A 57159-nucleotide genomic window follows, 5' to 3' on the forward strand; every position below is an offset into this window, starting at 1 on the left:
GGAATGGCCATCCGCCTGGTGGCGCGCATCCGTGAGGAGATCGGCTCCGAGCTGAGCATCCGCCGCCTCTTCGCGGCCCCCACCCCGGCGGGCGTCGCCAAGTCGCTTGCCGAGACCGCACGGCCGGCGCTGCAACCCCAGGAGCGGCCCGACGTCCTGCCCCTGTCCGCCGCCCAGCTGCGGACCTGGCACAACGAGCAGCTCGCCGAGGCGGCAGTACCCCGCCAGATACCGGTCACGCTGCGCCTGACCGGGCGGCTCAACCGCGAGGCACTGCAGGCGGCGCTCGGCGACGTCGCGGCCCGTCACGACATCCTGCGTACCACGTTCCCCAGCACGGACGGGCAGCCCAGGCAGCTGATCGCGGACCCGGAGACGGCCCGCCCCGCGCTTGAGGTCACGGTCACAACCGAGACGGAACTCGGCGGCCTCCTCGCCGCCCGCGCCATGCGGAACCCGGACCTCACCCGGGAACTGCCGTGGTCGGCACACCTGTACGAGCTGTCGGAGTCCGAGCACGTCCTTCAGCTGCTGGTGCACCGCATCGCCGCCGATGAGGCATCCCTGGACGTGCTGCTCCGCGACCTGTCGGCGGCCTACGGTGCCAGGCGGCGCGGCCGCGTCCCCCAGCGGGCCCCGCTGCCGGTGCAGTTCGCCGACTACGCCCTGTGGGAGCGCCTCATGCGCGACGGCGAGGACGGGGCCGGCAGCCTGCTCAGCGACGAACTCGCGTACTGGCGTGAGGCGCTGGCGGGCGTCCCCGAGGAACTCCCGCTCCCAGCCGACGAGCCGCGGCCTCTGATCGCCTCCCGCCGCGCCGCGTCCGTCCCGCTGAGCCTGGACGAGGAGACGCACGCCCGGCTTCTCCAGGTGGCCGACGCCGCCAACACGACGGCCTTCACCGTGCTGCACGCCGCCCTGGTCACCCTGCTCGCCCGGGTCGGCGGCGCCACCGACATTCCCGTCGGCACCGTTCTGCCGCGCCGGAGTGAGGCCGCGCTCGACGGTCTGATCGGCCCGATCGCCGGGCCGCTCATCCTGCCGGCCGACGTCTCGGACGATCCCCCCTTCCGGTCGCTGCTGCACCAACTCCGCGACGCCGGACAGGAGCTGCGCACCCACCAGGACGTCCCGTTCGAGTGGATCGTCGACGCGGTCAAACCCACGCCGTCCCTGTCCAGGCACCCGCTGTTCCAGGTCACGCTGGACGTCGCCAGCGCGCACGAAGAGGCGTGGAGCATGCCCGGCCTGCGCACCGAACGCCTGGACGCCGGGCCGGAATCCACCGACGTCGACCTGGCGTTCTCCTTCACCGAACACCACCGCGCCGACGGCAGCCCTGCCGGCATCGCGGGACGCCTGGTCTACGCGACGGACCTGTTCCGCGCGGAGACGGCCGCCGCGCTCGCGCGGCGCCTGACGCGGGTGCTGCGGCAGGCCCTCGACGCCCCGGCGACGCGCGTGAGCCAGCTCGACACCCTGGACCCGGCGGAGCGCCACCAGGTGCTGTCCGGCTGGAACGACACCGCCGCCCCGCTGCCGGAGCGGACCGTGGCCGAGATGTTCGCCGAGCAGGCACGCCGGACTCCGGGGGCCACCGCACTCACCGGTCCGGGCGGCGCCCTCAGCTACGCCGGACTCGACGCCGCGGCGCGGCGCGTGGCCGCGGCGCTGGCCGCGCGGGGCGCCGGACCCGGGGACGTGGTCGCGGTCGCCGCGCCGGAGCCGTCCGACGCGGTCGTCGCGCTGCTCGGCATCGCCACCGCCGGAGCCGCGTGGCTGCTCCTCGACACCCAGCGGGCGGCCGAGTCCACCGCGCAGGTCCTCCGCGAGACGCCGCTCGCCGCGGTGGTGACCGGCCACGGGGCGCGGCTGCCCGAGGACTGCCCGGCGCCGCTCCTGCCGCTCGGCCAGCTCCCCGCCGCAGACGACCAGGCGCGGTACGCCAGGCCCCTGCCCGGGCACCCCGCCGCCGTCGTCCCGCTCCCGGCGCACGGCGCCCGCACGGCCGGGGCCGTCCTCGACCAGCGGGCGCTGGCCAACCGTGTCGCGCACCGGCTGCGGAACTCCGAGGCGCTGACGGGCGAGGTCATGGCCGAGGGCGGATCTTCGCTCGACGCCGCCGTGCCGCACGTGCTCGCCGCCCTTGCCGCAGGCGGCACCGTCCGCTTCACCGAGCCGGAGCGGCGGGCCGCGCGGCCCCCAGCGCTGGTCGCGGGCTGGCTCGACGGCGCCGCGCCGGAGCCCGGCCGCGACGGCGCCGCCCTCGCCGTCCGGGGGCGGCCCCTGTCGAACGTCCGGGTGTTCGTGCTCGACGACTACCTGCGCCCCGTGCCGCCTGGCACGGTGGGCGACCTGTATGTGGCGGGTCTCGGCGTGCCGACCGGATACCTCGGCCGGCCGGGCCTGACCGGCGAGGCCGTCGTGGCCTGTCCGTTCGGCGCGCCCGGCGAGCGGATGCTCCGCACCGGCGACCGCGGGGCGTGGCACTCGTCCGGGCTCCTGACCGTGCGGGGTGACGTGGGCGCCGCAAGCCGCGCCGCTTCCCCGGGGGCGCGCCGCGGCCGCATGGCGCGACGGCGCGGGCACCTGGCCGTGCTGATGCCGCTGCGCGACGAGGGGGCCGCGGCGCCGGTGTTCTGCGTGCACCCGGGGGTGGGCCTGAGCTGGTGCTACGAGGCGCTCGTCCCCTATCTCCCGGCGGACCGGCCCGTGTACGGGCTGCAGGCGCGGGCCGTCACCGGGACCGACGCGCTGCCGGAGTCCATCGCGGAGATAGCCGCCGACTACGTGCGGCAGATCCGGAGCGTGCAGCCCACCGGCCCGTACCACCTGGTCGGCTGGTCGCTCGGCGGGAACATCGCCCACGCGATGGCCGAGGCGCTCCAGACCGCCGGCGAGGAGGTGCGGCTGCTGGGAATCCTCGACGCCTATCCGGCGCAGAAACTCCTCATCACGGCGGACGACGAGGACAGCACAGGCGGAGCGGCCCTCAGCGCACCGGTGCGCCGGGGATTTGAGGAACTCACCCGGCTCTCCCTGGGAGACCGCGCTCCGGAAAGGATGAGCGACCAGCTGCTCGCGCGCATCCAGGACTTCCATCTCGCGACGCACAGGATCGGCCTCGCGCACACGCCGGGAACGTACCAGGGCGACATCGTGCTGTTCGTCGCCACGCACGACAAGACCGGCGCTCAGCCCGTTTCCCAGGCGGCGGAAAGCTGGTCACCGCATGTCCAGGGAAACGTGGAACTCCATGAGATCGCGTGCGACCATTACAGCATGATGCAGCCGGAAAACCTGGCTGAGATCGGGCGGGTTCTTTCCGTCAAGCTGGAGACCGGAAAAGAAGAGTCGCGTGGAAAGGGATGAGCCATGACCAACCCGTTCGACGACGAGAGCGGCACGTTCCTGGTGCTCGTCAACCACGAGGGTCAGTACTCGCTCTGGCCCGCCTTTGCCGAGGTGCCGGAGGGCTGGGAAGTCGTGCACGGAAAGGACACCCGGCAGAATTGCCTTGACTACATAGAGAAAAACTGGACGGATATGCGTCCCAAGAGCCTCATAGCGGAGATGAACCGGCGTCAGCAGGCCGCTCACTGACGCGCGCACGGGCGCGGGGCTCCCCGCGCCCGGCCCTCCCGAGCCGAGGTGACAGATGAGCACCGAAGCGTTAGCGGCGACGGTGATCGGCGATATCGCGCTCATCGTCGCGGTCTCCGGCCTGCTGGGCGCCCTGGCCCGCAAGTGCGGGCAGCCCGCCGTCGTCGGCCAGATCGTCGCGGGTGTCCTGCTGGGCCCCAGCGTGCTCGGCCGCCTGCCGGGTGATCCCTCGGAGCGGCTCTTCCCCGCCGAGGCGCTGCCGTACCTGTCGGTCCTGTCGCAGGTCGTGGTCGTGCTCCTGGTGTTCGTGGCCGGGTACGAGATGGACCTGGGGCAGCTGCGGCAGGGCCGCAGGGCGTCTGTGCTGGTGGCCGCGCTCGCCCTGCTGGTCCCCATGGCCCTGGGGATGGGCGCGGCCCAGGCGTTCGGTCCGCTGCTCGCGTCGATGGACCCGGGCGCCGGGACGGACGGTTTGTTCCCGCTGTTCATGGGCGTGGCCATGTCCGTCACGGCCCTGCCGGTGCTCGCCGCCATCGCCCGCGAACGCGGCCTGGCCGGCACCGTGGCGGGAACGGTGGCCACCGCAGCGGCGGGGATCATGGACGCCGCGGCCTGGCTCGTGCTGGCCGCGGTCGTCGCGGGCGGCGGGCACGCGCCGGGCAGGACGTGGCCTGGGACCCTGGCGCTGCTCGTGCTGTTCCTGGCCGGGATGCTCCTCGTCGTCCGCCCCGCGCTGAGCCGGCTCACCGGCAGCGCCCGGTTCCTCAGGGCCAGCCAGGTGCCGCTGGCCGTGGCGCTCGCCCTCGGCTGTGCCTGGGCCACGGCCTCCCTCGGCCTGCACGCCGTGTTCGGCGGCCTGATCGCGGGCATGGCGATGCCGCGCCGCGAGGGCGCGGTCGACCCCGAGGTGCTCCGCTCAGCGGAGCAGTGCGCGGCCATGCTCCTGCCGGTCTTCTTTGTGACGACCGGTCTGTCCCTCGACATCGGGGCGCTGCCCGCCGAGGCGTACGCCCTGCTGGCCGTCGTGGTGCTGATCGCCACGGCGGGAAAGCTGGTTCCCGCCTACGCGGGCTGCCGGCTCGGCGGTCTCGGCGGCCGGGACGCGGCCGTGGTGGCCGTACTGGTGAACACCCGCGGCCTGACCGAACTGATCGTGCTCAACGTCGCGCTCGAATCCGGCCTCATCGGGGAGGATCTTTTCACCATCCTCGTGATCATGGCCCTGCTCACCACTCTGGTGACGGGCCCTCTCCTGACCAGGGTCAGCAGACCGGAATACGTGCCTGTGGCCGGGCGGACAGCGGGTGCGGCACCGGGGAATTCCACCATGCTCGACCCGGGGACTTCTCACGGGTCCGCCGCTCTTGATGAGGCGTCGAATTAGTTCAGCAGACAGCTGTCCAACCCGGGTTGATTGACAGTCAAGCTGCACCGAGACAAGAATTAACAGTCGGAACTCGCCTGTTCCAGGAAGGTGACGGTAATGGCAGCGACGGGCAATGAAGAGTTCGACGTAATCGTCGTCGGCGGCGGCCCCTCGGGCTCGACGCTCGCGTCACTGGTAGCCATGCAGGGGCACCGTGTGCTGCTTCTCGAAAAGGAGAAGTTCCCGCGTTACCAGATTGGTGAGTCGCTGCTGCCGGCCACCATTCACGGCGTGTGCCGTCTCATCGGGGTGACGGACGAACTGGAGAAGGCCGGCTTCCCCCGGAAAAGCGGCGGCACATTCCGGTGGGGCGCCAACCCGGAGCCGTGGACGTTCAGCTTCTCCGTCTCACCCCGCATGTCCGGGCCCACCTCCCACGCCTACCAGGTCGAGCGGTCCAAGTTCGACCAGATCCTGCTGAACAACTCCCGCAGGCTCGGTGCCGATGTCCGGGAGGGCTGTGCGGTCACCGAGGTCATCGCCGACGACGAGCGGGTGCGCGGCGTGCGGTACACCGACGCGGACGGCAACAAGCGCGAGGCGCGGGCGGCGTTCACCGTCGACGCCTCCGGCAACAAGAGCCGCCTGTTCCACAGCGTCGGCGGCACCCGCAAGTACTCGGAGTTCTTCCGCAGCCTGGCGCTCTTCGGCTACTTCGAGGGCGGGAAGCGGCTGCCGGAGCCGACCCGCAACAACATCCTGTGCGTCGCCTTCGAAAGCGGCTGGTTCTGGTACATCCCGCTCAGCGACACCCTCACCAGCGTCGGCGCGGTCGTCCGCCGCGAGATGGCGAGCAAGGTCCAGGGCGACCCCGAGAAGGCGCTGTTCGCCCTCATCGATGAGTGCCCGATGATCTCCGACTTCCTCTCCGGAGCCACGCGCGTCACCGAGGGCCAGTACGGGCAGCTGCGGGTGCGCAAGGACTACTCGTACCACAACACCGCGTACTGGCGGCCCGGCATGCTCCTCGTCGGCGACGCCGCCTGCTTCGTGGACCCCGTCTTCTCTTCCGGCGTGCACCTGGCCACCTACAGCGCCCTGCTGGCCGCCCGCTCCATCAACAGTATTCTCGGCGGCCTCGTCGAGGAGGAGGCCGCGCTCAAGGAGTTCGAGGCCAGATACCGCCGCGAGTACAGCGTCTTCTACGAGTTCCTGGTGTCCTTCTACCAGATGCACGAGGACGAGAACTCCTACTTCTGGAAGGCCAAGAAGGTCACCAACCGCAACGCTCCCGAGATGGAGGCCTTCGTCGAGCTGGTCGGCGGCGTCTCCTCCGGTGAGTCCGCCCTCACCGAGGCCAGCGCTCTCGCTGAGCGGTTCCAGCACCGCACCACCGAGTTCGCCGAGGCCGTGGACAAGCTCGCCGCCAGCGAGACCGGCAGCATGGTGCCGCTGTACAAGTCCTCCGTAGTGCGCAACGTCATGCAGGAGGGCTCGCAGGTCCAGATGCGTGCCCTGCTGGGGGACGACGCTGAGCCGGAGGCGCCGCTGTTCCCCGGTGGCCTGGTGCCCTCGCCCGACGGCCTGTTCTGGCTGCGCCCGTCGGCGGACTGACGGCAGGGGGACGGACGATGTCACCCTCGCGACAGCCTCCCGCCTACACCCGGCGGAACGGTTTCGGTCCCGTGCCGGAGATCGACGCGCTCCGTGCCGCGGAACCGCTGGCGAAGATCAGTGCCCCCGGCGCCAGCCCCGGTGGAGGGGAGAGCTGGCTGGCCACTGGCTACCGGGAGGCCAGAGCGGTCCTCGGCGACTACACCCGGTTCCGCACGTCCCCGTCGGCCGCCGGCCGGTCGGCTCCTCCGGGGCAGGTGGGGAACCTGCTCCAGTACGACCCGCCGGAGCACACCCGGCTCCGCAGGATGGTCACACCGGAGTTCACGGTCCGCCGCATGCGCCGGCTCGAACCCCTGATCGCCGGCATCGTCGACGAGTGCCTCGACGATCTCGAGGACGCCGGGCAGCCCGCCGATCTCGTCCACCACTTCGCGCATCCCGTGCCCGCGCTGGTGACGGCGGAGCTGCTCGGCTTTCCCCGGGACGACGTGCCCCGCGTCTCCCGCCTGCTCGACATCGCCGAGAACGCGGGCCGTGCCCCGGACGAACGCGAGACCGCGGGCCTGGCGCTGCATGCCTACATGGCTGACTTCGCGGCACATCAGCGCCGCGAGCCCGGTGACGGCATGGTGGGCATGATCGTGCGCGAGTACGGCGACGAGATCACCGACGAGGAACTCGCGGGCACCGCCATGTTCCTCCTCGCGCCGGGCTTCCACGTCACCAGCTGCGCCCTGGGCCTGTGCCTGCTGGCGCTGCTCCTCCACCCCGGGCAGATGGCACAGCTGCGGGACGATCCCGGCCTCATCGACCGGGCCGTCGAGGAGCTGCTGCGCTACGCCACCCCCATCGGGACCGCGTCGCCGCGCCGGGCCGCCGAGGACGTGGTGATCGGCGACCGGACCGTCAAAGCCGGGGAAGCCGTGCTCTGTTCGCTGATCTCCGCCGACCGGGACGAGGCCCTGGGCCCCGCGGGGCACTCCATGGACATCACCCGTGAACCGGTCCCGCACCTGGCCTTCGGGCACGGCATCCACCACTGCGTCGGCGCCCCGCTGGCGCGTCTGCTGCTGCGGATGGCCTGCCTGGCCGTCCTGCGGCGCTTCCCCGGGCTGCGGCTCGCCGTGGCCCCGGACGAGGTGCCGCTGCGCCCGCCTGAGCCGCGGGGCGTCCACGGCGTCGAGTCGCTCCCCGTCTCCTGGTGAGGACATGATGCGGAAGAAGGAACCCGGACCGCTGTACGCGCGGCGTGATGTCCTCGCGCCGGTCCCGGAGCTGCTGCGGCTCCGCGACACCACCCCGCTCGCCCGCGTCAACCTGGGGACCGGAAGCGTGCCCCGGCCGGTGTGGCTCGCCACCGGGTACGACGAGGTGCGCCAGGTGATGAGCTCCCCGGCGTTCAGCAGCCAGCGGCGCTACAGCGGCCGCGCCGTCCCGGGCGGCGCCGAGGAACGGCCAGAGCAGCACGTGGGCAACCTGCTCGACTACGACCCGCCCGAGCACACCAGGCTGCGGCGGATGCTGACGCCCGAGTTCACCGTCAGGCGGGTGCGGCGGCTGGAACCCCTGGTCGCAGAGGCCATCGACGAGTGCCTCGAGGACCTGGCGGACGCCGGCCCGCCCGGTGACCTCATCAGCACCTTCGCCAGTCCCGTCGCCATCGCCGTGATCGGCGGCCTCATCGGCGTGCCCCGCGACGATTTAGAGGAGCTCGAACGGCGCGTCCACGCCCAGTTCGACGCCTCCCAGAGCCGCGACGAGCGTGCCGTGACGGGCACGGCACTCACCGAGTATCTCGACGCGCTGATCGCCGGGCAGCGCGCCGAGCCAGGTGACGGGCTCATCGGCATGCTCATCCGCGAGCACGGCAAGCGGCTGTCCGACACAGAACTGCGGGGCCTGTGCGTCCTGCTGCTGCTCGCCGAGTACGACAACCTCGGGGCCATGATCGGCCTGGGCCTGCTCGCGCTCCTGCTCCACCCCGATCAGCTCGCCCTGCTGCGGGCCGACCCGGACGGGCTCGCCGACCGGGCCGTCGAGGAACTCCTGCGCTACCTGACCGTCGTCCACGCCCCCACCCCGCGCACCGCCACCGAGGACACCGTGATCGGCGGCCAGCTCATCGCGAAGGGCGAAACGGTGATCTGCTCCCTGCCGGCGGCGAACCGCGACCCCCGCCTGACCGGCGACCCGGCGCGGCTGGACCTTACGCGCGACCCCGTCCCCCACGTCGCCTTCGGCCACGGGGTGCACCACTGCCTCGGTGCGCCGCTGGCCAGGCTGTTCCTGCGCCGGGCCTACCTCGGCGTGCTGCTGCGCTTCCCTGAGCTGCGGCTCGCCGTGCCCCCCAGCGAACTGCTGTTCCGTCTCCACGCGCCTGTCCACAGCCTGCGGCGGCTGCCCGTCGCCTGGTAGCCGCCGCGGGCGCGGACACGGAGAGACACAAAGACACGGAGAGAGGAGCCAGCGGTGAGACTGCGGATCGACCGGGAGCGGTGCGCCTCCTCCGGGCTCTGCGCGGATCTGGTGCCGGAGGTCTTCGACCAGGACGAGGACGAGGGCAAGGTCACGCTGCTGACCGACACGCCGGAGCCGGAACTGCACCCGGAGGTGCGGGCCGCCGCCGCCCGGTGCCCGGCGGAGGCGATCTTCCTCAGCGCCGCCGTCCCGGACGCGGGCGGCGGGTGAACGCCGTGCCAGGCGCGGGGACGTGGCAGCGAAACCAGCGGCGGCCGTTATCCGAACTCTGCCCCCTACGGAGGTGCCTCATGGACAACGCGATGGGTGTGAACCGCGAGCGTGACGTCAGGAAACGCGTAGCGGAGCTGTGGTGCGAGGCGCTCAACGTGGCGGCGGTCTCCGACACCGACGACTTCTTCGCCCTCGGCGGCCATTCCCTCGTCGCTCTGAACGTCATAGCGAGCGTCGAAGAGGAATACGGGATCGAGCTGGACGGCATGCGCGATATCTGGGAACACCCGACCTTCGCGGAGTTCACCTCGCTCGTCGTCACGCGGATCAGCGCCCGGGCCACGCCCTCGGACGCGGCCTGAGCCCGCGGGAAGACCGGTGATGAGACAGCCGCCCGAGGCCATGCCGGAGAGCTCGCGCCCGAGCGGGCGCGGGACCCGCTGCCCGCCCGGTACGCGGGAACCGCCTCGCCCGGCGCCGCCGTCACGCGCCGGCGCCGCCGAGGAACACCGCACCGCTGCGCCGCGCGATCCCGCGGACGGCCTGCTGGAGCCCACGCACTACGCCGACCCCCGGAGGGGCTACTGAAGATGGCTGAACTCGCGCTCTCCGAGCTGCACGCGTCGGTCGCCGACCCGCTGCTGGACACCATGAACTTCCTCAACGAGGTCACCGGCCGGTACCCCGAGGCGGTGTCGCTGGCGCCCGGCCGCCCCTACGAGGGGTTCTTCCGCCCCGACCGCGTCCCCGAGTACCTCGACGCCTACCTCGGCCACCTGCGCGCCAGCGGGATGAGCGAGGCCGGGGTCAGCGCCGTGCTGTTCCAGTACGGCCGCACCAAGGGCATCATCCACGGCATCGTCGCCGAGTGCCTGGCCAACGACGAGTCCATCAAGGTCTCCCCTGAGGCGCTGGTGATGACCGTCGGCGCCCAGGAGGGCATGCTGCTGACGCTGCGCGCCCTGTGCGCGGGCCCCGGCGACGCGGTGCTTGCCGCCTCGCCCTGCTACGTCGGCATCACCGGCGCCGCCCGGCTGCTGGACGTGCCGGTGGTGCCCGTGTCCGAAGGGCCGGACGGGCTGGAGCCCGGGGCCGTCACTGCGGCGGCGGCCCGTGCCGCGCGCGACGGGCTGCGCCCCCGCGCCCTGTACGTGGTGCCGGACTTCGCCAACCCCTCCGGCGCGAGCATGCCGGTCGCGGCCCGGCAGGAGCTGCTGGCGGCCGCCGCCGACGCCGGCCTGCTCATCATCGAGGACAACCCCTACGGCTTCTTCACCCGCGAGGCAGAACCACGCCCCACCCTGAAGTCCCTCGACCAGGACCACACCGTCGTCTACCTGGGCTCGTTCGCCAAGACCTGCTTCCCCGGCGCCCGCCTCGGCTACGTCATCGCCGACCAGCCGGTGCGCCACGCCGACGGCCGCCGCGGCCTGCTCGCCGACGAACTCGCCAAGATCAAGAGCATGGTGACGGTCAACACCCCGTCGCTGAGCCAGGCCGTCATCGGCGGCATGCTGCTGCGCAGCGACCTCAGGCTGCGCGAGGCCAACGCCCGCGCCATCGCGTTCTACCGGGACAACCTGCGCACCGTCCTGGCCGCGCTCGACCACCACTTCCCGGCCGGCCGCCGCGAACGGCTCGGCCTGTCCTGGAACACACCCGATGGCGGCTTCTTCACGGTGATCAACGTCCCCTTCACCGCCGACGCCGCCGCGCTGGAACGCTCCGCCCGCCGCTACGGCGTGCTGTGGACGCCCATGGCCGCGTTCTACCCCGAAGGCGGCGGCGAGCACCAGCTGCGCGTCTCCTCCAGCTATCTGACCCGCGAGCGGCTCGAAGAGGGCCTGGACCGTCTCGCCGCCTTTCTCTCCGACGAGGCCGCCTCAGCTCTGGGGCCCGCACGCTGAAGGCGTGCCGCCGCGTCCCGCCGCGCCGCACCCCCGCGCCCGTGTCAACGCCGACTCGACCAGTGGGAACAGGTGATCTCCCGTGATCAGCACCATGGCCGTCGTGGGAACCGGACTGATCGGCACCTCCCTCGCGCTCGCGGCGCGCCGCGCGGGAGTGACGGTCTACCTCAAGGACACCTCGGATCTCGCCGTGCGCACGGCTGCCGCGCTCGGCGCCGGGCTGCCGCACCCGCCCGAGCACGAGGTGGACCTCGCGGTGCTGGCCGTGCCGCCCAGCCAGGTCGGCCGGGTCTGCGCCGAGGAACAGGCCCGCGGCCTGGCGCGCTGCTACACCGACGTCGCCAGCGTCAAGCACGAGCCGGAGCGGCGGGTGCTGGCCCTGGCACCCGAGCCGGAACGCTTCGTCGGCGGCCACCCGCTCGCCGGGCGGGAGCGCTCCGGCCCGCTCGCCGCGCGGGCCGACCTCTTCCGCGGCCGGCCCTGGGTCCTCACCCCGCACACCAGGACCTCCGACGCCGCCTACGACGCGGGACTTGACCTCATCGCGCTGTGCGAGGGCGCGCCGGTCGCCATGAACAGCGCCGCCCACGACGACGCCGTCGCCCTGATCTCCCACGTGCCGCACCTGGTCGCCAGCCTCATGGCGGCGCGCCTGGCCACCGCGCCGCAGGAGGCGTCCCTGCTGGCCGGGCAGGGGTTCCGCGACGTCACCCGTATCGCGGCGGGCGACACCGGCCTGTGGAGCGACATCCTCGGCGGCAACGCCGGCGCCATCGCCGCCGTCCTCCGCCCGCTCCGCGACGACCTGACGCGGCTGCTGGCGGCGATGGACGGCCTGGCCGGCCGCGGCCCCGCCGGCCCGGCGGGCACCCCCGCCGACCCGCGCCCGCTGCGGGAGCTGCTTGACCGCGGCGTCACCGGGCTGAGCCGCCTGCCGGGCGCTCCCGCCCGGCGGCAGCTGTTCGGCAGCGTGCTGCGCGTGCCGCTCGACGGTGGCCCCGGCGAACTCGCCCGGCTCCTCGCCGTGACCTCCCCGCTGGGCGCCGGGGCCGACGACGCCGCCGTCAGTGCCGGGCCGGACGGCCGGCTCGTCGTCACGCTCACCGTGCCGCCGGGGCTGGCCGGGACGCTGCGCGAGGCGCTGGCGGCGGAGGGCTGGTTCGCCGGCCAGCCCGCCGCCGCCAGCGCCGCCACCTGACGGCCGTTCCGCCGCCGCGCCCTGTCAGCCGGCCGGCGCGAGCGCGCCGGAGCACACCACCCGCAGCCGCCGCGCCGCCGCCACGCTGGGGCAGCCCGCCAGGCCGAGCGCGTCCCGCAGCTCCGCCGCCAGCAGCTCGTAGACCCGGCCGGCGCCCGCCTCGCCCCAGGCGGCCAGCCCCCACACCGGCGGCCTGCCCACCAGCACCCCGGACGCGCCCAGCGCCAGCGCCTTGAGCACGTCGGTGCCGCCGCGCACCCCGCTGTCCAGCAGCACCTGGCACCGCCCGCCGACGGCCTCGGCCACCGGGCCGAGCGCGTCCACGCTCGCCACCGCGCCGTCCAGCTGCCTGCCGCCGTGGTTGGACACCACCACCGCGTCCACGCCGAACTCGCAGGCACGGCGCGCGTCACCGGGCGCCAGCACGCCCTTGAGCACCAGCGGCAGCCGCGTGTGTGACCGCAGCAGCTCCACCACCGACCACGTCAGCCGGGGCGAGAACTCCAGCGCCGTGTGCGCCGCGACCGCCGACCCGGCCCCCTCGCCCCGGTGCGCGCGCGTCACCGGGCCCGCGTCCAGGTTGACGGCCCGCACGTGCTCCGGCAGCGCGAAGCCGCGCCGGGCGTCCCGCAGCCGGCGCCCCATCCACGGCACGTCCACGGTCAGCATCACCGCCTCGCAGCCCGCGTCCTCCGCCTGCCTCACCAGCCGCAGCGACCGCTCCCGGTCCCGCAGCCAGTACAGCTGGAACCACACCCGGCCGCCGACCGCCGTGATCTTGTCCAGGGGCACGCTGCTGAGCGTGCTGACCGTGAACGGCACGCCTGCCGCCTTCGCCGCCCGCGCCGCCGCCAGCTCACCCTCCGGGTGGACCAGCCGCTGGTAGGCGACGGGCGCCGCCGCGACCGGCATCCGCGCCCGCCCGCCCAGCAGCGTCGCGTCCGTCGCGCACCGGGAGACGTCCCGCAGCACGCGCGGCACCAGGCCCAGGCGGCCGAACGCCTCCCGGTTGGCCCGCAGCGTGCGCTCGCCGCCGGCGCCCCCGGCGACGAAGTCCCGCACGCCGTCCGGGAGTACCGCGGCCGCCGCGCGCTCCACGTCGTCCAGGCACCAGGCGTCGTCCGGCCCGGTCAGCCCGCCCGCGCCGCCGGACGCGCCGCTGCCCGGCATGCTCGCCTCAGCCATGGAACGCCCCCCGGCCCGTCCGCTCCCGCTCCACCGCCTCGTACAGCCCCCGGATGTTCGCCCTGCCGAAGGTGCTCGCGCCCCGACGCTCGGTGATCTCGAAGAACAGCGTGCGCCGCGGGTGCGTGGAGGCGGTGAAGGCCTGGAACAGCTCGCCGTCCCGGTCGGCGTCGGCAAAAACGCCCGCCGCCCGCAGCTCCTCGCGCCGGTGTCCGGCGGCGCCGGACCCCGCGCGCGGCGGGCCGTCACCGGCGGCGGGCGCGGGCAGGAACGCCACGCCCCGGGCCGACAGCGCCCGCACGGCGCGGACCGCGTCCCGGGCGGCGAACGCCACGTGCTGCACGCCCGGTCCGTGATGGTCCTTCAGGAACTCGTCCGTCTGGCCCGGGCCGGCCGCGGGATCCGGCGCCAGCAGCGTCAGGGTGACCGCTCCGGACGCGCTGCGCACCACCTGGGAGCGCATAGCGTGCGCGCCGATCACGGTCCGGTCGGCGAAGACCCGCCGGAAACCGAGGGCACGCTCGTAGCGCGCGGTGACCGGCTCCAGGTCGTCCGCCGCCAGGCAGACCGCGACGTGGTCCACGCCGGTCAGCCCGGCCGGGTGGGCGGGGTCCGGCTGGGGGCCGAGCGCGGGCACGAAGCCGACCGGCAGGCCCGGGCCCTCCCCGGGGTCGCGCTCGACCAGGGTGTGGGCGACGTCGCCGAACCCGGCGACCGCCGCGGTCACGCGGGGCCCGTCGCCCGAGCGCCGCGCCGGTTCCCGCAGCGGCGCGGCGCCGCCCGCCACGGCGGCGGCGAACGCGGCGGCCGCGTCGGGGGTGCGCAGGGCGATGTCCGCGACACCGTCGCCGTGGGCCAGCACGAAGCCGGAGGCCGGGTGGCGCGCCGACGTGGCCTCGGTGAGCACCAGCGTGATGTCCCCGTGCCGCAGGGCGGTGCTCCGGTGATCCGCCGAACCGCCCGTGCCCACCACGGAAAAGCCGTACCTGTCCACCCACGCGAAGGTCTTCTTCTCGAGATTCTCGACGTACATCTCGATGTAGTCGAGCGCGATTTCCTCACGCGAAGCCTCGGCCATTGACCGCCCCTTTCAGTGACCCTTCGGAGCCCTTTTCCGCGGAACCGGTCGTCGTGCGCGCTTCCCTAACCTGCCCCGAGCGCGCCGCCGTCCACAATGGCCGTCAGGAAACCGGGGAACCGAGCAGGCACCGCCGTTCTTATGAGCCTTTTCCGGACGTGATTTCCGGTCAGCTGGCGGGGCAGGGCGGAGGCGGCGGCAGCCGCAGCGTGAACACCGCCCCCGAACCGGGCGGGCTCTGCGCCGTCACCCGCCCGCCGTGCGCCTCGGCGAGGCGCCGGGTGATGGCCAGCCCCAGCCCGCTGCCGCCGGCCGCCCGGCCGCGGGAGCGGTCCGCGCGGTAGCAGCGGTCGAAGACGAACGGCAGATGCTCCGGCGGGATGCCAGGCCCGGTGTCGGCGACGGTGAACACGGCGCCGCTGCTGCCGCCGTCACCGCCGCCGCTGCCTTCCCGCACCCGTACCTCCACCGTGCCGCCGCGCGGGGTGTGCGTGACCGCGTTGGCCACCAGGTTGCTCAGCGCCTGCCGCAGCCGCACCGGATCGGCGAACACCGGCACCGGGTCCGGCGGGACATCCAGCCGCAGCGCCACGCCGCTGGCCCGGGCCCGCGCCGAGTGCCCCGCCACCGCCTGCGCCGCCAGGTCGGCGGCATCGAGCTCGTCGGGATGGATCCGCAGCTCCCCGGCGTCGGCCAGCGCCAGGTCCCGCAGGTCGGCCACCAGGTGTTCCAGCAGGCCGGACTCCTCCCGCAGCGACCCCACCAGCGCGGCGTCCACCGGCACCACGCCGTCCTCGGCCGCTTCCAGGTGGCTGCGGATGTTCGCCAGCGGCGTGCGCAGCTCGTGGGCGATGTCGCTGAGCATGGCCTTCCGCTGCCGCGCCCCCGCCTCGACCGACGCCGCCATCGCGTTGAACGCCTCACCCAGGCGTGTCATCTCGTCCCTGCCCCGCACCCGCACCCGCGCGGAGAGATCGCCGCTCTCCATGCGCCGCACGGCGGCGGTCAGCGCCCGGACCGGCCGCACCACCCGCCGCCCGCCCGCTACCGCGGCCACCGCCGCCGCCAGCAGCACGCCCGCCCACGTCACCGCCAGCCAGCGCCAGGTGGCGGGGGAGAACGGATCGGCGGGATCCGGGGTGCCCAGGTACAGGTCAGCGGGCGGTGCCACGTACGGCCGCAGCGCCGCCGTGTGCGCCGCGCGCTCGCAGCCCTGCCAGGCGGCGGGAGGCCGGGCCCCGGCCGCCGGGGTCACGGCGGTCAGCCCGTGCGGCCCCTGGGCCACCTCATAGGGCAGACCGTGCGACGCCAGGCAGCCGGTCACCAGCTCGACGGCCCGGGCGTTCAGCTTGCGGACGGCGTCGGTCGGCTCGGTCAGCCCCGGGGGGACGCACCGCCCGGCGACGCCGTCCAGCGCCGGCCAGACCGCCTCCAGCCGGGCCGCGGTGCTCGTCAGGGACGGGAACAGCAGGCTGGCGGCGGCCGTCACGGGCCGGCCCGGCGCCGCCGCCGGGACCCCCTCGCGCTCCAGGCAGGCGCTGGCCTCGGCGGCCAGCCGCTCCTGCCGCTGCCGCTCGGCGTCCGTCGCCCGCCAGCCGTCGTACGCCAGCCGGGCGCGCGGGACGCTACCGGAGGCACCCGTGACCGTTTCGTGGGGAGGACGCGGGTGCCGCTGGCCGGGGCCGGCATCCGGGTCGGCTGCGTCCACCCGCGCCGCCGGGGTGCCGGGCAGCCCGGCGGCTCCCTGGCCGAGCAGCCGCGCCGAGTCGGCGATGACCTCGCCCTCCGGGGTGGTGAGGGCGATCCGCCGCCCGGTCCGCTCCGCCAGCTCCCGCACCAGCGGCCCGACGCCCTCCCAGTCCGGGTGATCGGCCGCGTAGCCGAGCAGCTCGCCGTGGAGGGAGGCGTCCGTCTCCAGCAGGAAGGCGTCGTTCTCCAGCCGTTCCGTGACGTGGTTTCCCGCGCCGTACGCCGCCAGTACGGTGGCCGCCGCCGCCAGCGCCGCGACCGCCAGGGACAGGGCCAGCAGCCGCGGCAGCAGGCTACGGCGCATCCGTGGCCGCCTTTCCGGGCTCCTCAGCGGTCGGGTCGGCCAGCTTGTAGCCGACGCCGTAGACCGTCAGCAGGTAGCGGGGACGGGTGGGGACCCGCTCGATCTTGCGGCGCAGGTTCATCACGTGCACGTCGATGGTGCGGCCCGTCGCGTCGCGGCCGAAGCCGGAGGCGTGCTCCAGCAGCAGCTGCCGGGTGAAGGCCCGCCCCGGGGACGCCGCCATGCACATCAGGATGTTGAACTCCGCGGGCGTGGTGCCGACCGGGTGGCCGTCGACCCGCACCTCGTGCCGCGCCCGGTCGACCGTCAGCTGCCCCACCCGGTACAGCTCCGGCTCGGCGGCCGCCGTCCTGGCGGCGCGCCGCAGCACCGTCCCGACGCGGGCGACGAGCTCGCGCGGGCTGTACGGCTTGGTGAGGTAGTCGTCGGCGCCGAGCGCCAGGCCCAGCAGCACGTCGTCCTCCTCGGCGCGGGCGGAGATCATGATGATGGGCAGGTCCCGCTCCGCTCTCAGCTCCCGGCAGACGTCCAGGCCGCCGACCCCGGGCAGCATCAGGTCCAGCACCAGCAGATCCGGGCGGCCCCGCCGCGCCTCGTCGAGGGCGGACCGGCCGTTGTACACCACCGTGGTCGTGTGGCCCTCACGCTCGAGAAACCGCCGGACCAGATCCGCGTGCTTGCGATCGTCTTCGGCGACAAGAATGTGTGCGGGCATGGACTGAGTGTCACTCCCGCAGATGAGAACTCTCTGAAATAACCGGCCGCTGACGTCCATTTAACCGGAATCTGACGGTCCACCGGCACGCTGTCCCCTAGCAGCGCGAGCCGTCACCAGCCAGACGGCGGCCGCACCAGGAGGGAAGCGGAGACCATGCGACATCCGCGGTGGGCTATTCCGGCCATGATCGCGGCGCTGATCCCGGTCGCCCGCGGGGCGGCGGCGGTGCGGCCCCGTCCCGGAAGAACACGCAGGAACGAGCGGGGAACGGCCGCCGCCCCGGGCGGCCGTTCCCCCGGATACACCGACACGGGCCGGAGGTTTCGCCGATGTGCGCAGTGTGCGAGGCGGTTGTCCACGGGTGCGGCGCGAAGGGATCCGAGGCGGCAAGCGCCGAGCTGATCGAGATACCCGTCACCAAGAACGACGACGGCACGCTCTCCCTGACCATGACGGAGGAGCAGTACGCCAGCGTCGCCTTCCAGCTGGCGGTCGGAGCCGCGGTGATGGGCGGCTGACGCCGCCGGTCCCTAGCCGGCGCCCGCGCGCCGCGCCAGCGCCAGGGTGCGGCGCGCCCCCGCGACGACCGCCGGGTCCACGAACCGGCCGTCCGGCAGCGCCAGCGCCCCGTCGTCGGTGGCGGCAGCCCGCACGATCTCGCGGGCCGACGCCACCTCGGCCTCCGTGGGCAGGTAGGCCCGCTCGATGACGGGGAGCTGCCGCGGGTGGATCGCGGCGCGGCCCAGGAACCCCAGCGCGCGGCCCGCCGCGCAGGAACGCGCCAGGCCCTCCTCGTCCCGCACGTCCGGGTACACCGACTGCGCCGGAGCCGGCAGCCCGGCCGCGCGGGCGGCGACCACGGCACGGGCGCGGGGCCACGCCAGCCCGTCCTCGCCCGCGACCCCCAGGTCGGCCCGCAGGTCGGCCTCGCCGAGCGCGAGGCCCGCCACGGCCGGGTGGCCCGTGGCGATCTCGAAGGCCCGCTCGACGCCCACCGCGTTCTCCAGCAGCGGGTACAGCGGCGGCACGGGCGCGCCGGTCCATGCGGCGACCCGGGCCAGGTCCGCCGGCCCGGTCACCTTGGGCAGGCGCAGCCCGGCGAGCCCCGGCAGCCTGGCGAGGCGGCGCGCCTCGCGCTCGGCCAGCGGCCCGTCCAGCGCGTTGATCCGCACGTGCACCGGCACGGGCCAGGTGTCCGCCAGGATGTCGGCCGCGGCGTCCAGCGCGTACCGCTTGCGGTCCGCGGCGACCGCGTCCTCCAGGTCGATGACGACGACGTCCGCGCCGGAGCCCAGCGCCTTGCGCACCACGTCCGGGCGGTCGCCGGGGGCGTACAGCCAGGTCAGCGGGGTGGCAGCGTCCGCGGCGGTGGTCACAGCGCGCCCTCCTCGCGCAGCTCGGCGATCCGGTCGGCGTCGAGCCCGAGCCCGGTGAGCACCTCCTCGGTGTCCGCGCCGTGCGGGCGCCCGGCCCAGCGGATGGCGCCGGGGGTGCGGGAGAGGCGGAAGAGGACGTTCTGCATGCGGACGGTGCCGAGCTCCTCGTCGGGCACCTCGGTCACGGACTCCAGCGCGCGGTACTGCTCGTCCGCCATGACGTCGGCGATGTCGTACACCGGCGCGATGGCGGCCTCGGCCCGCTCGAACGCGGCCAGCACCTCGTCCCGGTTGTGGCGGGCGATCCACGCGCCGACGGCCTCGTCCAGCTCGTCGGCGTGGCGGGCGCGCCCCGCGCCGGTGGCGAACCACTCCTCCTCGGTCAGCTCGGGGCGGCCGACCAGCCGCATGACCCGCTCGGCCACCGACTGCGCCGAGGTGGACACCGCCACCCAGCGCCCGTCGGCCGTGCGGTAGGTGTTGCGCGGTGCGTTGTTGGACGAGCGGTTGCCGGTGCGGGGCTGGACGTAGCCGAGCTGGTCATACCAGATGGGGTGCGGGCCCAGCACCGTCAGCATGGGCTCGATGATGGCCATGTCCACCACCTGGCCCTGGCCGGTGCGGTCGCGCCCGGCCAGCGCCGTCATCACCGCGTACGCCGTCGTCAGGGCGGCCACCGAGTCGGCGAGGCCGAACGGCGGCAGCGTCGGCGGCCCGTCCGGCTCGCCGGTCAGCGCGGCGAAACCGCTCATGGCCTCGGCCAGGGTGCCGAAGCCGGGCCGGCGGGCATAGGGGCCCTGCTGGCCGAAACCGGTCACGCGGGCCAGCACCAGCCGGGGGTTGGCGGCCGACAGCTCGTCCCAGCCCAGGCCCCAGCGTTCGAGGGTGCCGGGCCGGAAGTTCTCGATGATGACGTCGCTGTCCTTGGCCAGCCGCAGCAGCACCTCCCGGCCGCCGGGCGTGGACAGGTTAAGGGTGATGGTCTTCTTGTTGCGGCCGAGAAGCTTCCACCACAGGCCCACGCCGTCCTTGCTGGGGCCGTGGCCCCGCGAGGGGTCGGGCTTGCGGGGGTGTTCGACCTTGATGACCTCGGCGCCGAAGTCGCCCAGGAACGTGGCCGCGAGCGGTCCGGCGAAGAGAGTGGCGAGGTCGAGGACGCGCAGGCCGGCGAGCGGTGCGCGGTCGTCGGTGGTGGTGGCGGGCTGAGTCATGGTGCGCCCCTGTCGTGCGTCAGGTGCTCGTGGTGAGCGTCGTGCTGGTCGTGCGGGGAAGCGGTGTCCTGGGACTGGGCCTGGTGGTGCGCGGCGTGGAAGGCGTCGATCTCGGCGCGGTCTGGCATCGCGGAGGAGGCGCCCTGCCGCCCGACCGCCAGCGCGGCGGCGCTCGCGGCCCACGCCAGCGCCTCCGGCACCGGGCGGCCCTCGCCGCGCGCCACCGCCAGCGCCCCGGTGAACGCGTCGCCCGCGGCCGTGGTGTCCACCGCCCGCACCGGCACCGCCGGCACGGTCAGCGGCCGGGCGCCGCGCGCGGCGTACAGGCAGCCCGCCGCGCCGAGCGTGATGACGACCTCCGGCACCCGCTCGGTGAGCGCCGCGGCGGCGCGCTGCGGGTCGGCGTGGCCGGTGAGGGCCGCTGCCTCGTGCTCGTTGGGCACCAGCAGGTCGGTCAGGTCCAGCAGCTCGTCGGGCAGCGGGCGCGCCGGCGCCGGGGTCAGCACGGTGGCGACGCCGTGCGCGCGGGCGGCGCGGGCCCCGGCCAGCACGCCGTCCATGGGCAGTTCCAGCTGCATCAGCAGCGCGCCGGCGGCGGCGATCCGCTCCTCGTCGCCGGGCGCGAGCGCGGTGACCGTGCCGTTGGCGCCGGGCACCACGACGATGGCGTTGCCGCCCTCGTCGTCCACCACGATGTGCGCGGTGCCGCTGGGGCCGGGCACGGTGCGCAGCCCGGAGGTGTCCACGCCGGCGCCGGCCAGCGCGGCCCGGAGCCGGCCGGCGAAGTCGTCGTCCCCGACCGCGCCGATCATCGTGACGGCGCCGCCGGCGCGGGCGGCGGCGATGGCCTGGTTGGTGCCCTTGCCGCCCGGCACGGTACGGAACTCCCGCCCGGCGACGGTCTCGCCGCGGCGCGGGGCCGCCGCGACGTACGCGACGAGGTCCATGTTGGTGGAGCCCAGCACCGCGAGTGCCGGGGCGCGGCGGGTCATGCGGCCTCCCTCAGTTCCAGGGTCTGTGCGGCGAGCGTGTCGAAGCCGGTGCCGTCGAAGCCGCCGATCGACGTGGCCAGCCGGTTCTTCAGCGGCGCGGTCCAGCGTTCGGGCAGCGCCCCGGGGGAGCCGGCGAGCAGCCCGGTGATCGAGCCGGCCGTGGCGCCGTTGGAGTCGGTGTCCCAGCCTCCGGAGACGACCCGGCAGATGGAGCCGGAGAAGTCGCCGCCGGCATGGGTGAGCGCGGCGGCGAGCAGCGCGGCGTTCGGCAGCACGTGCACCCAGTGGTGGCCGGCGAAGCGGTCGTGCAGCCGGTCGGCGACCGCGGCGAACTCCTCGTCACCGCCCGGGTGCGCCCGGGCCGCCTCGATGCCGGCGCGGACCGCCTCGGCGTACCGCGAGCCGGGCGGCACGACGGCCAGCCCGGTGCGCAGGCACTCGTCAGCGGAGGTGGCGCCGCCCGCCGCGGCCGCGACCGCGGCGGCGGTGAACATCGCGCCGTACACGCCGTTGGCGGTGTGGGTGAGCACCGCGTCGCGGTGGGCCAGCTCCGCCGCCCGGCCCGGGGCGCCCGGGTGCGTCCAGCCGAAGACGTCGGCACGGATCTGGGCGCCGATCCACTCGCGGAACGGGTTGCGGTACGAAGCCGTCAGCGGCGGCTCCAGGCCCGCCAGCAGATTGCGGTACGCCACCCGCTCGGCGGTGAACGTCCGGCCCGCGGGCAGCGTGTCCAGCCACAGCGCGGCCACGTCCGCGGTGGTGAACGCGGTGCCGTGACGCCGCAGCAGCAGCAGGCCGAGCAGCGGGTAGTTCAGGTCGTCGTCCTCGGGTGCGCCGTCGATCGTCTCGGCCAGCGAGGTGGCCCGCGAGCGGCGGTTCCACGGGTACGCCTCGGCCACCTCGCGCGGCAGCCCGCGCGCGGTGAACCACGTCCGCAGCGGCCAGTTGCCGGTCGCCTGAGCCAGCGCCCGGATGCCCGCGAGCGGCAGCTTCTCCACCGGCTTGCCCAGCACGCACCCGGCCGCCCGGCCCAGCCAGGCCGCGTGCAGCCGCGCCAGCAGCTCGTCCCTGCTGTCCCTGCCGTCCCTGCCCTCCCTGTCGTCGCTGCCGTCGCGGCCCGCGGCCGCGCGGCGCGGCGCCGGCCAGTCCGGGCAGGCGGCCCGGATGGCGGCCAGGTCGGTCGGCTCGCGCTCGGCCAGCGGCGAGGGCAGGGCGGCCAGCTCGTCCAGCAGCCGCTCCGCCAGCTCGCGCAGCCCGGCGGGCGGCGGTCCGGGGGAGGCCCCGGCACGCGGGGGCGCGGGGTGGCCGCCGGCGTCGCGCCAGCGCGCGGCGATCGCGGCGACCCGCTCGGGGTCCCGGCCGTCCTGTGCCGCCTGGTTCAGCTCGTGGCCGACGAGGTCCTCCGGCTGCGTCCACGTCAGGCGCAGCAGCCGGCCGGCGGGTGCCACGCCGGTCTGAGGGCTGGCCGCGGTCATCAGGCGGCCCCCGCCAGCGCGGCGAAGCGCTCCTCGTGCGCCCGGCGCCGCTCGACGTCGCGCGAGAACACCTCGCGCGCCACCGCCGCCAGCGCCAGGCCGGGGGCGCGCAGGTCCAGCCGGCTGGCCCGCGCCACCTCGCCGCTCCACTCCTGCGGCACCGCGCTCTCGCCGGCCAGCGCGCCCGCGATCGCACCGCTCATGGTGGCGATCGAGTCGCAGTCGCGGCCGTAGTTGACCGAGCCGAGCACGGCAGTCCGGTAGGAGCCGTCCGCCACCAGCAGCATGCCCAGCGCGATCGGCAGCTCCTCGATCGAGTGGAGCCGGGAGGGGCGGCGCGCGCCCAGCGACGGGTTGCGGTACTCCGGTCCGACGGTGTCGTACGGCGCGACCGCCTCCCGCAGCGGCGCCAGCGCCTCCTCCGGGTCGTCGTAGCGCGCCGCGGTCTCGCACACCGCCTCGATCGCCGAGCGGGTGCCGTCCTTGGCGAGCCGCAGCGCCTCCGCCACCACGGAGCCGGGCGTCGCGCCGGGTGCGCACGCCGCGGCCACGGCCGCCGCGAACACCCCGGCGGCCTCCCGGCCGTAGCTCGACTGGTGCGCCCCGGCGATGTCCAGCGCCTCGGCGTAGGCCGCGTCGGGGTTCCCGGCGTTGACCAGGCCGACGGGCGCCATGTACATCGCCGCGCCGCAGTTGACGATGTTGCCGACCCCGGCCTCACGCGGGTCGACGTGCCCGTAGTGCAGACGCGCCACGATCCACTTCTCGGCCAGGAAGATCCGCTGGAGCGGCAGCGCCTCCGCCGCCATGTCGGGGATCCAGCGGGGGGTGGTGATCAGCTCGGGCACCAGGTGGTCGGCGATGGCGTACGCGTCCAGGTGGTCGCGCACCTTCTCGTAGACGCGCACCAGCGCATGCGTCATCAGGGTGTCGTCGGTGACGTGCCCGTCGCCCTTGTGGTAGGGGGCGATGGGCCGGGCGGTGCGCCAGTCGTCCTTGTAGAACGGCTCGACGATGCCGGTGACGCGGCCGCCGTGGCGCTTGGCGATGGCCTCGGGCGTCCAGCCCTCCACGGCGCCGCCGAGCGCGTCGCCGACGGCGGCGCCGACCAGGGCGCCGGTGGCGCGGTCTTCCAGGGACAGCGGGGGCGTGCTCATGGGGTGTCCTTCCTGTTCATGCCCGTCACGAGGTCACGCGAGGAGCGGGCGAGCCGCTCGGCGAGCTCGACGAGGTCGGTGTCGGCCAGCCGCGGCAGGGCACAGCCCGGCAGCGAGCGGCAGGCGTCGCGCCAGGACGCGGGCAGCGCCTCCGCGCCGCCGACGGCGCCGGTGAGCGCCCCGGCCAGCGCGGGCGCGGAGTCCGCGACGCGCGACAGGCAGGCGGCGCTGGGCACCGCCTCGGTGATGGCGCCCGCGGCCGCTACCGCCACGGCCAGGGCGACCGGCACGGTCTCGGCCGCGGCGATGCCGTAGCTGTAGACGTGGTCGACGATTTCGTGCTCCAGCACCGGCACGAGCGCGAAGGCGTTGCCCGGCAGCCCGGGCCGGGCCGCGGCCGCCGTCCGGCCCAGGTCCACCGCGTGCAGCGCGTTGCGCCGGATCTCGGTGCCCTCGGGCAGCTGGCGCAGCGCCGCGTCCACGCAGCCCTCGACCGGCTCCCCGCCGAGCGCCGCGGCCACGGCCGCCGCCATCGCGCGGGCGCCGTGGACCCCGTCGCCGTCCTGCGTGTAGCGGGCGTCGAACTCCGCCAGGTCGGCCGCCGCCTCGGGGCCGCCGGGGTGGACGACCGCGAGCACGGCCGCCCGCACGCAGGCGGCGTCGTCGAAGTAGTGCGGGTTGTCGTGCCCGGTCGCGGGCGGGCGCAGGCCTGCGGCCAGGTTGCCCAGGCCCGCCCGCACCGAGATCCGGGCGCGCAGCGGGATGTCCGCGGACTCGATCTCGTCGGCGCGCTCCGCCGCCGCGGCCACCTCGTCGGCCAGCGCGCTCCACGCCAGCGCCAGCGCCGCGCGCACCCGCTGGTCCGCCGTCAGGTCGCTGCGCCCGGCGGCCGTCGCCGACAGCACGGAGCCGGCGGTGAACGCCGCCCACTCGGCGTCGTCGGACGGGCCGAGCCGCAGCGGCTCCGGCGGCTGGTTGAGCGCTATCGGCACGGGCAGCGTCGTGGTTGCGTTCTGCTCCGCGAAGGTGTCCAGCTCACGGGTCAGCCGCCGCGTCCAGTCGGGCATCCGGGCGGCGCGGTGGCGCCCGGAGGGCCACCCGGCGGCGTCGCCCGCGGCGATGCCGAGCAGCAGCCCCTCGACGCGGCGCGGGTCCCCGGGAGCCGCCCGCCCGCCGAGCGCGGCCTCACTGACGGTGGGCGGTGTCATCGCACTGCCTCCCTGCCCTCGTGCCTGCCTGTCGTCCCGGCCCGCGTCGCCGGCGTCACTGGTGCGGTCACGCGGCGGCTCCCTCGCCGCCCGAGCTGCCGCCAGGCGGCGGTGTGAGCAGGTCGGCGACTTCCAGGACGTGACGGCCCGCCATAGACGGCAGGCAGCTGCCGCGCACCGGGCCGATGGCCTCGGCCCACTCGGCGGGGATCGCCGACTCGCCGCGCAGCGCGCCCGCGAGCGCGCCCGCCACCGCGGCGGTGGTGTCGGCGTCGCGGCCCATGTTCACCGCCATGGCCACCGCCTCGGTGAACTCGCCGCGCGCGGCGGCGAACGCGCCGAACGCCAGCCCCACCGCCTCCGGCGCCAGGTCCGTCCACGGATAGCCGCCGATGACGGTCGCCGAGCGGACCGCCCGCTCCACCGACAGCGGCGTGGCCCCGGGCTCGCGGCGGGCGCGGCGCGCCGCCGTGACCGCCCGGTGCAGCGACCGCGACGTCCAGGAGTCCTCCGGCACGACGGACAGTGCCGCCTGCACCACGACCTCCGGTTCGTGCGCCACCATGGCCGCGGCCACGCCCGCCGCGACGGCCCGGCCGCCGTGGATGCCCTCGCCGTCGTGTGAGACCGTGCCGTCGATGGCCACCAGGCGCGCGGCCTCGGCGGGGCGGCCGGCCGCGAACACCCCGAACGGTGCGGCGCGCATGGCCAGCCCGTCGCTCCAGGCGTGCCGGTGCTGCGCCGAGATCGGCGCGGCCAGGCCCCGGCGGAGGTTCTCCAGGGTGCCGCGCTCGCTGAATCCGGCGCCCCGGAACGGGCCCTCGTCCCGGTCGGCGATCCACTCGTGCCAGGCCGCCTCCACGTGCGCGACGGTCAGGTCCGAGCCGTGCTGAGCCAGCAGCAGGCCGGAGAAGAGCGCGTACTCGGTGTCGTCGGTGCCCGCCGGGTCGTCGGTGACGAACCCCTCGATGCGGCCCCACCGTGCCCGGATCTCCGAGGGCTTGAGGTTCTCGGCCGGGGCGCCGAGCGCGTCGCCGACGGCGAGACCGAGCATCGCGCCCCTGCCGCGGTCGCGCGGCACGGGCGCCGGCGGAGTCCCGCGCCGGGGTACGCTGCGCAGGCGCCGCCCGGCGCGGGTCCGCTCGCGGTCCCGCTCGCCGCAGCGCTCACGGTCGCGGTCGCGCGGCGCCGCCGCGCGCCGGGCCCGGTCCGGTCCGGTGTCGGTGGGGAAGCTTCGGCTCATGCTGATCTTCTGCTCATTTCTCGCTCGTGCGCCCTCGCGCGGGTGAGCCGTCATCTCTGGTAGCGGTCGAGCGTGCGGTTGCCGTCGTCGGTGAGTGCCTCGCGCAGCCCGGCCAGGTCGATCTCGCCGCTGTAGTAGCGCTGGAACGCGGGGGTCGCGATCTTGTCGCGCCACTCCCAGAAGCCGCGTACGCCGATGGCGGGGGAGGGCCGCAGCCCGGCGGCGAGTTCCGCACCGGTGCGCCAGCCGTGCTCGGACACGCGCAGCGCCGGGTCGGCCAGCGCCTGGGAGCTGGTCGGCAGCATCCAGTCGCCGAGCGCCAGGTCGACCACGTGCTCGGGCTGGGTCATGAAGGCGATGAACTCGGCCGCGGCCCGCTGGTGGTCGCTGTCCTCGGACACCGACAGGGTCTGCGGTGCCACGCCCTGCGCGAGGCCGTGCTCCTCGCCGCCGGTCGGCATCGGCAGCACGGTCCACTCAAAGCCGTCCGGCGCCTGCTGCGTGATCTGCTGCCGGTAGGAGAAGTTGAGCGGCAGCATCGCGTAGCGGCCCGCGAAGAAGCCGGGCAGGGTGTCCGAGCCGGTCATGCCCAGGCTGCTGCGGGGAGCGGTGCGGTCCTCGTTCACCTGCCGGTGGATGACCTCGGCGACGGCGGAGTCGGCCGGCCCGAACCGCACCTCGTTCTCGCCGTTCTCCTGGTAGAAGACGCGGCCGCCGGTGCTCAGCGACAGGTTGACGCTCTGGCTGACCGGCTCGCTCATCGACCACGCCACGCCGTAGGTGTCGGTCCGGCCGTCGCCGTCGGTGTCCTGCGTCATGGCGGCGCTGGCCCGCTCGAACTCCTCCCAGGTCCACGGCTGGTCCGGGGTGGGGACGCGCACCCCCGACTCCGCCAGCAGCCGGGTGTTGGCGATCAGCACCCGCGGCTCCTGGAGGAACGGCACCCCGTACAGGCCGTCGTCGTACCGTGTCGTCCGCCAGGTCTGCTCCGGGATGTCGTCGAGCAGCGAGCCGGGCAGCAGCTCAGACAGGTCGGCCAGGTAGCCGCCGCCCGCGAAGTCCACCAGGTCGGAGGCGTCGTTGTGCACGATGTCGGGCGCCTCGCCCGCCATGAAGGACGTCAGCAGCTGGTCATGGACGTTGGCCCAGTCGCCCTGGACGTACTTGACCTGCACTCGCGGATGCGACGCGTTCCACTCCTCGACGAGTGCCCTGGTGGCGGCGATGGACTCGTCCTGCCAGGCCAGGCTGAGGAACTCCAGCGTGACGGTGGAGTCGTCGCCGTCGCCGCCGAGGCCGCACCCGGCCGCCAGGGTAAGCGCCAGCGCCGCCGCGCCCGCGCGGGCGCCTGTCCGCGTGCCCCGGCGCATCAGCCCTTCACCGCCCCGGCGATCATGCCGCTGGCCAGCCGCCGCTGAAGCAGCGCGAAGAACAGCAGGCTCGGCACGGTGGCGAGGAACGACGCGGCGGCCAGCGGGCCGAGGTCCGCGACGCCCTCGGCGCCGATGAAGTGGGTGAGGATCACGGACATCGTCTGGTTCTCCGGGGACTTCAGCAGGACAAGGGCGAAGAAGAACTCGTTCCAGGAGGTGACGAACGAGAACATCAGCGTGGCCACCAGCCCGGGCGTCAGCAGCGGCAGCACGACGCTGGTGAGCGTGCGCAGCCTGCCCGCGCCGTCGACGGCCGCCGCCTCTTCCAGCGACGCCGGCACCGCCTTGACGTAGCCGCGCAGCATCCACAGGCAGAACGGCAGGCACCACACGACGTACACCAGGACCAGGCCCGGCAGCGCGTCGATGAGCCGCAGCTCCCGCAGCACCAGGAACAGCGGGATGATCACCAGCACCAGCGGGAACATCTGGCTGACCAGGATCCAGCCGCTGGCCACCCCGCTGATCCGGGAGCGGTGCCTGGCCATCACGTAGGCGGCGGGCACGGCGATCGCCACGGCGAGGACGGAGGCGCACCCCGCGGCGATCAGGCTGTTGAGCGCGGACCGCAGCAGCGGCTGCGCCTCGAAGGCCTCCCGGTAGTTGTCCAGCGTCGGCTCGCGGGGTATCCACGTCGGGTCGATGGACCCCAGCTCCTGCGGCGACTTGAACGACGTCGACAGCAGCCACACCAGCGGGAAGGCGAGGAAGAGCAGGTAGCACAGCAGCGCGGCGTACTGGCCGGCGCGGCCGGCGGCGCGGCGCGCCCTGGTCTTCGCCGGGACGGCCGGGGCGGGGGATGTCGGCGGGGCGGTCACCGGTCGGCCTCCGTGGGGTCGGTGCGCAGCGACCTGCGCAGGAACAGGGTCAGCAGCACGGCGACGACGGCGACCATCACCAGGCCCATCGCGGCGGCGTAGCCGAACTGCCCGTACCGGAAGGCCTCCTCGTAGGCGAAGAGCATCGGCAGCCGGGTCTCGCCGCCGGGGCCGCCCTGGGTGAGGACGTAGACCAGGCCGAAGGAATTGAAGTTCCAGATGAAGTTGAGCGCGGTGATCGCCAGCACCACCGGCTGGATCGCGGGCCAGGTGACCGAGGCGAAGCGCCGCCACACTCCGGCGCCGTCCAGGTGCGCGGCCTCCCGCAGCTCGTTCGGCACGTTCTGCAGGCCGGCGAGCAGCACCACCGTGGTCTGCGGCATGCCCGCCCACACGCCCACGGCGATGACGGCGGGCAGCGCGAGGGAGAAGTTGGTGAGCCAGTCGAGGTTCTCGTCGATCAGCCCGAGGTCGGTCAGCGTCCGGTTCAGGATGCCCGCGTCCTGGTGGTACACCAGGCGCCACATCACGCCCACCACCACCTCGGGCATCGCCCACGGCACCAGCGCCAGCGTCCGGGCCAGCCACCGGAAGCGGAGGTTCTGGTTGAGCAGCAGCGCCAGGCCCAGCGCCAGGAGGAACTGGAGCGTGGTCACGCTGACGGCCCACACCAGGCCGACCCGGAAGGAGTCCCAGAACAGGTCGTCGTGGCGCAGGTCAGCGAGGTTGAGCAGGCCGATGAACTGCGTCGGCTCGGTGCGCCCGACCTGGGAGTCGGTGAACGCCAGGGACATGCCGTAGAGCAGCGGCACGACGCTCAGCACCAGGATGGGTATCAGCGCCGGCAGCAGCAGGAACCACGCGCCCCGGTCCAGGCCCAGCGCCTGCTTGCGGCGCCGGGGATCGCGGGGCGGCGGGGTGCCGCGGCTGCCCGGAACGGCCTTGTTCCGGGGGGCGGTAAGACTCATGAAGACCTCATCGAAGGGGGGAATCAGCAGGGGCGGGGGGAACGGCTGTCCCGTCGGCCGGCGCGGTCGAGGCGCGCACGACGAGGCGGGGCGGCGCGGTCAGGGTGCGCGGGGCGCGCGGCGCGGTGTCCGGGCGCTCCAGGCGGTCGAGCAGCATCTCGGCGGCGCGCCGCCCGCGTTCGGAGGAGCCCAGGTCGACGCTGGTGAGCGGGGGCCAGCCCGCCTGCGCGAGCGCGCTGTCGTCCATGCCCGCGACGGCGATGTCCCGGGGTACGCGGATGCCGCGGGACAGCAGGGTGCGCAGCGCGCCCAGCGCGAGCTGGTCGTTGGCGCAGAAGATGGCGTCGGGCCGGTGCGGCAGCAGCCCGGCCGCCGCGCCGGCGCCGGCCTCGATGCCGAAGTCGGTGTGCACCACCAGCCGGTCGTCGTACGCCAGGCCGCATTCGGCGAGTGCGGCGCGGTAGCCGCGGTCGCGGTTGGCGCCGGGGACGGTGTCCGGCGGGCCGTTGACGAAGGCGATGCGGCGGCGGCCGGTCTCGTACAGGTGCCGCACGGCGGTGGCCGCGCCCGCGACCGAGTCCGCCCGGACGCTGTCCACCGGCACGCCCGGGGGCAGCGACCCGATAACGACGACGGGCCCGGCCGCGGCGGCCAGTGCCCTGGCGTGCGCGTCGGTGATGCGGATGGGGACGAGGATGAGTCCGTCGCTGGTGCGGTCCTTCAGGCTGTGCAGGACTGCCAGCTCGTCCTCGGCCACGGCGTCGGTGGAGTGCAGCAGCAGCCGGTAGCCCGCCGCCTTGGCGACGGCCTGGATCGCCCTGACCATCGCCACGTACACGGGGTTGCCGATGTCGGGCATGGCGAAGGTGAGCTGCCGGGTCCGGCCGCCCTTGAGTGAACGGGCCACGGCGTTGGGCACGTAGCCCAGCTCCGCGGCGGCGCGGCGGACCCGCTCGGTCGTATCGCGGCGCGCCGCCTGGCCGTTGAGGACGCGCGAGACGGAGGCGATGGAGACACCCGCCCGTTCCGCTATCGACACAATGGTCGGCTGTCCGCCGTTCGCCATGGCCTGATGCCCTCTTCAGTCGGATTGTGTGACTTACTGGAAACGTTTCCAGCCGCTGTAATCGTTTCCAGATGGTGTGCTACGCGTTCCGCCCCGTCAAGGGGGCACGTGCTGTGAGGGATCTCATCCCGGCGGAGGACCCGGGGCACGGCGAGGGCGGCGGGACGCGTGCCGGCGCTACGGCGCCTGGGGGCGGACCGGCTGGCCGCCTCCGTTCTCGCCGCGCCGGAGGATGATGCTGATCATCCCGTTCGGCTCGAGGTAGGCGCGCTCCACCTGCGCGAGATCATCGATGCCGTGCAGCCGCAGCTGGACCATGACCTCGTCGCGGCTCATCAGCTCCCGCCGCATCACCTCGCGGTGCAGCCGGCCGTCCTCGATCAGCAGCCGGGGGCGCGCCTTGATGGCGCGTGACAGCCGGGGCCAGCGGTAGGTGACCGCGTCCAGCGCCACGCTCCAGACGATGACCGTGGCGGCCAGCAGGGCCCCGTCCGTGAGAGACCCGCTGCCGCCCACCAGCCCCGGGGCGAACGCCTGGGCGACCAGCACCACCAGGAAGACATCGGTGAGCCCGAGGCCGCCGGCCTCGCGCTGCCCGGCCGTCCGCATCATGGCCGTCAGCACCAGGAAGGTGACCGTGCCCCTGAGGCAGAGCTCCAGCGGAGAGACGCTCGGAGCGAACAGCGTGTGCCAGTCGGGCATGCCGGACATGGTCCGAGGTAACCATCTCGCGGCGCGGGCGCCGCGGACGACGCGCGGGCCACGGCGGCCCTCCCGTGCCCGCCCCCGCTGCTCCCTCGCCGCCGCCGTTCGCGGCCGTCCGGCCCGGGAGCGGCCGTCCCGCCTGGCGGCCGTGGCGGGGGCCCGGTCCCGGTCAGGGCGGCTGATACGCTCGCACGGGGCCGTGACTGGCGCGTTCGGATGGGAAAGACCATCAGGGAGCGGCCCCGCACGCGAGCGATGAGGGGCCGCGCGCCTGGGCCGTCGCGACCTGTGCCATGTCCGTCATGGAGGGCCCCAGTGAACCACCCGTCCACCGCTTCCGCTGCCACCGCGTCGGCCGCCTTCCGCGGCTCCCTTGAGGTGATCCGCGCCGTCGAGCCGCGCGTGGCCGATGCCATCGGCGCCGAGATCGAGGACCAGCGCGCCTCACTGAAGCTGATCGCCAGCGAGAACTACGCCTCGCCCGCCGTCCTGCTCGCCATGGGCAACTGGATGAGCGACAAGTACGCCGAGGGCACGGTCGGCCGCCGCTTCTACGCCGGCTGCAAGAACGTCGACACCGTCGAGTCGCTCGCCGCCGAGCACGCCCGTGAGCTGTTCGGCGCCCGGCACGCCTACGTCCAGCCGCACTCGGGCATCGACGCCAACCTCGTCGCCTTCTGGGCCGTCCTCGCCGCGCGCGTGGAGAGCCCGGCCCTGGAGCGCGCGGGCGTCCGCCAGGTCAACGAGCTGACCGAGGCCGACTGGGAACAGCTCCGGCGCGACCTGGGCGGCCAGCGGATGCTGGGCATGTCCCTGGACGCGGGCGGCCACCTCACTCACGGCTTCCGGCCGAACATCTCCGGCAAGATGTTCCACCAGCGCAGCTACGGCACCAACCCGGAGACCGGGCTGCTCGACTACGACGCCGTGCGCGCCGCCGCCCGCGAGTTCCGCCCGCTGATCCTCATCGCCGGCTACTCCGCCTACCCCCGGCTGATCAACTTCCGCATCATGCGCGAGATCGCCGACGAGGTGGGCGCGACGCTCATGGTGGACATGGCGCACTTCGCCGGCCTGGTCGCGGGCAAGGTGCTCACTGGTGACTTCGACCCGGTGCCGCACGCCCAGATCGTGACTACCACCACGCACAAGTCGCTGCGCGGTCCGCGCGGCGGCATGGTGCTGTGTGACGAGACGCTCGCCGAGCAAGTCGACCGCGGCTGCCCGATGGTGCTCGGCGGCCCGCTGCCGCATGTGATGGCCGCCAAGGCCGTCGCCCTCGCCGAGGCCCGGCAGCCCGCCTTCCGCGACTACGCGCAGCGCATCGTGGACAACTCCCGCGCCCTGGCCGAGGGCCTGATGCGGCGCGGCGCCCGGCTGGTGACCGGCGGCACCGACAACCACCTGGTGCTGCTCGACGTCTCGGGGTACGGCCTTACCGGCCGCCAGGCCGAGGCCGCGCTGCTCGAAGCCGGGATCGTCACCAACCGCAACGCCATCCCGCGCGACCCCAACGGCGCCTGGTACACCTCCGGCATCCGCCTGGGCACGCCCGCCCTGACGACCCGCGGCCTGGGCACCGACGACATGGACGAGGTCGCCGCGCTGATCGACACCGTGCTGCGGCAGACCACGCCGGGCACGACCAAGAGCGGCAAGCCGTCCAAGGCGGCCCACGTGCTCGCCGACGGCGTCGCCAAGCAGGTCGGGGAGCGCGCCGCCGACCTGCTGGCCCGCCACCCGCTCTACCCGGGCATCGACCTGGGCTGACGCGCCGCGCCGCCCGCCTGCCCCGGCCGCCGTCAGCCGGCCAGCAGCGGCCGGTACTCCGGGTGCCGCTCCACGTAGCCGGCGACGAAGGGGCAGGTGGGCCGCACGCGCAGCCCCCGGTGGCGGGCGTCCTCCAGGGCGGCGCGCGCCAGTTCCGCGGCGACGCCCTGGCCCCGGCTCTCCTCGGGCACGAACGTGCTCAGGTAGTCCACCGTTCCCCGGCGCCTCTCCCCGCCGGTCCCGTCGTCGGTCCCCTCGTCCCGCCGGTAGACGAGGTAGCCGGTGATCCGCTCGCCGTCCCGGGCCTCGAACCGGCCGCGGCCCTCGGCGTCGATGATGTCCGGCGTCATCGGGGCTCCCCTCGCTCGGCTGTGCTGTCCGGTCCCCCTCGCTAGGCACCCTAGGCGCACCGTCCGGTTCGCGCCTGTTGTGGGACATCCTGTGGGACATCTTGCGGGCATCGTCGCTGTTCGCGGTGTGCGTTCCCCGGGGGCGGGGCGGCGGCCCGCGCCAGCGGCGGTAGCGTGTCCGGCCGTGAGCCCCGCCGCCCCGGATCTCCCCGCCCCGTACCGCCACACCACCCCCGCCAGCGAGGCGGAGGCCGTGGAGCGGCAGCTGCGGCTGCGCGCTGCCGTCGTGCTCGACGGCTCCGGGCCGGCGCCCGGCGCCCGGCGCCCCGGTGGCCGGCGTGGACGTGGCCTACGACGACGGCCGGGGCCTGGTGGCGGCCGCGGCCGTCGCGCTGGACGCCGTCACGCTTGAGGTGACCGACCGCGCCACGGCCGTGGGGCCCGTGCCGTTCCCGTACGTGCCCGGGCTGGTGGCGTTCCGGGAGCTGCCCGCCGTCCTGGAGGCGCTGGGCCGGCTGCGGGCCACGCCGGACCTGGTCGTCTGCGACGGCTACGGCCTCGCCCACCCGCGCCGCTTCGGGCTGGCCTGCCACCTGGGTGTGGTCACCGGGCTGCCCACCCTCGGCGTCGCCAAGAACCCGCTCACCTTCCGCCACCCGCCGCTGCCGCCGCACCGGGGCGCCGCCGCGCCGCTCCTCGACGGCGGCGAGGAAGCCGGCCGCGCCCTGCGCACCCGCGAGGGCGTGAAGCCCGTCTATGTCTCCCCCGGCCACCGGATGACCCTCGGCCTGGCCTGCGCCCACACCCTCGCGCTCGCGCCGCGCTACCGGCTGCCGGAGACGACGCGCCTGGCCGACCGGCTGTGCCGCCAGGCGCTGCGCACGGCCCTCGCGCGCTGACCGGGCACCGGCCGGTGGCGCGGCGCTGGTTACGATCAACGCCAGACCGCGGGCCGCGCCCGCCGGAGACCGGGCCGGCCCGCTGGCATGGACGTGCACGGAGGGGAGAAACACCATGACCACACGCGAGGACGCCGCGGCCCGGACCGCCTGGCCGCCCCTCGACAAGGAGGCCGTCCGCGAGGCCCTCGCGTCCGCCGTGCGCGGCGAGGCCGTCGGCGCGCTGCTGCGGGTCAGCGGCGAGGACGGCCACTGGGAGGCCACGGCCGGCAGCGCCGGGCTGGACACGGACCGGCCGGTGGACGCCGGCGGGCACTTCCGCATCGGCAGCGTCACCAAGCCGCTTCTCGCCACGGTGACGCTCCAGCTGGTCCAGGAGGGGGCTCTCGGCCTCGATGACCCGGTGGGGCCGCTGCTGCCGGGCGTCCTGCCCGGGGACTACCCGCCGCTCACCGTCCGTCAGCTGCTCGGCCACACCAGCGGCGTGCCCAACTACCTGCCGCTCGTCCTCACCGCGGAGAAACCGCTGGCCGCCCAGCGCGACCGGACCTGGACGGTCCAGGAGCTGCTGGACGTCGCCTTCCGGCAGCCGCGCCCCTTCGAGCCCGGCGCCGGCTTCGGCTACTCGAACACCAACTACCTGCTGCTGTGCCTGCTGATCCGCCGCCTGACCGGCCGGGACTGGCACGAGGAGGTCGCGCGCCGCGTCACCGGCCCGCTGGGCATGGCCGCCACCCGCGAGCCCGGCACCAACCCGCACCTGCCGTCGCCCCACGCCCGCGGCTACACCCGCACGGACGGCGAGCTGGTGGACATCACCGAGATCAACCCGTCCGTCTACCACGGTGCCGGCTCGATGATCTCCACGGCCCGCGACCTGGACATCTTCCTGGACGCCCTGCTGGCCGGGCGGCTGGTGCGGCCGCCGCTGCTGGAGCAGATGCTCACCCCGGGCGCCGGCACCGTCGCCGAACTGCCCGTCTTCGGCTACGGGCTGGGCACGCAGCGGCTCGACCTGAGCGGCGAGGGCAGCGGGCCGTACGTCTACGGCAGCGGCGGCGGTCTCCAGGGCTACATCACGCTGATGTTCGGCACGCGCGACGGGCGGCGGCGCCTGGTGGCCAGCCTCACCCTGGCCACCGACAACGAACTCAGCCCGCTGCCCACGCTGATGCGCCTGGCCCGCGCCGTCTTCCTCGGCGCCGAGGCCGCCGGCCAGCAGCCCGGCCCGGTACCCAGCTAGGCGGTCACCGGCGGGGGCCGGCGTCCCGCAGCGCCGCGAGGCAGCGGTCCACGTCGGCCTCCGTGTTGTGCAAGTAGAACGACACGCGCAGATCGCCCGCCCGGGCCGAGACGATGATGCCCGCCGCCGCCAGGGCCCCGGCGGCGGCACCGAGGCCGGGCACGGCGACGATGGGGGAGCGCACGGTGGCCGGCCGGTGGCCCAGGCCGGCCAGCCCGGCGCGGAACCGGTCGGCCAGGGCGAGCCCGTGTTCCCCGGCCGCGCGCGGGCCCAGCTCCTCGAGCAGCGCCAGCGAGCGGGCCGCGGCCTGGTACGGCAGGAACGCCGGGCTCTGGTCGAACCGCCGCGCGTCGCCGGGCAGGTCACGCAGCACGCCGTAGAGGTCCGCATCAGTGGCGCGCCCGGCCATCATCCCGGCGTACAGCGGCGCCAGGCCGCCGCCGTCCTCGGGCACCGTCAGGAACGCGACGCCGCGCGGGCACAGCAGCCACTTGTACGCGGCGCAGACGGTGAAGTCGAAGTCGGCGGCCCGCAGCGGCAGCCAGCCGGCCGCCTGGCTGGTGTCGACCATCGTGCGCGCCCCGTGGCGGCGCGCCGCGTCGCGGATCGCCGCCAGGTCGGCCACCCGCCCGTCGCGCGACTGCACCGCGCTGACGGCGACCAGCGCGGTGTCCTCGCGTATCTCGTCGGCCAGTGCTGCTAGCGGCACGGCGCGCGGCCGCAGCCCGGGGCGGTGCGCGAAGGGGGAGACGGTCGAGACGAACTCCTCCTCGGCGAACAGGACTTCCGCACCGTCCGGCAGCGATGCCGCGATCAGCGCCACGTGCAGCGAGGCGCCGCCCCCGATGGCCACGCGCCCCGGCGCCACCCCCATCAGGCGCGCGAAGGCGGCCCGGGAGTCCTCGATGTCGCGGAACGCCGCGGCGGAGTCGAACTGCCCGTCAGCGGCCTGCGCGGCGGCGTGGCGCAGCGCCCGGGCGCTGCGGGCCGGCAGCAGGCAGTGCGACGCGGTGTTCAGGTACGTGGTAGCCGTGGCGGGGTACTCCTCGGCCAGGAGCGTGCGCGGGGATGTCAGCGGGGATGTCATGCGCCGAGTCTCACCACCAGACGACCGCTTGTGAAAGGTGAAACACGTTCTTATCATCGCGGGTGAGACGGCACCGGCGGCGGCATGCCTGGGGGCCCCATGACAGCGACGACGCGACCCGCGCCCTGCCCGCTCGCCGGCGTGCGCGTGCTGGAGCTGGCCGGAATCGGCCCGGGCCCGTTCGCCGCGATGCTGCTGGGAGACCTGTGCGCCGACGTGGTCCGCGTGGACCGCCCCGGCGGCTCCTGGCCCGGCCTGGACCCAGCCCGCGATCTGACCAACCGCGCCAAGCGTTCCGTCCTGCTCGACCTCAAGTCCCCTGACGGACAGGAACTGGCCCTTGGCCTGGCCGAGCGGGCCGACGTGCTCATCGAGGGCTTCCGGCCCGGCGTCGCCGAGCGTCTCGGCGTCGGCCCCGGCCCGTGCCTGGCACGCAACCCCGCGCTGGTGTACGGCCGGATGACGGGCTGGGGCCAGGACGGGCCGCTCGCGCGCACCGCCGGGCACGATCTGACCTACCTGGCCCTGACCGGCGCCCTGCACCTGACCGGCCCCGCCCACGGCCCGCCGACGGCCCCCGCCAACCTGCTGGGCGACTATGCGGGCGGCGCGCTGTACCTGGTCGCCGGCGTGCTCGCCGCGCTGCTGCACGCCCGCGCCACCGGCACCGGCCAGGTCGTGGACGCCGCGATCGTCGACGGCGTCGCCCACCTGACGACCGCGCTGCACGGGCTGCTGGCCGCCGGCCTGTGGCGGGACGCGCGCGAGGCCAACCTCCTGGACGGCGGCGCCCCGTTCTACGGCGTCTACGCCACCTCGGACGGCGGCTGCATGGCCGTGGGCGCCCTGGAACCCGCCTTCTACGACGAGTTCACCCGCCTGCTGGGCCTGACCGGTGACCTGCCCGACCGCGACGACCCGGCCAGCTGGCCGCGGCTGCGCGCCCTGGTGGCCGGCCGCTTCGCCCGCCGCACCCGGGCCGAGTGGGAGCGCGTCTTCGCCGGCTCCGACGCCTGCGTGGCGCCCGTGCTGTCGCTGCGTGAGGCCCCGGACCACCCGCACCTCGCCGCGCGGGGAACGTTCACCGTGCGCGACGGCGTCCGGCAGCCCGCGCCCGCGCCCCGGTTCTCCGCCACCCCCGCCGGCTCCGGCCGCGGACCCGCACGCCCCGGCGCCGACGCGGCGGACGTCGCCCGCGACTGGGACCTTCCCGGCCTGGCCGCCCCGCCGGCCCCGGCCGCCCCACCCGTGAGGAGAGGCACATGACCACGGAAGCGTACGTGTACGAGGCGATCCGCACGCCGCGCGGGCGCGGCAAGCCCGGCGGAGCGCTGCACACCACCAAGCCGATCGACCTCGTCACCGGCCTGATGCGTGAGCTGCTGCGCCGGCTTCCCGGTCTGGACCCGGCCGCGATCGACGACGTGGTGCTCGGCGTCGTCAGCCCGCACCGCGACCAGGGCTCCGACCTCGCCAAGATCGCGGCCCTCGCCGCCGGGCTGCCCGAGACCGTCGCCGGAGTCCAGGAAAACCGCTTCTGCGCCTCGGGGCTGGAGGCCGTCAACCTGGCCGCCGCCAAGATCCGCGCAGGCTGGGACGACCTGGTGCTCGCCGGGGGAGTGGAGTCCATGTCGCGGGTGCCGATCGGCTCCGACGGCGGCCCGTGGGCCATGGACCCGCGGACCAGCCTGGACATCGGCTACGTCCCGCAGGGCATCGGCGCCGACCTGATCGCCACCCTGGAAGGGCTGAGCCGCCGCGACGTCGACGAGTACGCCGCGCTCTCCCAGGAGCGTGCCGCCCGGGCCTGGAAGGAGGGCCGCTTCGACCGCTCCGTGGTGCCCGTCACCGACCGGTCCGGGCTGACCGTGCTCGACCGGGACGAGCACCTGCGGCCCGGTACCACCGCCGACAGCCTGGCCGCCCTCAAGCCCGCCTTCGCCGCGATCGGCGAGCAGGGCGGCTTCGATGCCGTGGCGCTCCAGAAGTACCACTGGCTGGAGCGGATCAACCACGTGCACCACGCGGGCAACTCCTCCGGCATCGTGGACGGCGCCGCCCTCGTCGCCGTCGGCAGCGGCGAGACGGGCGAGCGCTACGGGCTGACCCCGCGCGCCCGGATCGTCTCGGCCGCCGTCACCGGCTCCGAGCCGACCATCATGCTCACCGGCCCCGCCCCCGCCACCCGCAAGGCACTGGCCCGGGCGGGCATGAGCATCGAGGACATCGACCTGGTCGAGATCAACGAGGCGTTCGCCGCCGTCGTGCTCCGCTTCGTGCGGGAGATGGGCCTGGACCTGAAGAAGGTCAACGTCAACGGGGGCGCCATCGCCATGGGCCATCCGCTCGGCGCGACCGGCGCGATGATCCTCGGCACCCTCATCGACGAACTCGAGCGCCGCGGCCTGCGGTACGGCCTGGCCACCCTGTGCGTCGGCGGCGGCATGGGCGTCGCCACCATCGTCGAGCGGGTCTGACCCCGCGTCATCGGTTCGTTCCGGTTCCTTCCCCGTTCATTTCCGTTCCGCCTCCCGTCATCCCCCCATCGGAGCCCGCACATGCCCCACACCCCGCCCGCCGCCCTTACCTGGCACCGTGACGACGACGGCCTCGTCACCCTCACCTGCGACGGGCCCGCCTGGACGCGGCCCGATGCCCCGGCCGCCGGCTCCGGCATCGCCGCCGCCCTCGCCGACGCCGCCGACCGCCTCGCGGCCGGAGCCGGCGACGGAACGGTGCGCGGCGCCGTGCTCCGCGTGCCCGGCGCCCGGTTCCACGCGGCGGCGGGGCTGGACGAGGTGCTGGCGGACGGTCCCGGCCGCGCCGACCGCTTCCTCGCCGCCTCCCGCCGCGTTCACCGCGCCCTGCGCCGCCTGGAGACGCTGGGCCTGCCCGTGGTCGCCGTCGTCACCGGGCCCGCACACGACGGCGGCCTCGAACTCGCCCTCGCCTGCCACCACCGCATCGCCGTCGACCGGCCCGGCGTGACCCTCGGCCTGCCCGGCGTCACCCTGGGGCTCACGCCCTCCGGCGGCGGCGTCGTGCGCACCGTCCGGCTGCTCGGCGTCGCCAGCGCCCTCAACGACGTGCTGCTCCCCGGCACCCGCCACCGGCCCGGCGAGGCCGCGCGCCTTGGGCTGGTGGACGCCACCGCCCCCACCGAGGAGGACGCCCTCGCCCTCGCCCGGGACTTCATCGACGGCCACCGCGACGCCGTCCAGCCCTGGGACGCGCCCGGCTACCGGATTCCCGGGGGCACCCCCGCCGACCCGGAACTGGCCGCCGCGCTGCCCTCGTTTCCCGCCCTGCTGCGTGCCCGCACCGGCGGCGCCCCCGCGCCCGCGCCCCAGGCGCTGCTCGCCGCCGCCGTCGAGTGCTCCCAGGTCGGTGTGGAGGCCGCCGCCGACGTCGAGGCCCGCTACGCCGCCGAGGTCGCCACCGGCCGCATCGCGGCCAACCTGACGCGCGCCTTCCACGTGGACATCCCCCGCGCCCGGGAGGGCGTCAGCCGCCCCGCCGGGCCGGAGCACGTGCCCGCCAGCGTCGCCGTGCTGGGCGCCGGGATGATGGGCGCCGGCATCGCCGCGGCCTGCGCCAGCGCCGGGCTCCGGGTCGTGCTCACGGACGTCAGCGAGGAAGCCGCCCGGCGCGGCCTGGAGCGCGTCGCCGCAACGTTCGACCGCGCCGTCGCGCGCGGCCGCCTCACGGCCGGGGAACGGCGCGAGGCGCTGGCGCGCGTCACCCCGGCCGCGCGCCTGGCCGACGCGGCGGGCTGCGAGGCGGTGATCGAGGCCGTCACCGAGGATCTCGCCCTCAAACAGGAGGTGTTCGCCGAGGTGCAGCACGTGGCGGCGCCCGGCGCCCTGCTCGCCACCAACACCTCGACGCTGCCGGTCTCCACCATCGCCGGGAGCGTCGGCCGCCCGGAAGACCTGCTGGGCCTGCACTTCTTCTCGCCCGTGGACCGGATGCCGCTGGTCGAGATCGTCCGGGGCCGCCGCACCAGTGACGCCACGCTGGCCCGCGGCATCGACCTCGTCCGCCGGCTGCGCAAGACGCCCGTCGTCGTCCGCGACGCCCGCGGCTTCTTCACCTCCGCCGTCATCGGCCGCCGGCTGGACGAGGGCGTGGCCATGCTCGCGGAGGGCATCGCGCCCGCGTCGGTCGAACAGGCGGCCCGGCAGGCCGGGTATCCCACGGGTGTCCTGGCGCTGCTCGACGAGATCTCGCTCACCCTCGTGCAGCGGATCAGGGCCGAGGCCCGCGCCGGGGCCGAGGCCGCCGGCCGCGCCTGGCAGCCGCACCCCGCCGAGGCCGTACTCGACCGCATGACGGGGGAGTTCAAACGTCCGGGCCGGGCAGCCGGCGCGGGCTTCTACGACTACGACGCCGACGGCCGCCGCACCGGCCTGTGGCCCGGCCTGCGCGAGCACTTCGGCCGGGACGGCGCCGGTGACGTGCCGCTGCGGGACCTCACCGAGCGGCTGCTGTTCGCCGAGACCCTCCAGGCGCTGCGCCTGCTCGCGGACGGCGTCGTCGCCTCCCGTGCGGATGCCACGGCGGGCGCGCTGCTGGGCCTCAGTTTCCCCGCCTGGACCGGCGGCCCCGTCCAGTACGCCGAGAACTACGAGGGCGGCCTGCCCGGCTTCGCCGCCCGCGCCGAGGAGCTGGCCGCGCGTTACGGCGAACGGTTCGCTCCGCCGCCGTCCCTCCTCAGCGGCGCCCCGGCGTGAGGCTCACCCGGCGTAGCCGGTGGGGCGGCCGCTGACCCGCACCCACACCCGCTTGCCGCCGGGCGTCCGCTCGTAGCCGAGGTCGTCGGCCATCTCCCGCAGCAGCCACAGCCCGCGCCCCTCCTCGGCCGTCCAGTCGGGCAGCGTGATCCGCGGCAGCACCGGCGAGGTGTCGTGAACGGCGACCTCCACGGCGTCACCGTCGAGCGTCAGTTCCAGCACGCAGCGCGGGTCGGGCACATGGCGCGCGACGTTCGACAGCAGCTCGGTGACGCCGTGGAGCACCACCTCGACCACGCGCGGCGGCTGGTTCCACTCGCGCATCGCGGCCGAGGCGAGCCGCCGGAAACGCGCCAGATCTTCCTTGCGTACCGTCAGCGTCCAGCTGCGACACAGCCGGTGCGGGTCGGCCTCCTGGCCGGTGAGCGTCACGGTCCCTCCGGGGCTTCCACGGTGCGTCATGGCTTGGGCGCGCTGCGTCATGCCCTGCACCTTGCCCGCAACTCCCGGCAATCCGCAAGGAATTCAGCTGCGCCCGTGCTGTTCATATCACTCGATGGAGTGGTGAAGGTGACGGGCCGTCAGTGCAACGGTGCTGGTCCGGCAGACTTGAGCGGCCCCGCGGCGCCACCCGCGGCGGAACGGGGGCGCACCGGTGCTCATTCCGCGCCCCGGCCGGACGCGGAGGCACGGCCACCGGTCCGCCACCGGCCGAGCACCGCCGACGGCATCAGGTCCATCAGGTCGTCGGCCGTGTCCTGGAGCGTCTGCGGGCTGCCGTCCTGCCGCTCCTCCCAGGCGAACGCGGCCGACAGCGCCGCCGCATTGAACGCCCCCGCCAGCAGCGTCGGCCGGGGATCGCCGGGCTCGGTTCCCTCCCGCGCCGCCAGCACGGACGCCAGCCGGTGCTGCTCCGTCACCGCGTACCGCAGGAACGCCGCGAGCACCTCCGGCTCGGAGCAGATCAGCCGCAGCGCCGGCAGATAGACGTCCGGATGCCGCGCCGACATGGCCGTCACCACGTCGCGCCCCGCCTCCCGCAGCGCCCGCAGCGGCTCCTCGCGGGGCGGCCGCCGCTCCAGCTCGGCCAGGAACAGCGCGCCGGCCTCCCTGACCGGCAGCAGTACCAGCTCCTCCTTGCTGGCGAAGTAGCGGAAGAACGTGCGCTGAGACACCTCGGCCCGCCGCGCGATGTCCGACACGGTGGTGGCCGCGTAGCCGCGCTCCTTGAAGAGGTCCAGTCCGCACCGCAGCAACGCCCGCCGTGTCTGTGCCTTCTTGTGCTCCCTCAACCCGAACGGCTCCGGGCAGACTCCCATGTGCGCATCGTACGGCCGCCGCCGCGAAGTGACCCCCGGCCGTCACGAACCGACCGCGCGTCCCTGCCTCCGGAGCGCGGCGGCCGCCTGCCAGAATGCACAGCGCGGCGCAGGGCGCGCCGGGAAAGCGGGAGCGTTGATCGTGACACAGACCGTCGCAGACCGGTCGATCGAGGCCAGGATCGCCGGGGAACTCGGCGTACAGCAGGGGCAGGTGGCGGCGGCCGTCGGGCTGCTCGATGGCGGCGCGACGGTCCCCTTCATCGCCCGTTACCGCAAGGAAGCCACCGGCGGGCTCGATGACGCCGCGCTGCGCACCCTGCAGGAGCGGCTGCGGTACCTGCGCGAGCTGGAGGAGCGGCGGGAGGCCGTGCTGGCGTCCATCCGCGAGCAGGGCAAGCTCGACGACGAGCTGGAGGCGAAGATCCGCGCCGCCGAGACCAAGGCGCGCCTGGAGGACATCTACCTTCCCTACAAGCCCAAGCGGCGCACCAAGGCCCAGATTGCCCGCGAGGCGGGCCTGGAGCCGCTGGCGGACGCGCTGCTCGCCGACCCCAGCGTGCCGCCGGCCGAGGCCGCGGCCGCGTACACCGACCCGGAGAAGGGGGTTGCGACCGCCGACGCCGCGCTCCAGGGCGCGCGCGCCATCCTCACCGAGCGGTTCGCCGAGGACGCCGACCTGCTGGGCGAGCTGCGCGAGCGGATGTGGACCACGGGCCGCCTGGTCGCGAAGGTCCGGGAGGGCAAAGAGGAAGCGGGCGCGAAGTACGCCGACTACTTCGACGTTGCCGAGCCGTTCACCCGCGTGCCCTCGCACCGCGTGCTCGCCATGCTCCGGGGCGAGAAGGAGGAGATCCTGGAGCTGACCCTCGACCCGTCGGGTGACGACGGCGCCGGCGACACCGGGCCCACACCGTACGAGCGGATGATCGCCCGCCGCTTCGGCATCGCCGACCGGGGCAGGCCGGGCGACGCGTGGCTGGCGGAGACCGTCCGCTGGGCATGGCGCACCCGGATTCTCGTCCACCTCTCCATCGACCTGCGCACCCGGCTGCGCACCGCGGCCGAGGACGAGGCCGTCGCCGTCTTCGCGGCCAACCTGCGGGACCTGCTGCTCGCCGCACCCGCCGGGTCGCGGGCCACCATGGGCCTCGACCCGGGCCTGCGCACCGGGGTGAAGGTGGCCGTCGTGGACGCCACCGGCAAGGTCGCCGCCACCGCCACCGTCTACCCGCACGCCCCGCAGCGCCGCTGGGACGAGGCGCTCGCCACCCTCGGCGCTCTCGCCCGGGAGCACCGGGTGGAGCTGATCGCCATCGGCAACGGCACCGCCTCGCGTGAGACCGACAAGCTGGCGGGCGACCTGATCGCGGCGCACCCGGAACTGAAGCTGACCAAGGTCATGGTGTCCGAGGCGGGGGCCTCGGTGTACTCCGCGTCCGCCTACGCCGGGCAGGAACTCCCCGGCCTGGACGTCTCGCTGCGCGGCGCGGTGTCGATCGCCAGGCGGCTGCAGGACCCGCTGGCGGAGCTGGTCAAGATCGACCCGCGCTCCATCGGCGTCGGCCAGTACCAGCACGACGTCTCTGAGGTGAAGCTGTCCCGCTCGCTCGACGCCGTCGTGGAGGACTGCGTCAACGGCGTCGGCGTGGACGTGAACACCGCTTCCGTGCCGCTGCTGGCCCGCGTCTCGGGTATCGGCGGCACGCTGGCCGAGAACATCGTCGCCTACCGCGACGCCCACGGGCCGTTCCGCAGCCGGGCGGCGCTGAAGGAGGTGCCGCGGCTGGGCCCGAAGGCGTTCGAGCAGTGCGCGGGCTTCCTGCGGATCCGCGGCGGCGACGACCCGCTGGACGCTTCGGCCGTGCATCCCGAGGCGTACCCGGTGGCGCGGCGCATCGCCGCCTCGGCCGGCACGGACGTGCCCTCCCTGATCGGCAATGCCCGGGTGCTGCGCGCGCTGCGGCCGGAGGACTTCACCGACGAGGACTTCGGCCTGCCGACCGTCACGGACATCCTCAGGGAGCTGGAGAAGCCGGGCCGTGACCCGCGGCCGGCGTTTCAGACGGCGCGGTTCAAGGAGGGTGTGGAGACCCTCGGCGACCTGAAGCCGGGCATGGTCCTGGAGGGGGTGGTGTCGAACGTGGCGGCCTTCGGGGCGTTCGTCGACATCGGCGTGCACCAGGACGGGCTCGTCCACGTCTCGGCGATGTCCAAGCGGTTCGTCAGCGATCCGCGCGAGGTGGTCAAGCCGGGCGACATCGTCACGGTGAAGGTGCTCGACGTGGACGTGCCGCGCAAGCGGATCTCGCTGACGCTGCGGCTGGACGACGAGGCGGAGCCCGGCGGCGGCCGGCAGCAGCGCGGGCGCGGCGGCGCGCCCCGCCAGCGCGACCGGCGCGGCGGCGGGGCGCGCCGCCCGCAGCCCCCGGCCAACTCCGCCATGGCCGACGCGCTGCGCCGCGCCGGCCTCGTCGGTTCCCAGGACGGCGCCGGCTCCCGCGACCGCCGCCGCTAGGCCGCGCCGCCGCCGGTGCCCGGAGCGCGGCCCGGGCACCGGCGGCCCTGGCGGCCGGCTGGGCAGGGCCGGGAAAAGCCTTTGCCGGGCCCGTCGCGGGCGGCCTACACTCACCGGTGGCCTGTTGTCACCCGAAGGAGCGCCGTTGCACAGCTGAGGTCTGCGGACACCGCGAGCCAGCCGGTACCGCGCGTCACGACGTGTGGGGTGCTGGGCTGCCCGCACGCATGACCTCGCCGCCGCACGGCCCCGCACGGGCGCGGCCCGCTCCTTCGCCGAGCGCCCGCCGCTTGCACGCCTCCGGCATCCGGCCCGGTGTTCCGCTTCCGCGTCAGTGACCCGCCCGGACACACCGCGAAGAGGCCGCCATGCCACCCGCTATCCACATCTCCTGCACCAATCTGTCGTTCTCCTGGCCCGACGGCACCCCCGTCTTCGACGGCTTCGACCTGGCCGTCGGCCCCGGCCGCACCGGCCTGATCGGGCTCAACGGCACCGGCAAGTCCACGCTGCTGCGGCTCATCGCCGGGGAGCTGACGCCCGCCTCGGGCACCGTGCGGGTCGCGGGCGAGGTCGGCTACCTGCCGCAGAACCTGACGCTGGACACGTCCAGGACCGTCGCCGAGGTGCTCGGTATCGACCGCCGCCGCGCCGCCCTGCACGCGATCGAGTCCGGCGAGGCCAGCGAGGAGCACTTCACCGTGCTCGGGGACGACTGGGACATCGAGGAGCGCAGCCGCGCCCTGCTCGCCCAGCTGGGGCTGGGCGCCCTGGACCTGGACGACACGGCCGGCCGGATGTCGGGCGGGGAGACCGTCCTGCTGGGCCTGGCGGCGCAGCTGCTGCGCCGCCCGTCCGTGCTGCTGCTGGACGAGCCGACCAACAACCTCGACCTGCACGCCCGGCAGCGGCTGTACGGCACCGTCCGCGACTACCGGGGCGTCATGGTCATCGTCAGCCACGACCGCGAGCTGCTGGAGCACGTCGATCAGATCGCCGACCTCCGCGAGGGCACGGTGCGGTGGTTCGGCGGCACGCTGTCCGCGTACGAGGAGGCCCTCGCCGTCGAGCAGGAGGCCGCCGCCCGCATGGTGCGCGCCGCCGAGGCGGACGTGCGGCGGCAGAAGCGGGAACTGATCCAGGCCCACGACAAGCTGGCCGGGCGGGCGCGCTCCGCGCAGAAGGCCTTCGAGAACAAGCGCGAGCCGCGCGCGGTGATGCGCGCGCGCAAGCGCACCGCGCAGGTTTCCGCGGGCAAGCTGCTGGGCGTCCACGGCGACCGGCTGGTCCAGGCGCAGGAGCGCCTGGAGGAAGCGGAGAGCGCGGTGCGGGACGACGACGTGATCCGCGTGGACCTGCCGCACACCGCGGTCCCGCCGCGCCGCCGGGTGCTGACGGTGCGGCAGCTGGCGCTGCGGCACGGCGTCACCGCCGACCTGGACGTCCAGGGGCCGGAGCGGATCGCGCTGACGGGCCGCAACGGCGCGGGCAAGACCACGCTGCTGTCGCTGGTCGCGGGCCAGGCCGAGCCCCGGGCCGGCACGGTGGAGGTCCACGTGCCGCTGCGGTACCTGCCGCAGCGGCTGGACATCCTGGATGGCTCGCTGAGCGTGCTGGACAACGTCAGGCGCCTGGCGCCCGGCGCCAGCCCGCAGGAGGTGCGGGCCCGGCTGGCCCGGTTCCTGTTCCGCAAGGAGCGCCCGGCGCAGCTGGCCGGCACGCTCTCGGGCGGCGAGCGCTTCCGCGCCTCGCTGGCGGCCCTGCTGCTGGCCGAGCCGGCCCCGCAGCTGCTGCTGCTCGACGAGCCGACCAACAATCTGGACCTCAGCAGCGTCCGGCAGCTGACCAGCGCGCTGGAGTCCTACCAGGGGGCGCTGATCGTGGCCAGCCACGATATGCCGTTCCTGCGGGGCATCGGGATCACGCGGTGGCTGCGGCTGGACGGGGAGCTGACCGAGACCGGGCCGATGTGACGGCCGGGGCGGCGGGCGGCGGCCGGGCGCGTCAGGACAGCTGGCTGGACTGGAGCTTGGCGTACAGGCCGCCGCGCCGCAGCAGTTCGGCGTGGCCGCCGATCTCCCGGATCTGCCCCTGGTCCATGACGACGATGCGGTCCGCGCCCCGGACCGTCGACAGGCGGTGCGCGACGACGAACACGGTCCTGCCGCGCATCAGGCGCTCCATCGCCTCCTGCACCAGGGCCTCGGAGCGGGTGTCCAGCGCCGATGTCGCCTCGTCCAGCACGAGGATGCGGGGGTCGCGGATGAGGGCGCGGGCGATGGCGATGCGCTGGCGCTGGCCGCCGGAGAGGCGGGCGCCGCGCTCGCCGACGATGGTGTCGAGGCCGCTGGGGAGCCGGTCGACGAAGTCGAGGGCGTTGGCGCCGGAGAGCGCCTCACGCACCAGATCCTCGTCGATCTCGTTCATGCCGTAGGCGACGTTTTCCCTGATGCTGCCCTCGAAGAGCACGGACTCCTGCGGCACCACGGACAGGAAGCGGCGGTAGCTGCGCAGGTCGAGGGTGGCCATGTCGGTGCCGTCGAGCAGGATGCGCCCTTCGCAGGGGCGGATGAAGCCGATGAGGAGGTTGAGGATGGTCGACTTGCCGGCGCCGGAGGCACCGACGAGCGCGATGGTCTCGCCCGGCGGCACCGCCAGGCTGAAGCCGCTGACGGCGGCGGGGCCGTCCTCGTCGTAACGGAAGGTCACGTTCTCGAAGTCGATACGGCCCTTGACGGCGGTGACCTCGGTCTTGCCCGCGTTGACCTCCAGGTCGGGGTCCTGGAGCACCTCGCCGAGCGACCGGACCGACTCCAGCCCTTTGCTGATGATGGGGGTCAGGCTCATCAGCATGGTCATCGAGCTGGTGAGCGTGGTGAAGAACGTGCTGAGCATGACGACGTCGCCTGGGGTGATCGGCAGCCAGGCGTAGTACGCGATCACTGCGGCGCCGGCCAGGAAACCGATGCCCAGGGCCTGGAGCGTGATCCATGCCAGCGCGTTGAAATGCCCGTTGAGCAGGTCCAGCCGTATGCCGGCGGAGAGCACCTTCCGCAGCGAGCCGTCGACGCGGCCGATAGCGGTGCGCTCCAGGCCGTGGGCGCGGGTCACCGGGATGAGGCTGGTCATCTCGCCGACGCGCGTGGACAGCTGCTCCACCTGGCGGCGGAACTGCTCGTTGCGGCTGCGGAGCCGGTGGCGCAGGTGGCTCACCAGCAGCGAGGCCGCGGGGACCACGACGAGGAAGACAGGCAGCGCCTCCGGCACCCGCAGGCCGACGACCGCGAGCCCGCCCGCCAGGGTGATGATCGCGGCGAGGCCGTTGTCCGCGCTCTGCTGCAGGGACGTCTCGATGTTCTCAACGTCGCGGATGACCTTGGTCTGCAGGGCGCTGGCGCTGGTGCGGGAGTGGTAGCCGATGGACAGCTCCTGCATGCGGCGGCACAGCGCGGACCGCAGGCCGGTCCCCGTGCGGCGGATGCTGCCGTGCATGCACCGGACGTACAGCAGGTGCGTGGGGTAGTTCAGCATCAGCACCACGAGCAGCACCAGGGTGTTCACGGCCAGCTCGGAGATCGGGCGGCGCTCGACCACGATGTCGATGATGTTCGCGGTGACGAGCGGGAGCAGCCAGACCGGACTGTGCTTGACGACGAACGCCAGCACGGCGATCACGAGCCGGAGGCGTTCTTCCCTGAAGAGGCAGGCGAGCGTCCGCACGGGGTGTTCGCCCTGGTATTGGTGGTCCAGGGGACCTCGCGGCAGAGCCATGGCGACAGTACTCCAGCGTCCAGGGGGATCGGTCGGGATGACCTTGCCCTCGAAGCCACTCGAACACTCGCCGAAATGTGGATGAGACGGGGACTCTGCCCTTTTCCTTCTAGTTCAGGGCAATTGGTATACATGGTGATAGTAGTCATGTAGGGAAGGCGCGTCCGGAAAGGCCGGCGCACCTCTGCCCACTAGTGAAATCCCGCCTCACGCGTCCCAGCGCGCCGGACCGGGCCCCTTACTGACGGCGCGGGCGCCCTCCGGTCCGCTCGGCCGTTCGCAACCATGCGCCCGTCCGCACGGGTGAGCGGGCCTCACCAGCCGGCGGCCGCTCCCGTCAGCTCGCGGATCACCGGCCGGGCCGCCTCGAGCACCGTGCCGAACCACACCGAGAAGGTCTCCTCGCCGCGCAGCTTGTCCAGCGTCTGCGGGGTCACGAACGCCGTCTCCGCCACCTCCGCCGGGTCCGGCCGCACCGCCGGCGCCACCAGACCCGCGAAGAGGTGGTTGTACTCGTGCTCCACCAGGCCGGACGCCGGGTCCGGGTGGTGGTAGGTCACCGTTCCCGCCTCGCGCAGCAGCCGCGGCGCCACGCCCAGCTCCTCGGCGGTCCGCCGCGTGGCCGCCAGGAACGGCGGCTCGTCGGGGTACGGGTGGCCGCAGCAGGTGTTCGACCACACGCCGGGGGAGTGGTACTTCTCACGTGAGCGGCGCTGGAGCAGCAGCCGCCCCTCCGCGTCGAACAGGAAGACCGAGAAGGCCCGGTGCAGCCGCCCGGGCGGCTGGTGGGCCGACAGCTTCTCCGCGGTGCCGACGGTCGCTCCGTCGTCCCCGACCAGTTCCAGCATGATCGGCGGGGTCTCGGTGCGGTCGGTGCTGCGGCTCATGTACCTCAGGTCTTTCTCGGGGAGGGGCCAGTCGCCCGGCGCCTCGGGGCGGGACTCTCCCAGTGTGCCGCACGATGATCAGTGACACGGCCGCGGCTCGTGGGCCGCGTGGCCCGCGGGCTCCAGCTGGAACGTGCAGTGCGTCACGTCGAAATGCTTCCCGAGGCAGCCCTGAAGCTGGCGGAGCATCCGCTGCTGCCCCGCTTCGTCCAGCGCCTCCCGGCCCACCACCACGTGGGCCGACACCACCGGCATCCCCGACGTGATGGTCCATACGTGGAGATCGTGCAGATCCTCCACGCCCGGCATGCGCAGGATGTGCTCACGAACGCGCCGGACCTCCACATTTCTCGGCGCCGCCTCCAGCAGCACGTCCAGCGCCTCGCGCGCCAGCCGCACCGTCCTGGGCACGATCAGCAGGGCAATCACCAGCGACGCCACCGGATCGGCGCCCTGCCAGCCCGTCGTCATGATCACCAGCGCCGCCACCACCACGGCCAGCGAGCCCAGCGCGTCCGCCGCCACCTCCAGGAACGCCCCGCGCACGTTCAGGCTCTCGCGCTGCCCGCGCCGCAGCAGCCACAGCGACGCGCCGTTCAGCGCCAGGCCCACGGCGCCGAAGAGCACCGTCGTCCCGCCCGGCACGGCCGCGGGCTCCCGCAGCCGCGCCACCGCCTCCAGCAGGATGTAGCCGCCCACCCCGAGCAGCAGCAGGCAGTTCAGCAGCGCCGCCAGGATCTCCGCCCGCGCCAAGCCGAACGTGCGGCGGTCGCTCGCCGGGCGGTTCGCGATCCGGATCGCCAGCAGGGCGACGCCGATGCCCACGGCGTCCGTCGCCACATGCCCGGCGTCGGCCAGCAGCGCCAGTGACCCAGTCAGCAGCGCCCCCGCCAGCTCGGCCACCAGCAGCGCACAGGCGATCAGCAGTGCGGCCCGCAGCCGCCCCCGGTGCGCGGCTCCCGCCGTGCCCCCGGACGCGGCGGACACGCCGTGGTCATGACCCGCCCCCATCGTTCACCGCCTCCCGCTCGCGCTTACCGGCCCCCTCAAGTGAACTACGGGAGGGGGGTATAAGCAACGCGGCACTGGAAACGGTTGTCACTGTCCTGACCTGCGGATTCACCCCTCGCGCCGCTCGCCGCGGACCCCTTTCGGGTGCCGGCGGCGCCATCCCTCCCACGCCGAGGCCACCATGCCGCGCACGTCCCCGCGCGCCGTGAAGCCCAGCACCTCGCGCGCCCGGTCCACCGAGGCCACCACCCGCGGCGGGTCACCCGGCCGCCGCGGCGCGATATGCGGCGCCGGCTCGCGGATCCCCGTGACCTCCGCCACCAGCCCGGCCAGCTCCCGGACCGAGACGCCCCGGCCAGTGCCGACGTTCACCGTCAGCGGCCCCGCGTCCGCGCCCGGCCCCGCCAGCCACCGCGCCGCCGCCACGTGCGCGTCGGCCAGGTCCGTGACGTCCACGTAGTCGCGCACGCACGTCCCGTCGGGCGTCGGGTAGTCGTCCCCGAAGATCAGCGGCGGTTCGCCGCGCGCCAGCCGCTCGAAGAACAGCGGGAGCACGTTGGCCGCGCCGGTGTCGGCCAGCTCCGGCGCCGCCGCCCCCGCCACGTTGAAGTACCGCAGGCAGGCCGTGGCGATGCCGTGCGCCTCGCCCGCCGCGCGCACCAGCCACTCGCCCGCCAGCTTCGTCTCGCCGTACGGGCTCACCGGCCGGCACGGGGTGTCCTCGGTGACCACGCCGTCTCCGGGGCCCTCCGGGATGCCGTACACCGCCGCCGAGGACGAGAAGACCAGCCGCCGCACCCCGGCCGCGACGGCCGCCTCCAGCAGCACCGTCAGGCCGTGCACGTTGACCCGGTAATAGCCCAGCGGGTCGGCCACCGACTCCGCCACCTGCTTGCGCGCGGCCAGATGCACGACGCCCGTCACACCGTGCGCCGCGGTCACCTCGTCCAGCAGCGGCCGGTCCAGCACCGAGCCGCGCACCAGCGGCACGCCCGCCGGCAGCCGCGCCGGCAGCCCGGCCGACAGGTCGTCCAGCACCACCACGCGCTCGCCCGCCGCGGTCATCGCGCGGACGACGTGGGCGCCTATATACCCGGCACCGCCGGTGATCAGCCACGTCATGGCGGCAGCGTAACCCCGCCCGCCCCGCCGCTCTCGCGTGGTCACCGACCGCTCGCGTAGGGTCACCACCGTCCCGCGGTTCCCGCGCTCGTGAACACCAGGTTTCCTGGTCCCGACGCGATTCTTGCCGCAGGGTAGTCATCAGATAATCTCTGCCCGTTGTGCAGTCCGCATCAGCGTGGTGCTGCCCCAAGGAGTGAACAGACCTGCCGACCGCGATCCTCACCGGCCCGCCCCCGCCAGGAGACCGGCTCGGGGACGACCTGCGGGCCCTGGGCTTCCGCGTCACCGTGGCCGAGGGGCAGCACGCCCTGCCCGGCCTCCTCGCCGGCCTGCCCGCGGGTGAGCGCGTCGCGCTCGTCGACCCCGGCTTCGTCGGCCACCGCCACAGCCTCCGGCTGGGCCTGACCGACCCGCGCTTCGACGCCGCCGCCATCCCCGGCGCCCTGAGCGTCACGGCGCGCCACCGCCAGGCGCTCGCCGACGCCTGCCGGGACCTGGACACCGGAACCGCTCCGGGCACCGCCCCGGCCGGGCCCGCCGTCGTCTCCGGCGCCGCCTGCCTGCCGGACGCCCTGGCCGCCCGGCTCGAGGAAAACGGCACCGGGATCCACCGGCCCAGCCTCGGCCCGCTGGTCGCCGCCGTCCCCGCCACCGGCGAGGAGCGCGCCCGTGCCGAGGCCGCGCTCGCCGCCACCGACGAGGAGGACGTGCGGCTGCGCAGCGCGGTCAAGTCCCGTGACGGCTTCTTCACGACGTTCTGCGTCAGCCCCTACTCCCGCTACCTGGCCCGCTGGTGCGCGCGCCGGAACCTCACCCCCAACCAGGTCACCACCGCCTCGCTGCTCACCGCGCTGGCCGCCGCCGCCTGTGCCGCCACCGGCGCGCGGGCCGGCTACGCCGCCGCGGCCGTGCTGCTGCTCCTCTCCTTCGTCCTCGACTGCACCGACGGCCAGCTGGCCCGCTACAGCCTCCGCTACTCCCGGCTCGGCGCCTGGCTCGACGCCACGTTCGACCGCGCCAAGGAGTACGCCTACTACGCCGGTCTCGCCCTCGGCGCCGCGCGCTCCGGCGACGACGTATGGGCGCTCGCCCTGGGCGCCATGGTGCTGATGACCTCCCGGCACGTGGTGGACTTCGCCTTCGCCGAGTCCCGCGCCGGAACCGCCGCGGCCGAGGAGAACGCCGCCAGCGCCGCCACCGGGGCCGCCGCGCTGTCCGGACGGCTGGACCGCATCGGCTGGACGGTGTGGGCCCGCCGCATGATCGTGCTGCCGATCGGCGAGCGCTGGGCCCTCATCGCGGTCCTCACCGCGCTGACCACGCCCCGCGTCACCCTGACCGTCCTGCTGGCCGCCGGCGGCTTCGCCGCCTGCTACACCACGGCGGGGCGGCTGCTGCGGTCGCTGCCGGCGCTGCGGCGCCGGGAACGGCGCCACGGCGGCGCCCCCGGCGCGCTCGCCGCCCTGGCCGACGCCGGCCCGCTCGCCGGGGCGCTCGGCCGCCTCGCCCCCCGGGCCGCCCGGCCGGTTCTCGCCGCCCCGCTGTGGGCGCTCGCCGGCGCGGCGGCGCTGCTGGCCGTGCCGCCGCTCACCGGCACCACCGGCGGCTGGGCCATGACCGCCCTCGCCCTGTGCTATGCGCTGGCCACGGGCCTGGCGGTGGCGGCGCCGCTGGACCGCCCCCTGGACTGGCTGCTGCCGCCGGTCTTCCGCGCCGCCGAGTACGGCGCGGTGCTGCTCCTCGCCGCGCACAGCGAGGTGAAGGGTGCGTTGCCCGCTGCTTACGTCCTGGTGGCGGCTTGCGCCTACCATCACTACGACACGGTGTACCGCCTGCGCGGCGGCGCCGGGGCGCCCCCGCGCTGGCTGGTCCGGACCACCGGCGGCCAGGAGGGCAGGGCCCTGGCGGTCACCGCCGCGGCTGCCCTCTGGGGCGGCGGGCAGGGCTTCACCGTCGCGCTGGCGGTCCTCGGCGGGACCGTGGCGACTGTGGTGCTGGCCGAGAGCATCCGGTTCTGGGTCTCGGCTCACGCACCGGCCGTACACGACGAAACAGGAGTACCCGCATGATCGGCCTCGTACTGGCCGCCGGCGCCGGCCGGCGCCTTCGCCCCTACACCGACACCCTGCCCAAGGCGCTGGTGCCGGTCACCGGCGCGGACGGCGCCGGGGAGGCCAGAACGGTCCTCGACCTCACGCTGGCCAACTTCGCCGAGGTCGGGCTGACCGAGGCGGTGATCGTCGTCGGCTACCGCAAGGAGGCCGTCTACGAGCGCCAGGCCGAGCTGGAGCGCCGGTACGGCGTGCGGCTGAGCCTCGTGGAGAACGACAAGGCCGAGGAGTGGAACAACGCCTACTCCCTGTGGTGCGCCCGTGACGTCCTGCGGGAGGGCGTGATTCTCGCCAACGGCGACACCGTGCACCCGGCCTCCGTCGAGAAGACCCTGCTCGCCGAGCGCGGCTCCGGCCGCGGCATCGTGCTGGCGCTGGACACGGTGAAGACCCTCGCCGACGAGGAGATGAAGGTCGTCGCGGACCCCGAGACCGGGGTGCGGCGCATCACCAAGCTCATGCCGCCCGAGGAGGCCACCGGCGAGTACATCGGCGTCACGCTCATCGAGCCCTCGGCCGCCGGGGAGCTGGCGGACGCGCTGAAGGCCACGTTCGAGCGCGATCCCCAGCTGTACTACGAGGACGGCTACCAGGAGCTGGTGGACCGCGGCTTCCGCATCGGCACCGCCGCCATCGGCGACGTCAGCTGGGTCGAGATCGACAACCACGACGACCTGGCCAGGGCAAGGGAGATCGCGTGCCGGTACTGACCCGCCTCATCCCCTCCCCGGTCTCGGTGGACATCGCCGCCGGAGCCCTGGAGAACCTCGCGGGTCTGCTGGCCGACCAGCGCATCTCCACCTCCGGCCGGCTGGCCGTCGCCATCAGCAACGGCTCGGGAACCGCGCTGCGTGAGCGGCTGGCCCCGGCCCTGCCGGGTGCTGACTGGTACGAGGTCGCCGGCGGCACCATCGACGCCGCCGTCCAGCTGGCCGACGCGATGCGCACCGGTCACTACGACGCGGCCGTCGGCTTGGGCGGCGGCAAGATCATCGACGCCGCCAAGTACGCGGCGGCCCGGGTCGGGCTGCCGCTCGTCGCCGTGGCGACCAACCTCGCCCACGACGGCATCTGCTCGCCCGTCTCGACGCTGGACAACGACGCGGGCCGCGGCTCCTACGGCGTGCCCGCGCCGATCGCCCTCGTCGTCGACCTCGACGTCATCCGCCAGGCGCCGCTGCGGTACGTCCGCTCCGGCATCGGAGACGCCCTGTCGAACATCTCGGCGCTCGCCGACTGGGAGCTGTCCCACCGCGAGACCGGGGAGCAGATCGACGGCCTCGCCGCCGCGATGGCGCGCCAGGCCGGCGAAGCGGTGCTGCGCCACCCGGGACACTGCGGCGACGACGACTTCCTCACCGTGCTCGCCGAGGCGCTCGTGCTCTCTGGCCTCGCCATGTCCATCGCCGGGCACAGCCGCCCGTCCTCCGGCGCCTGCCACGAAATCTCGCACGCCCTGGACCTGCTGTACCCCAGGCGCTCGGCGCCCCACGGCGAGCAGGTCGGCATCGGCGCCGCCTTCGCCACGCACCTGCGGGGCGACACGCAGCGGGCCACGCTCATTGCCGAGACGCTGCGGCGGCACGGCCTGCCCGTCACGCCCGAGGAGATCGGCTTCGGACCCGAGGAGTTCACCGAGGCGGTGGCGTTCGCGCCGCAGACCCGCCCCGGCCGCTACACCATCCTCGAGCACCTCGACCTGACCACCGACGAGATCAGAGACGCGTACGCCGACTATGTCAAAACCATCGGTAGCTGAACTACGGCCGGTCGTGCACCCGCCGGGCACCACCGACCGGCGCAGCGGTGAGCACTGGGCCGGGCGCCTGTACATGCGGGAGGTGTCCCTGCGCTGGACCCGGCACCTGGTGGTGACCAGGATCACCCCGAACCAGCTCACGTACCTGATGGTTCTCGCCGGCGTCGCCGCGGGCGCCGCGCTGCTGGTCCCCGGCATCGCCGGGGCGGTGCTGGCGGCGCTGCTCATCCAGCTGTACCTGCTGCTGGACTGCGTCGACGGCGAGGTGGCCCGGTGGCGCGGCCAGACCTCGGTCACCGGCGTCTACCTCGACCGGATCGGCCACTACCTGGCAGAGGCCGCCCTGCTGGCCGGCTTCGGGCTGCGCGCGGCCGACGTCTTCGCGGTGGAGGAGGACGCGGCCAACTGGCTGTGGGCCTTCCTGGGCACCGTCGCCGCCCTTGGCGCGATCCTGATCAAGGCCGAGACCGACCTGGTCGACGTCGCCAGGTCCCGGGCCGGGCTGCCGCCCGCCGGGGAGCGGGCGGCCGTGCCGCGCTCGCCGGGGATGGCGCTCGCGCGCCGCGCCGCCGCGGCGCTGCGGTTCCACCGGCTGGTCGGCGGCGTGGAAGCATCGCTGCTGATTCTGCTGGCCGCCGTGCTCGACCTCATAGGGGGAGAGCTGTTCTTCACCAGGTCCGGCGTGGCTCTGCTCGCCGCCATCGCCGTCGTGCAGACCGTACTGCACCTGGTGTCCGTCCTGGCTTCGAGCAGGCTGCGGTGAGCGCGGTGGGTACGGCGCAGCTGAAGCTCGGCGCGGTCATCCTGACCATGGGTGACCGTCCCAAGGAGCTGCGGGCCCTCCTGGAATCCGTGGCCCGGCAGGAGGGCGAGCCGATCGAGGTGGTCGTCGTCGGCAACGGCTCGGACCTGCCGGACCTGCCCGCGGGCGTGCGCAGCATCGAGCTGCCGGAGAACCTCGGCATCCCGGGCGGGCGGAACGTCGGCATCGAGGCGTTCGGCGCGGGCGGCAGCGACGTGGACGTGCTGCTCTTCCTCGACGACGACGGCGTGCTGCCCGACACGGCCACGGCCGAGGCGGTGCGGGCCGCGTTCGAGGAGGACCCGCGGCTGGGCATCATCAGCTTCCGCATCGCCGACCCGGTCAGCGGCACCACGCAGCGCCGCCACGTGCCCCGGCTGCGCGCCTCCGACCCGCTGCGCTCCTCGGACGTCACGACGTTCCTGGGCGGCGCCAACGCGGTCCGCACGCAGGTTTTCCAGCAGGTCGGTGCCCTGCCCGGCAGCTTCTTCTACGCGCACGAGGAGACCGACCTGGCCTGGCGCGCCCTCGACGCCGGATGGCGTATCCAGTACCGGGGAGATCTCGTGCTCCATCACCCGGCCACCCCGCCGTCCCGGCATCCGCTGTACCACCGGATGACCGCCAGGAACCGCGTATGGCTGGCCCGCCGCAACTTGCCGCTGCCGCTGATCCCCGTTTACCTGGGCGTCTGGCTGCTGCT

47 protein-coding genes, 1 pseudogene and 1 riboswitch (1 of these 49 only partly in view) are annotated in these 57159 nt (G+C 74.6%); of the genes and pseudogenes, 24 read left to right on the forward strand and 24 right to left on the reverse strand.

Annotated features, from left to right (window positions below; all coding sequences use genetic code 11):
- The 10 genes from JK356_RS20340 to JK356_RS20385 form a co-directional block, all read left to right on the forward strand.
- Positions 1 to 3372: condensation domain-containing protein (locus tag JK356_RS20340; protein ID WP_236671659.1), on the forward strand; the 3372-nt coding region annotated here is incomplete at its 5' end.
- Between the two features lie 3 nt (positions 3373 to 3375).
- Positions 3376 to 3603, forward strand: coding sequence for an MbtH family protein (locus JK356_RS20345; protein WP_201870138.1), 228 nt, complete (start codon positions 3376 to 3378; stop codon positions 3601 to 3603).
- Between the two features lie 55 nt (positions 3604 to 3658).
- On the forward strand, positions 3659 to 4987 hold the full coding sequence (locus JK356_RS20350; RefSeq protein WP_201870139.1) for a cation:proton antiporter: 1329 nt from the start codon (positions 3659 to 3661) through the stop codon (positions 4985 to 4987).
- A gap of 99 nt (positions 4988 to 5086) precedes the next feature.
- A complete protein-coding gene (locus tag JK356_RS20355) occupies positions 5087 to 6583 on the forward strand; it encodes a tryptophan 7-halogenase (RefSeq protein ID WP_201870140.1) in 1497 nt (498 codons plus the stop codon).
- A gap of 17 nt (positions 6584 to 6600) precedes the next feature.
- A complete protein-coding gene (locus JK356_RS20360; protein ID WP_201870141.1) occupies positions 6601 to 7791 on the forward strand; it encodes a cytochrome P450 in 1191 nt (396 codons plus the stop codon).
- Positions 7792 to 7795: 4 nt separating this feature from the next.
- Positions 7796 to 9001, forward strand: a complete 1206-nt coding sequence (locus JK356_RS20365; RefSeq protein ID WP_201870142.1) for a cytochrome P450 — start codon at positions 7796 to 7798, stop codon at positions 8999 to 9001.
- A gap of 54 nt (positions 9002 to 9055) precedes the next feature.
- On the forward strand, positions 9056 to 9274 hold the full coding sequence (locus JK356_RS20370) for a ferredoxin (protein ID WP_201870143.1): 219 nt from the start codon (positions 9056 to 9058) through the stop codon (positions 9272 to 9274).
- A gap of 80 nt (positions 9275 to 9354) precedes the next feature.
- Positions 9355 to 9639, forward strand: coding sequence for a phosphopantetheine-binding protein (locus tag JK356_RS20375; protein ID WP_201870144.1), 285 nt, complete (start codon positions 9355 to 9357; stop codon positions 9637 to 9639).
- A 228-nt stretch (positions 9640 to 9867) separates the two neighbouring features.
- Complete coding sequence (locus tag JK356_RS20380) at positions 9868 to 11184, forward strand: PLP-dependent aminotransferase family protein (RefSeq protein WP_201870145.1); 1317 nt, start codon at positions 9868 to 9870, stop codon at positions 11182 to 11184.
- Positions 11185 to 11266: 82 nt separating this feature from the next.
- The gene (locus tag JK356_RS20385) at positions 11267 to 12385 is read left to right on the forward strand and encodes a prephenate dehydrogenase (RefSeq protein ID WP_307815798.1); all 1119 of its coding nucleotides are present in this window, start codon (positions 11267 to 11269) and stop codon (positions 12383 to 12385) included.
- 24 nt (positions 12386 to 12409) lie between these two features.
- Here the strand turns inward: JK356_RS20385 and JK356_RS20390 are convergent, their stop codons facing one another.
- The 4 genes from JK356_RS20390 to JK356_RS20405 all read right to left on the reverse strand — a co-directional run bounded on the left by JK356_RS20390 (position 12410) and on the right by JK356_RS20405 (position 17416).
- Entirely contained in the window at positions 12410 to 13570 is a 1161-nt protein-coding gene (locus JK356_RS20390; protein ID WP_236671660.1) for an alpha-hydroxy acid oxidase, read from the reverse strand.
- A complete protein-coding gene (hppD, locus tag JK356_RS20395; RefSeq protein WP_236671661.1) occupies positions 13563 to 14648 on the reverse strand; it encodes a 4-hydroxyphenylpyruvate dioxygenase in 1086 nt (361 codons plus the stop codon). Before hppD ends, JK356_RS20390 begins: the two co-directional genes overlap by 8 nt.
- Positions 14649 to 14817: 169 nt before the next feature.
- Positions 14818 to 16701: a cell wall metabolism sensor histidine kinase WalK gene (locus JK356_RS20400; protein ID WP_201870146.1), complete on the reverse strand. Its 1884-nt coding sequence runs from the start codon at positions 16699 to 16701 to the stop codon at positions 14818 to 14820.
- Positions 16691 to 17416, reverse strand: a complete 726-nt coding sequence (locus tag JK356_RS20405) for a response regulator transcription factor (RefSeq protein WP_201870147.1) — start codon at positions 17414 to 17416, stop codon at positions 16691 to 16693. Before JK356_RS20405 ends, JK356_RS20400 begins: the two co-directional genes overlap by 11 nt.
- Positions 17417 to 17757: 341 nt before the next feature.
- Between JK356_RS20405 and JK356_RS20410 the strand changes: the two genes are divergently transcribed.
- Complete coding sequence (locus JK356_RS20410; protein WP_201870148.1) at positions 17758 to 17937, forward strand: hypothetical protein; 180 nt, start codon at positions 17758 to 17760, stop codon at positions 17935 to 17937.
- Positions 17938 to 17949: 12 nt separating this feature from the next.
- Here the strand turns inward: JK356_RS20410 and JK356_RS20415 are convergent, their stop codons facing one another.
- The 12 genes from JK356_RS20415 to JK356_RS20470 form a co-directional block, all read right to left on the reverse strand.
- Complete coding sequence (locus JK356_RS20415; protein WP_201870149.1) at positions 17950 to 18795, reverse strand: CoA ester lyase; 846 nt, start codon at positions 18793 to 18795, stop codon at positions 17950 to 17952.
- On the reverse strand, positions 18792 to 20006 hold the full coding sequence (locus JK356_RS20420) for a CaiB/BaiF CoA-transferase family protein (RefSeq protein WP_201870150.1): 1215 nt from the start codon (positions 20004 to 20006) through the stop codon (positions 18792 to 18794). The genes JK356_RS20415 and JK356_RS20420 overlap by 4 nt, the downstream gene beginning before the upstream one ends.
- Positions 20003 to 20998, reverse strand: coding sequence for a ribokinase (locus JK356_RS20425; protein ID WP_201870151.1), 996 nt, complete (start codon positions 20996 to 20998; stop codon positions 20003 to 20005). Before JK356_RS20425 ends, JK356_RS20420 begins: the two co-directional genes overlap by 4 nt.
- Positions 20995 to 22473: an ADP-ribosylglycohydrolase family protein gene (locus JK356_RS20430; protein WP_201870152.1), complete on the reverse strand. Its 1479-nt coding sequence runs from the start codon at positions 22471 to 22473 to the stop codon at positions 20995 to 20997. Before JK356_RS20430 ends, JK356_RS20425 begins: the two co-directional genes overlap by 4 nt.
- Positions 22473 to 23630, reverse strand: coding sequence for an ADP-ribosylglycohydrolase family protein (locus tag JK356_RS20435; RefSeq protein ID WP_201870153.1), 1158 nt, complete (start codon positions 23628 to 23630; stop codon positions 22473 to 22475). Before JK356_RS20435 ends, JK356_RS20430 begins: the two co-directional genes overlap by 1 nt.
- Complete coding sequence (locus JK356_RS20440) at positions 23627 to 24838, reverse strand: ADP-ribosylglycohydrolase family protein (RefSeq protein WP_201870154.1); 1212 nt, start codon at positions 24836 to 24838, stop codon at positions 23627 to 23629. The genes JK356_RS20435 and JK356_RS20440 overlap by 4 nt, the downstream gene beginning before the upstream one ends.
- Positions 24839 to 24905: 67 nt before the next feature.
- Positions 24906 to 25892 (reverse strand): ADP-ribosylglycohydrolase family protein, encoded by a 987-nt coding sequence (locus JK356_RS20445; RefSeq protein ID WP_201870199.1) that lies wholly within the window; start codon positions 25890 to 25892, stop codon positions 24906 to 24908.
- A gap of 239 nt (positions 25893 to 26131) precedes the next feature.
- The gene (locus tag JK356_RS20450) at positions 26132 to 27451 is read right to left on the reverse strand and encodes a sugar ABC transporter substrate-binding protein (RefSeq protein WP_201870155.1); all 1320 of its coding nucleotides are present in this window, start codon (positions 27449 to 27451) and stop codon (positions 26132 to 26134) included.
- Positions 27451 to 28332, reverse strand: coding sequence for a carbohydrate ABC transporter permease (locus JK356_RS20455; RefSeq protein WP_201870156.1), 882 nt, complete (start codon positions 28330 to 28332; stop codon positions 27451 to 27453). Before JK356_RS20455 ends, JK356_RS20450 begins: the two co-directional genes overlap by 1 nt.
- Positions 28329 to 29300, reverse strand: a complete 972-nt coding sequence (locus JK356_RS20460) for a carbohydrate ABC transporter permease (protein ID WP_201870157.1) — start codon at positions 29298 to 29300, stop codon at positions 28329 to 28331. Before JK356_RS20460 ends, JK356_RS20455 begins: the two co-directional genes overlap by 4 nt.
- A gap of 7 nt (positions 29301 to 29307) precedes the next feature.
- Positions 29308 to 30366: a LacI family DNA-binding transcriptional regulator gene (locus JK356_RS20465; protein ID WP_201870158.1), complete on the reverse strand. Its 1059-nt coding sequence runs from the start codon at positions 30364 to 30366 to the stop codon at positions 29308 to 29310.
- A gap of 177 nt (positions 30367 to 30543) precedes the next feature.
- Complete coding sequence (locus JK356_RS20470; RefSeq protein WP_201870159.1) at positions 30544 to 31068, reverse strand: DUF421 domain-containing protein; 525 nt, start codon at positions 31066 to 31068, stop codon at positions 30544 to 30546.
- Between the two features lie 192 nt (positions 31069 to 31260).
- Positions 31261 to 31355: riboswitch (ZMP/ZTP riboswitch) on the forward strand.
- Between the two features lie 31 nt (positions 31356 to 31386).
- On the opposite strand from JK356_RS20470, the gene JK356_RS20475 reads away from it, so the two are divergent.
- Complete coding sequence (locus JK356_RS20475) at positions 31387 to 32841, forward strand: glycine hydroxymethyltransferase (RefSeq protein ID WP_307815803.1); 1455 nt, start codon at positions 31387 to 31389, stop codon at positions 32839 to 32841.
- A gap of 32 nt (positions 32842 to 32873) precedes the next feature.
- Here the strand turns inward: JK356_RS20475 and JK356_RS20480 are convergent, their stop codons facing one another.
- Positions 32874 to 33191 carry a GNAT family N-acetyltransferase gene (locus JK356_RS20480; RefSeq protein ID WP_201870161.1) on the reverse strand — a complete coding sequence of 106 codons (318 nt, stop codon included), beginning with the start codon at positions 33189 to 33191 and terminating at the stop codon, positions 32874 to 32876.
- 184 nt (positions 33192 to 33375) lie between these two features.
- Between JK356_RS20480 and JK356_RS20485 the strand changes: the two are divergent.
- Positions 33376 to 34090 (forward strand): annotated as a pseudogene (locus JK356_RS20485) (endonuclease V).
- Positions 34091 to 34205: 115 nt separating this feature from the next.
- On the forward strand, positions 34206 to 35333 hold the full coding sequence (locus JK356_RS20490; protein ID WP_201870162.1) for a serine hydrolase: 1128 nt from the start codon (positions 34206 to 34208) through the stop codon (positions 35331 to 35333).
- A gap of 4 nt (positions 35334 to 35337) precedes the next feature.
- On the opposite strand, the gene JK356_RS20495 is transcribed toward JK356_RS20490, so the two are convergent.
- The gene (locus JK356_RS20495) at positions 35338 to 36420 is read right to left on the reverse strand and encodes an aminotransferase class V-fold PLP-dependent enzyme (RefSeq protein WP_201870163.1); all 1083 of its coding nucleotides are present in this window, start codon (positions 36418 to 36420) and stop codon (positions 35338 to 35340) included.
- Between the two features lie 99 nt (positions 36421 to 36519).
- Here JK356_RS20495 and JK356_RS20500 point away from each other — a divergent pair, with 99 nt between their 5' ends.
- The 3 genes from JK356_RS20500 to JK356_RS20510 all read left to right on the forward strand — a co-directional run bounded on the left by JK356_RS20500 (position 36520) and on the right by JK356_RS20510 (position 41153).
- Complete coding sequence (locus tag JK356_RS20500; RefSeq protein WP_201870164.1) at positions 36520 to 37686, forward strand: CaiB/BaiF CoA-transferase family protein; 1167 nt, start codon at positions 36520 to 36522, stop codon at positions 37684 to 37686.
- Positions 37683 to 38897, forward strand: a complete 1215-nt coding sequence (locus tag JK356_RS20505) for an acetyl-CoA C-acetyltransferase (protein ID WP_201870165.1) — start codon at positions 37683 to 37685, stop codon at positions 38895 to 38897. Before JK356_RS20500 ends, JK356_RS20505 begins: the two co-directional genes overlap by 4 nt.
- Positions 38898 to 38978: 81 nt before the next feature.
- Entirely contained in the window at positions 38979 to 41153 is a 2175-nt protein-coding gene (locus tag JK356_RS20510) for a 3-hydroxyacyl-CoA dehydrogenase NAD-binding domain-containing protein (protein WP_201870166.1), read from the forward strand.
- Positions 41154 to 41156: 3 nt separating this feature from the next.
- Here the strand turns inward: JK356_RS20510 and JK356_RS20515 are convergent, their stop codons facing one another.
- Together JK356_RS20515 and JK356_RS20520 are read right to left on the reverse strand one after the other, a co-directional pair.
- Entirely contained in the window at positions 41157 to 41585 is a 429-nt protein-coding gene (locus JK356_RS20515) for an ATP-binding protein (protein WP_307815804.1), read from the reverse strand.
- A gap of 227 nt (positions 41586 to 41812) precedes the next feature.
- Positions 41813 to 42472, reverse strand: coding sequence for a TetR/AcrR family transcriptional regulator (locus JK356_RS20520; protein ID WP_201870167.1), 660 nt, complete (start codon positions 42470 to 42472; stop codon positions 41813 to 41815).
- Positions 42473 to 42614: 142 nt separating this feature from the next.
- Here JK356_RS20520 and JK356_RS20525 point away from each other — a divergent pair, with 142 nt between their 5' ends.
- Both JK356_RS20525 and JK356_RS20530 read left to right on the forward strand, forming a co-directional pair.
- Positions 42615 to 44990, forward strand: a complete 2376-nt coding sequence (locus JK356_RS20525) for a Tex family protein (protein ID WP_307815805.1) — start codon at positions 42615 to 42617, stop codon at positions 44988 to 44990.
- 368 nt (positions 44991 to 45358) lie between these two features.
- A complete protein-coding gene (locus JK356_RS20530; protein ID WP_201870169.1) occupies positions 45359 to 46963 on the forward strand; it encodes an ABC-F family ATP-binding cassette domain-containing protein in 1605 nt (534 codons plus the stop codon).
- A gap of 31 nt (positions 46964 to 46994) precedes the next feature.
- Here the strand turns inward: JK356_RS20530 and JK356_RS20535 are convergent, their stop codons facing one another.
- From JK356_RS20535 to galE, 4 genes are all read right to left on the reverse strand, one after another.
- Positions 46995 to 48761 (reverse strand): ABC transporter ATP-binding protein, encoded by a 1767-nt coding sequence (locus JK356_RS20535; RefSeq protein WP_201870170.1) that lies wholly within the window; start codon positions 48759 to 48761, stop codon positions 46995 to 46997.
- A gap of 314 nt (positions 48762 to 49075) precedes the next feature.
- Positions 49076 to 49648, reverse strand: a complete 573-nt coding sequence (idi, locus tag JK356_RS20540) for an isopentenyl-diphosphate Delta-isomerase (protein WP_236671662.1) — start codon at positions 49646 to 49648, stop codon at positions 49076 to 49078.
- A gap of 78 nt (positions 49649 to 49726) precedes the next feature.
- Entirely contained in the window at positions 49727 to 50659 is a 933-nt protein-coding gene (locus JK356_RS20545) for a cation diffusion facilitator family transporter (protein WP_201870171.1), read from the reverse strand.
- Between the two features lie 108 nt (positions 50660 to 50767).
- On the reverse strand, positions 50768 to 51781 hold the full coding sequence (gene galE, locus JK356_RS20550) for a UDP-glucose 4-epimerase GalE (protein ID WP_201870172.1): 1014 nt from the start codon (positions 51779 to 51781) through the stop codon (positions 50768 to 50770).
- 206 nt (positions 51782 to 51987) lie between these two features.
- On the opposite strand from galE, the gene JK356_RS20555 reads away from it, so the two are divergent.
- The 5 genes in view from JK356_RS20555 to JK356_RS20575 are tightly spaced (at most 20 nt apart) and all read left to right on the forward strand, a layout consistent with a single transcriptional unit that may run on beyond the window.
- Complete coding sequence (locus JK356_RS20555; RefSeq protein WP_201870202.1) at positions 51988 to 53853, forward strand: DUF5941 domain-containing protein; 1866 nt, start codon at positions 51988 to 51990, stop codon at positions 53851 to 53853.
- Entirely contained in the window at positions 53850 to 54605 is a 756-nt protein-coding gene (locus JK356_RS20560; protein ID WP_201870173.1) for a sugar phosphate nucleotidyltransferase, read from the forward strand. The genes JK356_RS20555 and JK356_RS20560 overlap by 4 nt, the downstream gene beginning before the upstream one ends.
- Positions 54593 to 55654, forward strand: a complete 1062-nt coding sequence (locus JK356_RS20565) for an iron-containing alcohol dehydrogenase family protein (RefSeq protein ID WP_201870174.1) — start codon at positions 54593 to 54595, stop codon at positions 55652 to 55654. The genes JK356_RS20560 and JK356_RS20565 overlap by 13 nt, the downstream gene beginning before the upstream one ends.
- Positions 55632 to 56417, forward strand: a complete 786-nt coding sequence (locus JK356_RS20570; RefSeq protein WP_201870175.1) for a CDP-alcohol phosphatidyltransferase family protein — start codon at positions 55632 to 55634, stop codon at positions 56415 to 56417. The genes JK356_RS20565 and JK356_RS20570 overlap by 23 nt, the downstream gene beginning before the upstream one ends.
- Before the next feature lie 20 nt (positions 56418 to 56437).
- Positions 56438 to 57159 carry the 5' portion of a glycosyltransferase family 2 protein gene (locus JK356_RS20575; RefSeq protein ID WP_201870203.1) on the forward strand. The gene runs 151 nt beyond the window's last position, so only the first 722 of its 873 coding nucleotides appear in the window; it begins with the start codon at positions 56438 to 56440; its stop codon lies beyond the right edge, outside the window.

Origin of the sequence: Streptomyces sp. 7-21 (assembly GCF_016741785.1) — a bacterium.
In the GTDB taxonomy this organism is placed as follows: Bacteria; Actinomycetota; Actinomycetes; order Streptomycetales; family Streptomycetaceae; genus Streptomyces.

Bases quoted from the DNA above. Each gene is read 5' to 3' on its own strand.
- JK356_RS20345 (WP_201870138.1), top strand. From the start codon at position 3,376: ATGACCAACCCGTTCGACGACGAGAGCGGCACGTTCCTGGTGCTCGTC.
- JK356_RS20350 (WP_201870139.1), top strand. From the start codon at position 3,659: ATGAGCACCGAAGCGTTAGCGGCGACGGTGATCGGCGATATCGCGCTC.
- JK356_RS20355 (WP_201870140.1), top strand. From the start codon at position 5,087: ATGGCAGCGACGGGCAATGAAGAGTTCGACGTAATCGTCGTCGGCGGC.
- JK356_RS20360 (WP_201870141.1), top strand. From the start codon at position 6,601: ATGTCACCCTCGCGACAGCCTCCCGCCTACACCCGGCGGAACGGTTTC.
- JK356_RS20365 (WP_201870142.1), top strand. From the start codon at position 7,796: ATGATGCGGAAGAAGGAACCCGGACCGCTGTACGCGCGGCGTGATGTC.
- JK356_RS20375 (WP_201870144.1), top strand. From the start codon at position 9,355: ATGGACAACGCGATGGGTGTGAACCGCGAGCGTGACGTCAGGAAACGC.
- JK356_RS20380 (WP_201870145.1), top strand. From the start codon at position 9,868: ATGGCTGAACTCGCGCTCTCCGAGCTGCACGCGTCGGTCGCCGACCCG.
- JK356_RS20390 (WP_236671660.1), bottom strand. From the start codon at position 13,570: ATGGCTGAGGCGAGCATGCCGGGCAGCGGCGCGTCCGGCGGCGCGGGC.
- hppD (WP_236671661.1), bottom strand. From the start codon at position 14,648: ATGGCCGAGGCTTCGCGTGAGGAAATCGCGCTCGACTACATCGAGATG.
- JK356_RS20400 (WP_201870146.1), bottom strand. From the start codon at position 16,701: ATGCGCCGTAGCCTGCTGCCGCGGCTGCTGGCCCTGTCCCTGGCGGTC.
- JK356_RS20405 (WP_201870147.1), bottom strand. From the start codon at position 17,416: ATGCCCGCACACATTCTTGTCGCCGAAGACGATCGCAAGCACGCGGAT.
- JK356_RS20420 (WP_201870150.1), bottom strand. From the start codon at position 20,006: ATGACTCAGCCCGCCACCACCACCGACGACCGCGCACCGCTCGCCGGC.
- JK356_RS20425 (WP_201870151.1), bottom strand. From the start codon at position 20,998: ATGACCCGCCGCGCCCCGGCACTCGCGGTGCTGGGCTCCACCAACATG.
- JK356_RS20430 (WP_201870152.1), bottom strand. From the start codon at position 22,473: ATGACCGCGGCCAGCCCTCAGACCGGCGTGGCACCCGCCGGCCGGCTG.
- JK356_RS20435 (WP_201870153.1), bottom strand. From the start codon at position 23,630: ATGAGCACGCCCCCGCTGTCCCTGGAAGACCGCGCCACCGGCGCCCTG.
- JK356_RS20440 (WP_201870154.1), bottom strand. From the start codon at position 24,838: ATGACACCGCCCACCGTCAGTGAGGCCGCGCTCGGCGGGCGGGCGGCT.
- JK356_RS20445 (WP_201870199.1), bottom strand. From the start codon at position 25,892: ATGCTCGGTCTCGCCGTCGGCGACGCGCTCGGCGCCCCGGCCGAGAAC.
- JK356_RS20450 (WP_201870155.1), bottom strand. From the start codon at position 27,451: ATGCGCCGGGGCACGCGGACAGGCGCCCGCGCGGGCGCGGCGGCGCTG.
- JK356_RS20460 (WP_201870157.1), bottom strand. From the start codon at position 29,300: ATGAGTCTTACCGCCCCCCGGAACAAGGCCGTTCCGGGCAGCCGCGGC.
- JK356_RS20465 (WP_201870158.1), bottom strand. From the start codon at position 30,366: ATGGCGAACGGCGGACAGCCGACCATTGTGTCGATAGCGGAACGGGCG.
- JK356_RS20470 (WP_201870159.1), bottom strand. From the start codon at position 31,068: ATGCCCGACTGGCACACGCTGTTCGCTCCGAGCGTCTCTCCGCTGGAG.
- JK356_RS20480 (WP_201870161.1), bottom strand. From the start codon at position 33,191: ATGACGCCGGACATCATCGACGCCGAGGGCCGCGGCCGGTTCGAGGCC.
- JK356_RS20490 (WP_201870162.1), top strand. From the start codon at position 34,206: ATGACCACACGCGAGGACGCCGCGGCCCGGACCGCCTGGCCGCCCCTC.
- JK356_RS20495 (WP_201870163.1), bottom strand. From the start codon at position 36,420: ATGACATCCCCGCTGACATCCCCGCGCACGCTCCTGGCCGAGGAGTAC.
- JK356_RS20500 (WP_201870164.1), top strand. From the start codon at position 36,520: ATGACAGCGACGACGCGACCCGCGCCCTGCCCGCTCGCCGGCGTGCGC.
- JK356_RS20505 (WP_201870165.1), top strand. From the start codon at position 37,683: ATGACCACGGAAGCGTACGTGTACGAGGCGATCCGCACGCCGCGCGGG.
- JK356_RS20510 (WP_201870166.1), top strand. From the start codon at position 38,979: ATGCCCCACACCCCGCCCGCCGCCCTTACCTGGCACCGTGACGACGAC.
- JK356_RS20520 (WP_201870167.1), bottom strand. From the start codon at position 42,472: ATGGGAGTCTGCCCGGAGCCGTTCGGGTTGAGGGAGCACAAGAAGGCA.
- JK356_RS20530 (WP_201870169.1), top strand. From the start codon at position 45,359: ATGCCACCCGCTATCCACATCTCCTGCACCAATCTGTCGTTCTCCTGG.
- JK356_RS20535 (WP_201870170.1), bottom strand. From the start codon at position 48,761: ATGGCTCTGCCGCGAGGTCCCCTGGACCACCAATACCAGGGCGAACAC.
- idi (WP_236671662.1), bottom strand. From the start codon at position 49,648: ATGAGCCGCAGCACCGACCGCACCGAGACCCCGCCGATCATGCTGGAA.
- JK356_RS20545 (WP_201870171.1), bottom strand. From the start codon at position 50,659: ATGGGGGCGGGTCATGACCACGGCGTGTCCGCCGCGTCCGGGGGCACG.
- galE (WP_201870172.1), bottom strand. From the start codon at position 51,781: ATGACGTGGCTGATCACCGGCGGTGCCGGGTATATAGGCGCCCACGTC.
- JK356_RS20560 (WP_201870173.1), top strand. From the start codon at position 53,850: ATGATCGGCCTCGTACTGGCCGCCGGCGCCGGCCGGCGCCTTCGCCCC.
- JK356_RS20570 (WP_201870175.1), top strand. From the start codon at position 55,632: ATGTCAAAACCATCGGTAGCTGAACTACGGCCGGTCGTGCACCCGCCG.